This window comes from Roseofilum sp. (genome assembly GCF_982964205.1).
On the sequence record NZ_CEZBFX010000036.1, the window covers coordinates 1 to 42,343 of the forward strand.

The 42,343-nt window shown below is 44.4% G+C and carries 37 protein-coding genes, 1 tRNA gene and 1 pseudogene; 22 read left to right on the top strand and 17 right to left on the bottom strand.

Features of this window, described 5'->3' with window-relative positions; all coding sequences use genetic code 11:
• Positions 1-40: 40 nt before the first annotated feature.
• The 5 genes from AC3A14_RS11155 to AC3A14_RS11175 form a co-directional block, all read right to left on the bottom strand.
• Entirely contained in the window at positions 41-316 is a 276-nt protein-coding gene (locus tag AC3A14_RS11155) for a hypothetical protein (protein ID WP_487779000.1), read from the bottom strand.
• Positions 313-600, bottom strand: a complete 288-nt coding sequence (locus tag AC3A14_RS11160) for a hypothetical protein (protein ID WP_318736030.1) — start codon at positions 598-600, stop codon at positions 313-315. The genes AC3A14_RS11155 and AC3A14_RS11160 overlap by 4 nt, the downstream gene beginning before the upstream one ends.
• A gap of 247 nt (positions 601-847) precedes the next feature.
• Complete coding sequence (locus AC3A14_RS11165; protein ID WP_318736020.1) at positions 848-1,399, bottom strand: hypothetical protein; 552 nt, start codon at positions 1,397-1,399, stop codon at positions 848-850.
• Between the two features lie 3 nt (positions 1,400-1,402).
• Positions 1,403-1,543, bottom strand: a complete 141-nt coding sequence (locus AC3A14_RS11170) for a hypothetical protein (protein WP_318736018.1) — start codon at positions 1,541-1,543, stop codon at positions 1,403-1,405.
• On the bottom strand, positions 1,543-2,052 hold the full coding sequence (locus AC3A14_RS11175) for a hypothetical protein (RefSeq protein ID WP_487779001.1): 510 nt from the start codon (positions 2,050-2,052) through the stop codon (positions 1,543-1,545). The genes AC3A14_RS11170 and AC3A14_RS11175 overlap by 1 nt, the downstream gene beginning before the upstream one ends.
• 667 nt (positions 2,053-2,719) lie before the next feature.
• Between AC3A14_RS11175 and AC3A14_RS11180 the strand changes: the two genes are divergently transcribed.
• The 8 genes from AC3A14_RS11180 to AC3A14_RS11215 all read left to right on the top strand — a co-directional run bounded on the left by AC3A14_RS11180 (position 2,720) and on the right by AC3A14_RS11215 (position 8,719).
• Complete coding sequence (locus AC3A14_RS11180) at positions 2,720-3,313, top strand: hypothetical protein (protein WP_318732694.1); 594 nt, start codon at positions 2,720-2,722, stop codon at positions 3,311-3,313.
• Positions 3,314-3,816: 503 nt separating this feature from the next.
• Positions 3,817-4,593, top strand: coding sequence for a hypothetical protein (locus tag AC3A14_RS11185; RefSeq protein WP_318732693.1), 777 nt, complete (start codon positions 3,817-3,819; stop codon positions 4,591-4,593).
• 124 nt (positions 4,594-4,717) lie between these two features.
• Positions 4,718-4,984 carry a hypothetical protein gene (locus tag AC3A14_RS11190; RefSeq protein WP_318732692.1) on the top strand — a complete coding sequence of 89 codons (267 nt, stop codon included), beginning with the start codon at positions 4,718-4,720 and terminating at the stop codon, positions 4,982-4,984.
• 247 nt (positions 4,985-5,231) lie between these two features.
• On the top strand, positions 5,232-5,453 hold the full coding sequence (locus tag AC3A14_RS11195; protein ID WP_318732691.1) for a hypothetical protein: 222 nt from the start codon (positions 5,232-5,234) through the stop codon (positions 5,451-5,453).
• Positions 5,454-5,464: 11 nt separating this feature from the next.
• On the top strand, positions 5,465-6,166 hold the full coding sequence (locus AC3A14_RS11200) for a hypothetical protein (RefSeq protein ID WP_318732690.1): 702 nt from the start codon (positions 5,465-5,467) through the stop codon (positions 6,164-6,166).
• 195 nt (positions 6,167-6,361) lie between these two features.
• Positions 6,362-6,592: a hypothetical protein gene (locus AC3A14_RS11205; RefSeq protein ID WP_318732689.1), complete on the top strand. Its 231-nt coding sequence runs from the start codon at positions 6,362-6,364 to the stop codon at positions 6,590-6,592.
• A gap of 129 nt (positions 6,593-6,721) precedes the next feature.
• Entirely contained in the window at positions 6,722-8,185 is a 1,464-nt protein-coding gene (locus AC3A14_RS11210) for a hypothetical protein (RefSeq protein ID WP_318732688.1), read from the top strand.
• Positions 8,186-8,248: 63 nt separating this feature from the next.
• Positions 8,249-8,719 (top strand): hypothetical protein, encoded by a 471-nt coding sequence (locus tag AC3A14_RS11215; protein ID WP_318732687.1) that lies wholly within the window; start codon positions 8,249-8,251, stop codon positions 8,717-8,719.
• Between the two features lie 131 nt (positions 8,720-8,850).
• On the opposite strand, the gene AC3A14_RS11220 is transcribed toward AC3A14_RS11215, so the two are convergent.
• From AC3A14_RS11220 to AC3A14_RS11245, 6 genes are all read right to left on the bottom strand, one after another.
• Positions 8,851-8,924 (bottom strand) — tRNA-Pro (locus AC3A14_RS11220).
• Between the two features lie 36 nt (positions 8,925-8,960).
• Positions 8,961-9,317 (bottom strand): DUF1818 family protein, encoded by a 357-nt coding sequence (locus AC3A14_RS11225; RefSeq protein WP_318732686.1) that lies wholly within the window; start codon positions 9,315-9,317, stop codon positions 8,961-8,963.
• A complete protein-coding gene (locus AC3A14_RS11230) occupies positions 9,310-9,789 on the bottom strand; it encodes a hypothetical protein (protein ID WP_318732685.1) in 480 nt (159 codons plus the stop codon). The genes AC3A14_RS11225 and AC3A14_RS11230 overlap by 8 nt, the downstream gene beginning before the upstream one ends.
• The gene (locus AC3A14_RS11235) at positions 9,786-10,013 is read right to left on the bottom strand and encodes a DNA-directed RNA polymerase subunit omega (RefSeq protein WP_271944325.1); all 228 of its coding nucleotides are present in this window, start codon (positions 10,011-10,013) and stop codon (positions 9,786-9,788) included. Before AC3A14_RS11235 ends, AC3A14_RS11230 begins: the two co-directional genes overlap by 4 nt.
• Positions 10,014-10,064: 51 nt before the next feature.
• The gene (locus AC3A14_RS11240) at positions 10,065-11,564 is read right to left on the bottom strand and encodes a sensor domain-containing diguanylate cyclase (RefSeq protein ID WP_318736182.1); all 1,500 of its coding nucleotides are present in this window, start codon (positions 11,562-11,564) and stop codon (positions 10,065-10,067) included.
• Between the two features lie 299 nt (positions 11,565-11,863).
• Entirely contained in the window at positions 11,864-13,399 is a 1,536-nt protein-coding gene (locus AC3A14_RS11245) for a TolC family protein (protein ID WP_318732683.1), read from the bottom strand.
• 771 nt (positions 13,400-14,170) lie between these two features.
• Here AC3A14_RS11245 and AC3A14_RS11250 point away from each other — a divergent pair.
• The 3 genes from AC3A14_RS11250 to AC3A14_RS11260 all read left to right on the top strand — a co-directional run bounded on the left by AC3A14_RS11250 (position 14,171) and on the right by AC3A14_RS11260 (position 18,764).
• Entirely contained in the window at positions 14,171-16,042 is a 1,872-nt protein-coding gene (locus tag AC3A14_RS11250; RefSeq protein ID WP_318732682.1) for a two-component system response regulator, read from the top strand.
• 3 nt (positions 16,043-16,045) lie between these two features.
• A complete protein-coding gene (locus AC3A14_RS11255) occupies positions 16,046-17,350 on the top strand; it encodes a hybrid sensor histidine kinase/response regulator (protein WP_318732681.1) in 1,305 nt (434 codons plus the stop codon).
• A gap of 223 nt (positions 17,351-17,573) precedes the next feature.
• Positions 17,574-18,764 (top strand): lipid-A-disaccharide synthase-related protein, encoded by a 1,191-nt coding sequence (locus tag AC3A14_RS11260; RefSeq protein ID WP_318732680.1) that lies wholly within the window; start codon positions 17,574-17,576, stop codon positions 18,762-18,764.
• A 47-nt stretch (positions 18,765-18,811) separates the two neighbouring features.
• Here the strand turns inward: AC3A14_RS11260 and AC3A14_RS11265 are convergent, their stop codons facing one another.
• Positions 18,812-19,018 (bottom strand): hypothetical protein, encoded by a 207-nt coding sequence (locus AC3A14_RS11265; protein ID WP_318701167.1) that lies wholly within the window; start codon positions 19,016-19,018, stop codon positions 18,812-18,814.
• Positions 19,019-19,075: 57 nt separating this feature from the next.
• Positions 19,076-21,073, bottom strand: a complete 1,998-nt coding sequence (locus AC3A14_RS11270) for a WD40 repeat domain-containing protein (RefSeq protein WP_318732679.1) — start codon at positions 21,071-21,073, stop codon at positions 19,076-19,078.
• A 107-nt stretch (positions 21,074-21,180) separates the two neighbouring features.
• On the opposite strand from AC3A14_RS11270, the gene AC3A14_RS11275 reads away from it, so the two are divergent.
• The 4 genes from AC3A14_RS11275 (at position 21,181) to AC3A14_RS11290 (ending at position 26,309) form a co-directional block, all read left to right on the top strand.
• Positions 21,181-21,855, top strand: a complete 675-nt coding sequence (locus tag AC3A14_RS11275) for a hypothetical protein (protein ID WP_318732678.1) — start codon at positions 21,181-21,183, stop codon at positions 21,853-21,855.
• Positions 21,856-21,882: 27 nt separating this feature from the next.
• Complete coding sequence (locus AC3A14_RS11280) at positions 21,883-22,632, top strand: hypothetical protein (RefSeq protein WP_318732677.1); 750 nt, start codon at positions 21,883-21,885, stop codon at positions 22,630-22,632.
• A gap of 142 nt (positions 22,633-22,774) precedes the next feature.
• Positions 22,775-25,006, top strand: coding sequence for a hypothetical protein (locus tag AC3A14_RS11285; protein ID WP_318732676.1), 2,232 nt, complete (start codon positions 22,775-22,777; stop codon positions 25,004-25,006).
• A 127-nt stretch (positions 25,007-25,133) separates the two neighbouring features.
• Entirely contained in the window at positions 25,134-26,309 is a 1,176-nt protein-coding gene (locus tag AC3A14_RS11290; protein WP_318732675.1) for a M20 family metallopeptidase, read from the top strand.
• 245 nt (positions 26,310-26,554) lie between these two features.
• On the opposite strand, the gene AC3A14_RS11295 is transcribed toward AC3A14_RS11290, so the two are convergent.
• Positions 26,555-26,740 (bottom strand): hypothetical protein, encoded by a 186-nt coding sequence (locus AC3A14_RS11295; RefSeq protein ID WP_318732674.1) that lies wholly within the window; start codon positions 26,738-26,740, stop codon positions 26,555-26,557.
• Positions 26,741-27,005: 265 nt separating this feature from the next.
• Between AC3A14_RS11295 and AC3A14_RS11300 the strand changes: the two genes are divergently transcribed.
• The 4 genes from AC3A14_RS11300 (at position 27,006) to AC3A14_RS11315 (ending at position 35,313) form a co-directional block, all read left to right on the top strand.
• Positions 27,006-29,789 (top strand): adenylate/guanylate cyclase domain-containing protein, encoded by a 2,784-nt coding sequence (locus AC3A14_RS11300; protein ID WP_487779002.1) that lies wholly within the window; start codon positions 27,006-27,008, stop codon positions 29,787-29,789.
• Positions 29,790-29,904: 115 nt separating this feature from the next.
• The gene (locus AC3A14_RS11305) at positions 29,905-32,724 is read left to right on the top strand and encodes a PAS domain S-box protein (protein WP_318732672.1); all 2,820 of its coding nucleotides are present in this window, start codon (positions 29,905-29,907) and stop codon (positions 32,722-32,724) included.
• Positions 32,717-34,594 (top strand): two-component system response regulator, encoded by a 1,878-nt coding sequence (locus AC3A14_RS11310; RefSeq protein ID WP_318732671.1) that lies wholly within the window; start codon positions 32,717-32,719, stop codon positions 34,592-34,594. Before AC3A14_RS11305 ends, AC3A14_RS11310 begins: the two co-directional genes overlap by 8 nt.
• Positions 34,595-34,680: 86 nt before the next feature.
• Positions 34,681-35,313: a transaldolase family protein gene (locus AC3A14_RS11315; RefSeq protein WP_318732670.1), complete on the top strand. Its 633-nt coding sequence runs from the start codon at positions 34,681-34,683 to the stop codon at positions 35,311-35,313.
• 36 nt (positions 35,314-35,349) lie between these two features.
• On the opposite strand, the gene AC3A14_RS11320 is transcribed toward AC3A14_RS11315, so the two are convergent.
• Positions 35,350-36,528 carry a SpoIID/LytB domain-containing protein gene (locus AC3A14_RS11320; protein WP_318732669.1) on the bottom strand — a complete coding sequence of 393 codons (1,179 nt, stop codon included), beginning with the start codon at positions 36,526-36,528 and terminating at the stop codon, positions 35,350-35,352.
• 190 nt (positions 36,529-36,718) lie between these two features.
• Here AC3A14_RS11320 and AC3A14_RS11325 point away from each other — a divergent pair, with 190 nt between their 5' ends.
• A complete protein-coding gene (locus AC3A14_RS11325; protein WP_318732668.1) occupies positions 36,719-37,576 on the top strand; it encodes an Rpn family recombination-promoting nuclease/putative transposase in 858 nt (285 codons plus the stop codon).
• Between the two features lie 75 nt (positions 37,577-37,651).
• Positions 37,652-38,521 (top strand): Rpn family recombination-promoting nuclease/putative transposase, encoded by an 870-nt coding sequence (locus AC3A14_RS11330; RefSeq protein ID WP_487779003.1) that lies wholly within the window; start codon positions 37,652-37,654, stop codon positions 38,519-38,521.
• A gap of 97 nt (positions 38,522-38,618) precedes the next feature.
• On the opposite strand, the gene AC3A14_RS11335 is transcribed toward AC3A14_RS11330, so the two are convergent.
• On the bottom strand, positions 38,619-40,235 hold the full coding sequence (locus AC3A14_RS11335) for a B12-binding domain-containing radical SAM protein (protein WP_318736241.1): 1,617 nt from the start codon (positions 40,233-40,235) through the stop codon (positions 38,619-38,621).
• 310 nt (positions 40,236-40,545) lie between these two features.
• Here AC3A14_RS11335 and AC3A14_RS11340 point away from each other — a divergent pair, with 310 nt between their 5' ends.
• Entirely contained in the window at positions 40,546-41,628 is a 1,083-nt protein-coding gene (locus tag AC3A14_RS11340) for a tetratricopeptide repeat protein (protein WP_318736243.1), read from the top strand.
• Positions 41,629-41,685: 57 nt separating this feature from the next.
• Here the strand turns inward: AC3A14_RS11340 and AC3A14_RS11345 are convergent.
• A pseudogene (locus AC3A14_RS11345) lies at positions 41,686-42,273 on the bottom strand (DUF362 domain-containing protein); the annotation flags it as partial.
• Positions 42,274-42,343 lie beyond the last annotated feature (70 nt).

The window sequence follows — 42,343 nt, forward strand, 5'->3', positions numbered from 1 at the left end:
ACCTCATAGCTGTTTAGTGAGTTGCTTTCGTTCAGCATAGTTAAGCCTCATCGTTCTCACAGATGTGTTTTGCCAACCGATTGCAGATACACTCCCAGGATTCACTACTTGTTTCCACCGCTTTGCCGGTTTGGATAGTGAGGCTATCCAGGAAGGCTTGGGATGGGGTAGATTCTGCTGCCCGGATTTCTAGCTTGTCCAGAAACCAGTTAACCAGGTCGTCCTGGGTCTCCATGTGCCGAACATTGTGGTAACCAAGTTTGTCCAATCGTTCCCACGTGAGGGCTGAAAGTTTTGGCTTTAATTCTTCGTTCATAATCCGTACTCCTTCATAATTCGCTGTACCATTCGCCGGCCAATTCCTAAGTTGTTATTGATAGCGTGGTAAGATTTCCCGCTTTTTCTCGCTTCAATACAGAGTTGTTTTTCTTCTGGGGTTAGGGTTTTATAAAACCTCTTTTTCTTTCGCTGGGGAAAGATTCCCTTCTGCCATTTCAGGGCTAATTGATAGTATCGGCGGGCAGATTCGGGGGAGTATTTGGCAATTCTTAAGTATTGGCTGCGGTAGTGGGGAAGGAGGGATTCCAGGGACTCCTTCATTGATTAGTCCTCCTGTTCTTTATAGTTGGTATCCCCCTCAGAAGAAGTCTCTTGTGCCTCATAGAGGTCTTCGCCAATCGCTTCCAGGATGCGTCCTCGTATATTGACTCCACAAATCCTGTTTAAACAAGCCTTACTTATGGTGTTAACTTCATAAGCCTGCGCCTCCCCAAGACATTCAAGGGATGTTCCCTTCCTGAATTGGGGGGAATGGGGGTAAGGTTGGTTTTAATCAATGGTGATCCTTTTACAAGAGGTGGGGGACGGTGGTGTAATGAACGCCAATCTCTTCGGCTATTTGTTTGAATGTGAAGCCGGATTTCCTCAGATGTTGGGCTTGGCTCTTCTGCTCATCGGAGATATGGGAGTTGGATTTAAGCCCTAGTTTTTTGAAGTAAATCCAGACGGTTTTGGTGGAAATGCCTAAATATTCTGCAATCTCAATATTCTTCAATCCTAGGGCGTGAAGGGTATAAATTTTGCCTCGGTTGATGTCGTTGATTATCTCTCTGTTTAAGCCGTATTTCTTGCAAATTCGTCTCAGGGTCGTTTGGGGAATCCCGGTTAAATTGCTGATTCTCCTGTAACTGTGTCCTTCACGGCGAAGTTCGATCGCCTCCCCGATCTGCTCAGAAGAGGGGCTGTTTTTGCGGCAAGGGTAATCATCCGGGGCGAATCGATCACCTCTCCTGTAGTTGATGATCGATCTGATGTACCTTTTTGCTGCCTGGCGATCGTAGGAGAACAGAAGGTTGTACTGCTTGATTTGTTCAGGGGCCAGTTGAATGTGCTGGGTCATACTTCACCTCCTTGGGTAACGTTTGCGTTTGCGAATTTCGGGGCGAACAAAGGCTGTCCAATATCTCTCAATGGGGTGGCGGTGGGACTCTCTGAGCCGTCGCCTCAGCAACTCGATCGCCCGCTCGGTTTTGTGCTGGGGCACTAATCCACCTCCTGATCTTTGGTGGGCGGGAAGAGGGGGCCGTGGCTTTTCTCGAAATGATCCAAGAAGCTCTCTAAAAGCATCTGGGACTCTTCATCTAGATCTGGGGTCTCTGGACATTTCCAGGTAGGGAGATTTTTCTCTATGTGGTCTTCATGGATGTATTCGCTCTCCTCAAACCCTGCCCTAATCCCACTCTCGCCAGCATCAATTTCGTACCACCAGCCAGGGGTTGGGTCTGTCTGGTGATGGTATGTAAGGCCAATAATGAGGCCTTGATATTTGCGGTGCTTGAAGGACTTGTAAATTGCATCCCAGAACTGGACATACTGGCCAATGGAGTATTTGGGCTGGGGGAAATTGCGGATGTTGCAGAAAACAGAGGTTTTAAACCCTTGAATCGCCTCAACTTGAGACTCGGCTAGAATCTGCCGCCCGACGATCGCCTGAGTCCCCCTCAAACTCTCATTAGGGAACCGGGTTAAGGCGCTCTCGATCGCTCTATACATAGCTCCGAGCCTCTTTATTTCCAGAAAATTAAATGCCATAATTTGGGTGATTTGTTTTATGTGCGGCTCCCCTCGTCTCCCATTCATAGTGGTTCCTACGATTTGGGGGGCTTTTTTGTTTCTCCTCTCTCCCGTTCATTGCGGTTCCTTCGAGAGGAAGGGATGGGGTCGCTCCCATCCCACAAAGCAAGTGATCGGAACGAACAACTTAACTAAGGAGGTTTTGATGGAAACTTTGCCCATCAATGGATTTGCTTTGCTATAGGCATTTCCTCTGTTTGCTATATAATCGCTCCCCCCCATTGGGGGGTCTCACCCCTTGCGCTGCTCCAACAGTGTGCTGGGGTTTGTGCAACTACCAGAGATGACAAGACCCATTATGGGTCGTTATAATCAATATGTCAATTTATTTTGATGAATGGGAGCTAATACACCCCTTGGAAATTTTGCGAAAAGCCCGGACTGAGCTAAATCGGAAGGATTTCTTAAAAGCAGCAGGACTTAGTAAAGAAACATACAGAAGATGGACAACTGAGCAGACAGTCCCCAAGTTTACCGTTGAACAAATAGATAGGATTTGTAAGGTGTGTCGCATAGATCCAAATTTCTTGATCTCATTCTTGAAAGGTGAAGTTGATGTGGAGGAGGCTCCCGATTAACAAGGTTCTTGACATACGGGTTTGCAGGGGGTGGCAAATGGTGGGATGATGCGATCGCCCATGTTTCAACTAATACCATGAAAAAGCCAACTCTAGACCCAGCAGCGCGAGAATCCAAAACCGTCCTCATTTGGCTATTCGTGTTGCGATACGTTCTTCTGATTACTGCGGAAATTGTATTGGAGGCGTTCTGGGGAGCCAGCGAGATGTTTGAGCCAGAGCCGGGCGCAGAGCCGATGGGATTAGTAGCGATGGTGATAGTGGCGATCCTTTGGGTGGCGATTGCCGTAGCATTCAACATGATTACACTTTTTCCTCTGTTCCAGGGACGCAAGTGGGCTTACTGGATTTATACTTGGCTGGTATTGTTTGCGGTTGCGCTGCGGGGGGTCGCAGCCGTTCTTTACTTTGCCGTTCTCCCTTTCACTCCCGAACCGCTCAGAGGTGAGATGGATCATTATTTACCCAGCCTCTCGGATACCGTCGCGGCGTTAATCTACTTGATTACCCCCATTTACCTGCTACAGAGCAAGGCGATTAAGCGCTATTTCGAGTACAAGAGAGAATTGCGCGCATTCAAGAAGCAGCTTAAAAAAGGCTAATCAAATTCACAAAACCTTCAACATACGGGTTTGCAGGGGGTGGCGAATGGTGGAACAAGGGCAATAGTTCGTAGTCTTTATGTGTAAAACGATAATTCTATCCCAACCTCCTAACCTCAATACCCCCTCTTTTACCTCTTTTCCTCTCAAACTTTCTGTAAAGAAACGTAACTATTACTGTCAACAAGCTCTAATTTTTTCGCAGCAAGGGCGATTTGATCCGAATTGATCCGAACTGATCCGCAATTGATCCGGGATTTTGGATCATTTTGTAAGCCTTGTGGGGTTTGAGTTTTAGGGGTGTTTTCTTTTAAAGATCCAATTGATCCGCAATTTTTTAAATTTTCCTCTTTGGGAAAATCATCCCATTTTGCCGGATCAATTGGATCTTTAAAATTTTGCCCTCGCGCTGCGCTTAGTGTACCCCTTGCAATATCTTAGTTTGAGCCGTTTTTTCAGGAGGCGTTTTAACTGATCCGGAGGGCTGGATCAGTTCGGATCAATTGGATCAGTTCAGTAAGCTCAGTAAGCAAGGTAAAATTTGTATTGGGGTACTTCCCACTCGGCAGAAACGAGACCCCATAACATTGGAGGTTGCAGGGGGTGACAAATGGTGGGATGATGCGATCGCATCTCCTACCGATTCAGTATTACGCAACCCAATATTAGACCCAGGAGCGGAACCAATGGGATTGGGGATGATTTACCATAGACTTGAGGTTTTCACCATGAAAACGACGAAAAAAGTTTGGCTCATGCCAACTCTGCAAAAAGCAAAAGTTATCCTCGTCTCTCTGATCGTCATTTACTACCTTTTGGAAATTGCCAGCGTTGTGATTTTGGTGAAATCTGGAGAGATTGAAGGCGAAATTCTCAACATCAAAGCCTTTAATTTCGTCTTCCACCCCTTGGTTTTCTGGTTCTTACTCAAGGGTCATCCGGCTGCGAGGTGGACGATTGTTGTTACCGAGTTTGCGGCCGCAGCAAACTTCCTTTCCTCCTCCGGCATCGCATTCCTAGCCGTATCCTTCAACGAGGAATTGGTCTTGGTCGAGAGCTGGATGATGGCTAGGTTAGTCACCCTCCCCATTGAGTTACTGTTTCCTGTGGCTTTGCTGTGGGAGAGTAATATTAAGCGGTTCTTTGAATTTAAGAAGTCCAAGTGGATTAAAAGCGAAAGCTCAGTGGTTACTCCAAAATTTAATATTTTCAAGCCACAGAAGTATATGCGATCGGCCCCCCGCCAAGTTCAAAGAATTTCAAGAAGACATCGGAGGTAAAAACCGTTCTTGCGCTCTAATCACATCCCAGTCTTCCCTGTTATCCCCAACGAGCGTTATTTGTCCTGCTCCAGAGCAATGAGATTAAGCGCTATTTTGGAGAAAAGCATTACGAGCGTAGAAGATGAACCGAATGATTGAACGCAACCCGATATTGCCCAAGAAGATTCGGAAGACATTGATGGGATTAGCTTGTGCCATTAGCTCCGGAGACTCAGAAGCAATCGATAGTGCCCTGCAAGAGACAGAGCATCAATTTACCTTGATGTGGGGACTTCTCGTTTGGCATCAGCAGAAGTTCGATCTGATCCGCCGTAGAGTCAAACGGCTGAAGCAAAAGACCAAGACCCAGGAAATTGGTGCGGACTTGATGGAAATATTGAAGCGTTAGAATTAAAGAGCAAGCAGTTGGATAAGAGGCGATCGCGTAGCTCGTACCTCGAGAGCTGCGATCGCGGTGTCGCCCTTTGCTTGACCCAGAACCTTTCAGTTCTTTAAAGTTCTAAGTCAATCTGTGCAACTGATATATCAGTTGCACACACGAGTTTGTTGTTAAAAAACTGCGAACCCCTGACCCACAGGGGGTTTCAGTTGCTAAGGTTAAAACAGACAACAGACAACAGAGAGGAGATTTCCTTATGGGATTAGCTCAAGATGTATACAACGCCGTGCAAGCTGCCGCTGTAGGCGTTTCCGCCGGAACGGTAGAGTTGTCGAATGGCGCGGCCATTTCAGCACAACACTCTGCCCAAGGGAACGCACTCAACTTCCAGGGAAGTATTCCCGTCTCGGAATCATTTGATGCCGTTGCCGGGGTAACCACTTACACCCCTGACGACACCAGTATGACCGCAGTCTAGGGATATAAAGTATGGTACAGAGAGACTTAATTTTTGGTACGTGGTTTCGGACGATTGACCGAGGAAGGGAAGATGCTTCTGCGAAGCCAGAAGGGGGCAACTTTGTCTTCCGAATAGAAAAAAAACTGGCGGAATATTTCAACGTAACAACTTACGAGGTGGGTACGGTGATTCAGTCCAATCCCACCAAGCTGACTGCAGCCGTCCTGAGTGAAGTCCGTGACTCGAAAGCACTCAAAACTTATCAATTAGACCCCAAGGTAGTTCCAACCGGGCCTGAACGCCCAGTCGGAAAGCACAAGCGGCTATCCAAAGGAGCGAAACCAAAAGGACGAAAGGCGACCCGCCAGGTAACCCTAATCCTTCCAGAGATCTATGAGACAAAGCGCTGGAACAAGACTACTCAAGAAGAAGAAGCATTCAAGGATTACCGGAGAAAAAGTTGCGTTTTTCCCTTGTTCTTTGATAATTCCATGGTTTTGCAATTTCTCGGTTGTATCATCAAGAAAAATTTTCCCTTAGAAATTGTTCTGGGAGGAGGAGCATCTCACCCTTTCCGGATAGCAGAAGAAGGGAAGATCCAGGGATTTGACAGTGGTGCGTGGCCCATCACCAATACAGAGGCCGCTAAGGGAGTCGAAGGAGCCAGCCTTGCAGCGGCTGTCCCGATTCCAGAGAGACGAGCGCCGTCTGCGATCGAGCAGGATATCTAATATCCTTTTCGCTAAAATGGGGGCTACAAGCCCTCATTTTACATACTCCTTTTGCTACAAACTATCGCATACCTTGATCCGCCCCTATGGGGAGGAGAATTCTCCACTCCGGTCAATCCATCATTGCTAAGTAATGGGGTCGTGGTTATTCAATTCATGTTCTCAATTCCCAATGAATGGAGGAATTGTAAATCCTTGTTGCACGTTAAGCGAGGGATTCTGACTACTTCTGGCGAATGGATTTATGGGTCGGCGATCGGCATCCGTCCCCACCCGGATCAAGAAGCTATTTCCTGGCCAGAAATTCCCGATAGTGTATTAGCTTCCGCCCAAGCTGGCAAAATTAAATGTTACAAAGGCTGGCCTTCTCCAAACAGAAAAATAGAGGAGCCTACTTATCAAGTCGTTCTAAAAATTTTCACCTAAATTATGAACTTTAGTGGAGGAATTCCAACAAGCGGGCCAGCAAGCGCAGGGGGAAGGCTTGGTGGCTCTTATACCAAGTCTCTTCTGGGAAGGTTGATTAAACAAGCAAAAAATCACGCTAAAGAACAGATGACCAGGGTTTGGGGACTCGCTCGGTCTATCGCACGAGATTACCTCCAGAGAGGAATCGGAGGATTAATCCGAGGACTAATTGGTAGGGTATTCAAACATTTTGGGGTTTCTAGCGTTGTACAGACTCTGCTCTCAGGCGTGAATTTCATCTGGAATTTCGACTGGAATATCAGCGATAAAGAAATCGCAGAAGATCGAAGGCAGGCAATCATCCAAGGAGCGGCTGTTATGGGGGGAGCTATGGGGCAAACCTTTGGCTGGATTCTCTGTGGTCAAATCGGGCAATCTGCCGTGATGAAAATAGATCCAGCAATGGCCAGCGCAATTAGAGAAGAAGTGAACGAAGAAGCTTATGATGAAATCTTGAATATCTGGAAATCGACAGCCGCCCAAATTTTTGATTTAGCCAATGAACAGGCGTTCTATTTTGCCTATTCCAATTTAAGAAGGACTATTAAAAATAGTAAATTGGCGCAAAAATTGGTGGGGGCAGAAAGGCTGAAAGCCTGGGGGGAAGAGGATACCAAACCATTTAGCTTTGCTTCATGGCAACAGGGGCAGATTGAAAAAATTCCCAACCCAGCCGTAAAAGAATTTGTGGAAGAGTTCGGAGAAGAGCTGTGGGATAGTTGTCAGGAGGCTTTCCTGGTGGTCGCCAGCTCTATTGATTCCCAGATGGCCCTGCAAAATTCGATGATTAGAAATCAGATTTGGGGGCAACCGGTGGTGGCCGATATTCAACCCAATCGGGAGGAAGATCAGGTGATTCGGGTGTATGCAACCGAAGCAACTGTCCGCCAAGAAGTCAGCTCAATTCTGGCGCAGCATCAGATAGTTTCTGGTTACGACGTGGGAGAAATGGTAGAAGGGGGCGTGATGAGTTACGTCTCTAAAAATCCACATACAATCAGTGCGATTATCCACTGGGGTAACCGAACGGGACCGCCCTATCGCCATAGAAGTACTTCCTTTGTTCGCCGCCAAATGACAATTCCGCAGCTAAAACCCAGAGGTTGGACATGGAAAATGGTGCAAGACCTTGCTGGGGGAAAGGAAGGGGTTTTAACTGGAAGCTATAAATGGTGGGTGCGGTACGACGATAATACGAAAACTTTTTTTTGCAGTAATTCCTATAACTCTGCCCAGAAGATAGTGGAGGGTCTTTCAACGCTCAGTGAGGCAAAAATCGTCAGGAATAGTGAGGTTCGATCCAAGCCTACACTAAATCACAATCAAGCCAATCGAAATTTTCCAGATGAGATCCGAATCTATCCCTGGAAGCTAACAATTCTCCGAAGTGGCTACACGAAAAGAGGAAGAGTTAGAGCAGCCGATGACAGAAAATCGAGTCGGATTAGCCGCAGTTTCCCCCTATATTTTAAGCTGCCCAACCAACAACTAGACGAGCAAATAGAGAAATTTTTGACCGAGGCTTATAACGATATACCAATCAGTCTTTAAACAGCTAGAGTAAGCCAAGTAACCAAGGAGGATAGGATGAGCGCACGAATTACATTAGGAGTTTTGCGCTATGCGAAGATTGAGTCAACTCCGGAAAACTATACTCTAGAACTTTTAAAAAGGCGATTACAAGAATCGCAGTTGCTACTGGCAAAGATAAAAAGAAGACTTCATGGAGAAGAAAAGGAGCAGGTAATGGATCGGGGAATGTTTGATATGATTGTTCGGCTGAATGAGCAGATGATATCTAATGTTGCGATGGCGGTAGTCGAATTGGAGAGATACAAAACTCTGGACAATCAAACCGATAAAAAATTCAAAGATTTAATCGACATAGATAATATCAACAAAGAAGAGATCAAAACGCTATGCTTTGCCCTTTCAGAGCGAGTCAAAAGTCTTGAGACAAGACAAGGCGATTTATTAAACACTCGGACAAAGGCGATCGCGAAATTAGATGTTCTCCAGTGGATTGGTGGAGGGTTGTGGGGGATATTAATGATCTGGCTTGCCTGGCTCTCCTCACAGATCTAATGTAATCTGGCGCATCAGTGGCGCGAATATTAGAGTTTTGCTCCGATACTTTTTCGCCCAAAACCAAGGATCTTAATCTCCTTCTTGGCGCACGAGTGGCGCAAGAATTACGGTAAGTTGATTAAAACCAATCGGAGCGGCGGGATTTGAACCCACGACCCCCACTACCCCAAAGTGGTGCGCTACCAAGCTGCGCTACGCCCCGGTCACAGATCTTTATCGTAACACAGGATTTTGAAAATTAAAACCCCTCTAGCGTATTTAAAGCTTGAATGACTTCTGGAGTCACCGCAGCCGGCCAGGTTCCTTCGGCTCGACGACCCGTATTGAGGATAAAATGGAGGCTAAAGCTGTGGGAATATCCTTCTACTTCCACCCACAAAAAGTTCCCTTCGGCCTCACAGGTGATTTTTTCTTCTTCCATGAGTTCGGGGGCGATTTGCTCTAGGCTATGGATCAATTGTTGTAGGAGGCGCTGGAATTCTTGCAGTTCTGTAGCCCTTAGTTCGATCGCCCAATCTGCACCACCAAGCAAAGCGGGATACTCGATCTCTTCCGGTTTCCAGCCGACTCGCCATTGAGAGCCTTGTTTAATCACGGTTGTTTTGGGGATTATAAATGCCAACTAGGACATCAATTAAAGCGTTTCGTTGCGATCTCGTCAAATTTTGGATTGCTTGGCGATCTCCCTCTAATGGATTATCTCTGAGTAAATCTGCACTGGGATAAAGTACTTCGTACATCACCTCATTAGTGCCCAAATAATCAGCTAGGGTTAATTTCCAATCTAGGCGATATTGGGGCGTGCGACCTTTGACATAGAGATGATAACGAATCAATCTCTCAACTAAGGTATTATCAGGCTTGGCTTCTCCATTAAGTTGGCTAACGTAATTATTTTCTAGAGGAAAGTCTGGGAGTTGTTCATACACTAAACGCCACAGATCCCTGGGTCGAATGCGAGACTGGGCAAGAGCCACGGGTGGAGAAATTGACTCTAAGGGCATGAAGGATAAACCCATCAGCCCTAGTGAACCTAAACCAATGAGAAAAAAACGCCTTTGTTTCATTCACCAATGATTTCGGGTTGGGTTAACTCGTCAGACATTTCAATCACCGCTCGAATGACGGGTTTCATTTTTGGATCGTCAAGGCTATCAAATTCTTCGTAGCGGCGACGTTGGGCGCGATGGGCTACTTGTACGGTAATGCGATAGCGGTTGGATGCGGCATTAATGAGTTCCTCAGCACGACAAATTAATTCTTGGCTGTCTACGGAAGAGCGCTTGAGCATAGGGGGATTTTGAGAAGTTAAGTCAATCTTTTTCTAGTTTACCTGTTCTGGTTAAAAGTCGAGCAGGACGGAGGAATTGGCGACCACAATTTGGTTATGACCGTTGCGTTTGGCTTGGTCAAGAACATAACGAGTGAGTTCGAGTAGAAATTGGGGTTGGGTATCAACATGGGGAACTAAAGCGGCAACTCCGATACTAAGGGTAACGGTGGAAGCAACGGGAGAGGTTTTGTGTTCTAGGTCTAGGTTGATGACGTTGTTTTGAATCATATGGGCGACATGAAAACTTCCTGATAGGTCTGTATGGGGGAGAAGGATAGCAAATTCTTCCGGTCCATACCGAGCGACCAAGTCAGCGGGGCGTTTGAGAGCTTGGCGCACAGCATCGGCCAGAAGTTGCAAACAAAAGTCACCACTGAGGTAACCGTAGGCTTTATTGTAGAGTCTGAAGTAGTCAATATCACAAAAAATTAGTCCGAGTGGCGATCGCTCCCTGGCGAGTCTTCGCCATTCTTTTTGTAGTACTTGGTCGAAACGGCGACGGTTGAAGAGTTGGGTGAGGCTATCGGAAGCAGCCAGTTGTTTGAGTTCTTGATTGGCTTCTTTGAGTTGTTCGTAGAGCTGGGACTGTTGAATGGCGATGCTCAGTTGGCTGCTCAAAGACATGAGCAGTTTGGTTTCCCAGGGTTGCCAGTTTCGAGGCTGATGGCATTGATGGACGATCAGGAGTCCCCAGAGATAGGTATCGCACAGGTTATAGTGATGGGAGGTGATGGGTAAACTGGACTGATCGGATTGAAAGGGGGTATTTTGGATCGGAATAGTTAAGGGGATTCCCAGTTGAATGGGAAAGACTAATTGCGATCGCACCTGAAGTTGACTGAGGTATTTGCGGTCTTTATCTCGGAGTTCAGCCGTTTCTAGATTGTCAATTTGGCTGAATTTTCCTTGTTGATAGAAGGTGACTTGATCTTTAGTATAACACTGTTCAATGGGCTGATCCAGGATAGAATGACAGCTAGAATGGAGTGCTTCAACAATGACTGTACCGCTCCAATCTGGATTAAAATAGTAGATGAAGGCTCGGTCTATGGCCAATAGGGTTTGCACTCGATCGACCGTCGATTGCAGAATTTCTTCTAAGCCGACAGATTGGCGAATAATCTCCATCATCCCTCGCAAGAGGCGATCGCCTTCGGCTTGTTTCTGCTGTTCCTCCTGCTCCTTGTAGAATTGAGTCCTATCTTCAATCAACACTAAGTATTGAGACTTTGGGCGTTCTTCTTCCCAATTAGCCCTCAGTGTCACCTTTAGGTCAACTCCTTCTAAATGACCTTCTCTCTCTACCGATTCATTCTCGATCAATTCTTCTAAATGAACAGAGCTTAAAAACGGGAAAATATCTCTCACATCGACACCGAGCGCTAGGGTCATTTGAGGAAGAATATCACCAATATTGTCATCAGCACCCGTTATTAAGAAACGATCGTTAACGATCAAATAACTGGCTTTAAATTTCAGGCTTATAATCTGATTGAATAGACGATTCATCGCTGGTTCTCCCTCTCCCATCTCTCCATTCTGAAATCCCTCTTTTCCTAAATTAGGCTTACACTTCAGAACTTTTCGACGGCATCTGATAATTAATTTTTATTAACTTGCACTTCAGTGGACATGACGGGTGGAACTAGACAGTTCCATAATTGAGAATAGGGTAAAGTCTAGATTCTTGTCTGTGTGTTTATCCTATCACTTCTCCCTGGGATTGACAATCGCACAGACTTAGATTGAAACTTTATGACTCCTATTCAGGGAGAGGGGAAAGATTTGCCCTGAAATCCTATGAGAGATTACTCAATTTCCAGGTTTAAATTCCACTGCTCTAGAGTTATTCCCAGACTACGATCTAACTGAGTTAAGGCATTGAGGTACTCGATTAAAACCCCTAATTCATTTTGTTGGGCTTGGGCTAATTGATTTTGAAAGTTAATAATATCAGTTAGCGAGGTATTGTCAAGACCTAGACTGAGCTTCTCTTCTTCCGCTGCTAATTGCTCTGCCACCAATTGAGTCCTGGATCGAGATTGCTGCACCTCTTTCCAGGTCAGTTGAATCTCACGGATCAGATTATTCAAGTCAATATTCAAGCTTGAATAGATTTGACTGAGGGTATTTTCAGCTTTGGTTACATTCACTTGGCTTTGTTGAAAGCGCTGTTCGGGCTGCAAATCTCCCCAGGTTTTACTCAAGGTTAACCCTAGAGTTAGATCGGATCGAGTCTCAACCAAATTACTGGGTTGAAAATTATAATCTGCTTCTAAATCCAAATCCCAACGACGATCATCGGCGGCTTCAATCAAAGTATAGTTGGCAATTTTCTGAGTCAATTTAGCCTGTAAGTAAGTTGGATTATTTTCTATTGCTATGGACACCAACTGTTCAGCTTCTAATATAGGTTGATCTTGGAGTGTGGGGGCTTGAGCAGCGATCGCTAAATCTTGATCGAGTTCTAATAAATTCAACAAGTCTAATCGAGCTTCATCTAGGGCATTTTTAGCATTTAAAACACTCAATTCTTGATTCGCTACATCTGCCGCTCCTTGAATCCGTTCTACTGGAGGGAGTTTTCCTGCTTCAATTAAAGCTTCTGTCACTTCCAGACGACGACGAGAGTTCGCTAGAGTTAATTGGGCAATTTCCAGTTGTTTTTGACGTTGAAAGAGTGTACGGTAACGCAAAATAGAATCAGTAACTCGATCGATTAATGTAGATTTAACTTGTAAAATCTGCACTCGATTGGTTAAGCGTGCCTGCTCAACCGAAGCTTGATTAACTTCGACTCCTGAACGCCGTAACAAAGGCTGTCTCAATTGTAGTTCAACCTGATGATTTAATGCCCTTTGATCTAACGGAGTAGTGGAACCCAATTGTCGCTCTAAACGGCGAACAGTTCTCCAGTCAAGGGTGATTTCAGTACCGATGGGAAACTGAGTGTTCAGGGAGGCACCGATATCTAACCCTTCACTTTGAGTAATAATGGGGCCAGTCGATCCTCGACGAGCATTGAGTAAAATACGAGGGGTAAGATTGGGTTTAAATTTATCTTCAGCAACGGCCAGATCTTGACGTTGAGCAATGCGATCGAGATAGGCATTTTTGACTTCTGTGTTATTTTCAACTACCAGTTGTACAACATCGGCGATCTCCAAGGACAAAGGGACGGGTTCTCTTATCTGTTCAAACTGAACAGTTTGAGCCTCTAAGGGAGTCGCTTGTTCCGGCAAAAAAACGCTCAAACCTAGGCTATAAAAGGCTAATAGCCCTCCAGAGATGAGGGATAGACTGACGGATTGACGAATGCTCAATAGGGATGGGTAATAGGTCATGGCTGGTTTTTGGATAAAAGTTTAACGTTAATTTAATATAAATTTCATTTGGTCCCACAAACGGTGTTAAGAGTCTAGCCAACTGGAGAACGTTCAAGTCAACGACAAACAATAGTGCTACAATCAAGGCGAGTTACTTCTTTCTAGGTTTTCAGTTATGGGGAAAATATAGACTTGTCAGGGAAATTGGGTTTAGAGCAACTCCCTTCGAGAGCGGCTTTTATGTTAAAATTATAGACATAGAAAGGGTAATCAACTACCTCAAAAAACAGTAGCTGAAAGGTAACGCACCTTGGAAACCGAAGTTATGCAGTTTTTCTCAGGAAGGCTTGAGAAGAAAAAACTTCAACTATCAAGTACGAGAGGAACTAAGGATTTTAGGTGTTAACTTTACCGAAGGGCATTGGGGAACAGGCTTCTGAAATAGAGGAAACGTCTGAGGAGAGAGAGTCTCTGGTTTAAATACCGCAAGGCATTTAATTTAAGCGAACTCGTTGAATCAGAAATCCAGTCGCAGTAATGTTTGGAGAATCTACTCGGCTTTAGTCAAGTGGAGTATATCAATTAAAGAGTCTTTTCCTTCAACCTCAAAAGCGCTATGCTAATTTACATCTGTTCGTCAGTTGCTGGATCAGTGTATGGGTCAATCTAGGGGATCTGAATCATCTAGACTTGAGAGGCGATCTCAATCCCTTCAGTTTACAAAGAAGATGTACAGATTGATGGAGCAACCAGTCAGGTATACAAGCGATTGGATCACAATACACAGATATGGTCAACCTAATTAAGACAACCCAATCTGGACTGATTCTCATTGTTGATGATAATACCAACAATCTTAGGGTGCTATTCAACTTACTGAAAAAATCAGGGTTTAGGGTATTAGTGGCGAGAGATGGCAAAAATGCCTTAGACAAGGTGAATCAAACCTATCCAGATTTAATCTTACTGGATGTGATGATGCCAGAATTAAGTGGTTTTGAGGTCTGTCGTCAGCTTCAAGCGAATCCCAACACCCAGGAGATACCAGTTATTTTTATGACTGCTCTATCCGAAAATGAAGATAAAGTGAAGGGATTAAAACTTGGTGCTGTGGACTACATTACCAAACCTTTCTATCAAGAAGAAGTCTTAAGTCGAATTCAATTGCATCTTAAGTTGCGCTCTTTAACTCAAAACTTACGAGAAAAAAATAAGCAACTTCATAAAGAAGTCCAAGCCAGACTGTTAGCTGAAACTCAATTAAAACATCTGAATGAAGATTTAGAAACCCGTGTATTAGAGCGCACTGAGCAGCTCTCATCAGCCTTAGAGAAATTACAAGCGAGGGAAGAGCAACTCAGTTATGAAGCTTCTCACGATCATCTAACGGGATTATATAACCGGTTATGGGTCACTCAATATTTATCGACATTGTTAGATGATGTTTCCAGTCATTCTCAGATTAACTATGGAATTTTTTTCCTAGATTTAGGTCATTTTAAGCGAGTCAACGATCATTTGGGACATCGCATTGGAGATCAAGTGTTGAAAGAGGTGGCAGAGCGATTGCTCGGATGTTGGCAAGGACAAGGACAGGTGGCGCGTTTAGGGGGTGACAAGTTTTTATTGATACTATGTATATGCAGAAATACTGATATAGAGGCGATCGCTAACCGGATCTTAGAACATTTGCAATTGCCCATTACCATCGGTCACTATTCCATTTCCCTCCATGCTCGCATAGGAATTATTCCATCCATCCTTGGCTATCGACAAATGACCGACATTCTGCGTGATGCAGATATTGTCATGTCAGAAGCCAAACGAGCTGGGAAAACCGGTTATTGCATCCTCAATCCCCATCTCCAATCTCGCGCCTTAGAACGCATTCAACTCGAAGCTGAATTACCGCTGGCCATCCAAAACCATCAATTTGAGTTATATTATCAACCGATTATTGCTCTCGACACTCATCAACTCGTCGGTTTTGAAGCCTTAATTCGCTGGCAACATCCTCAACGGGGACTCATTTCCCCCGGATACTTTATTGACTTAGCTGAAGAAACAGGATGTATTGAAGAATTAGGATTTATTGCGCTTACTTTAGCCTGTCAACAACTCCAACAGTGGCACCAACAATTTCCACAGACCCAACATTTGGTCATTAATGTCAATCTCTCTCCTTTGCAATTGCAAAACTTCCATCTTCTCACCACCATTATTACCATCTGTCGTCAACATGAGATTTTACCCCATCAACTCAAACTAGAAGTCACCGAAAGCGCCTTTTTAGAAAATGAAGGAATGCCCACAAGAATTTTACAAGAAATTCATCATCAAGGCATTAAAATTTGTATTGATGATTTCGGCATAGGATACTCCTCCTTAAGTCGTCTCCATTCTTTTCCTGTAAACACGCTAAAAATTGATCGATGCTTTATTTCTCGTCTGGATAGTGCAGAAGGTTTGGCAATTATTCAAACCATCATTTCTTTAGCTCACCATCTTGGTATGGATCTGGTTGCCGAAGGCATCGAAACCGAAGAACAACTCAAAATCGTAAAAGACATAGGGTGCGAATGTGGCCAAGGATTTTTGTTTGCAAAACCTCTAAACCCTGAATCAGCCACTCACTTTATCGAAAATTATAGGATTAATTGACCTATGAACACTTCTTCTAGCGATCAAAAAACCCTGCTGGTTGTTGATGACAATCCCACTAATATCAAAGTTTTATTCAACTTTCTTAAAGAAGAAGGATTTAAGGTATTAGTCGCCAAAGATGGCTTAAATGCCTTAGAAAAACTTGCTTCTATCCAGCCTGATTTAATTTTACTTGATATTATGATGCCTGGAATCGATGGCTTTGAAACTTGCCATCGCATCAAAAAAGACCCCAATATTAATACCATTCCAATTATTTTTATGACCGCTCTAGCGGATGCGAATAATAAGGTCAAAGGACTCAGTTCTGGAGCCGTTGATTACATTACAAAGCCGTTTCAACAAGAGGAGGTTTTAGCAAGAATTAATCTCCATTTGCAGTTACAATCTCTGACTCAAGAACTGGCCAGTGTAAATGCGTCATTAGAACAAAAAGTGGAAGAGCGAACCGCAGAACTCAAAACAGCTCAATCTCAATTAGTCTTGACAGAAAAAATGTCATCTTTGGGTCAACTGGTAGCTGGGATTGTCCATGAAATCAATAATCCAGTCGGGTTTATTGCGGGCAATATTGCGGAAGCAAAAAGTTATGCCCAAGACTTAATTCAAATCATTCAACTGTATCAAGAAAAATATCCTGAACCCGGGGATGAAATTCTTGATGAATTAGACGCAATTGAATTTGACTATTTACAGGAAGATTTTCCCAAATTGCTCAAATCGATGGAAGAAGGAACCAATCGCATTACTTCTATTAGTCAGTCCATGCGTACCTTTTCCCGTGCCGATAGCGATCGGAAAGTTTCTTTTAACTGTCATGATGGAATTGATAGTACCCTTATGATTCTTAGGCATCGCCTGAAAGCGAAAGATTACCGACCAGAAATTAAAATTACTAAAAACTACGGAGAGTTACCCCCTATTGCCTGCTATCCCGGCCAATTGAATCAAGTGTTTATGAATCTGTTAGCGAATGCGATTGATGCCCTAGAAGATTCTAATCAAGGGAAAACTTATGAGGAAATTCAAAATCAGCCGAATGAAATTCTGATTACTACAAGTTGTGATACCAATAACCATCAAGTCAAAATTGACATCCAAGATAATGGGGCCGGCATGAAACCCGAAATTCAACAGAAAGTCTTTGATTATTTATTTACGACTAAAGGGATTAATAAAGGTACAGGATTAGGATTGGCAATTTCCCGGCAAATTATTGAAGATAAACATCAAGGAACCCTGAATTTTACGTCTCAACTCGGAGAAGGAACTACTTTTACGCTAGCGCTGCCCGTGAAGAATTGATATAGATTCGCATTTCTTAGGGAAATGATTATTAAACGTAATGCTCTTCAGACAGATTTTTGTCCCAGTTGGGAACTTGCTGTCTAAGTCACTCGTCGTCACTGTATGGTTTCTCCTTGGTGACCAGGTGGCGGGAAGGCTTTAAGCAATACCCGCCCTTTTTATGATTTCAAAACAGGCTTCAGAATTTGATACGCTACCAATACTGTCTGAAGCTAATCCTATGCATCACTCATCCCTATTGTTCCTTAGCAATGGCCATGGAGAAGACCTCAATGGCAGTTTAATAGTCAAGGCTTTGCAAGAGTCTCATCTCCAAATAGAGGTTGGGGCTATGCCTTTGGTGGGTGCAGGGGGAGCCTATCGCGGTTTAGGAGTGCCTATTATTGGCCCGACGCGCACCCTTCCCTCTGGCGGAATATGGTATATGAATCCGCTTTATCTGATTAAAGACCTATTTTCAGGTTTGATGGGGTTAACCTGGCGGCAAATTCGCGCGGTTCAGCGCTATAGTCGGCAGTGTGACCTGTTAGTGGCGGTTGGGGATATTGTACCCATTGGTTTAGCCCAGTTAACGGGTCGTCCTTATCTAGCGTTTATTGTCTCAACTTCCAGTTACTATGAGGGTAAGGTTAAGTTACCCTGGTTGACGGCGCAGTGTTTGCGATCGCCGCAATGCCAAAAAATTTATACCCGCGATGCCTTTACTGCCACAGATTTACAGCAACAAGGATTCCCCAAAACCACATTTATTGGTTGTCCGTTTATGGACACTCTCACGCCAACCGGAAAACCCTTAAATCTGCACCCCACTCAACCCATGATTGCCCTCTTACCCGGTAGTCGTCTTCCCGAAGCCTTAGAAAACTTTACCCTACAATTGCGTCTGTGTGAAATGCTCTCATCCCAGCAACCTCTACAATTTCAAGCGGCCTTAGTTCCCAATATTCAACGGACGCAATTACAAGCGTTAGCAACTCAAGAAGGCTGGCACTATATCCCCGGAATACTGACCAAAAAACAGACCACAATTCACTATCATTTCGATGCTTTCCCCGATATTCTCCATCAATGTAATCTGGTGATTGGGATGGCAGGAACTGCTGTAGAACAAGCGGTCGGATTAGGTAAACCCATTGTCCAAATTGCCGGTAAAGGCCCCCAATTTACCTATCGATTTGCTGAAGCCCAAATGCGGCTTTTAGGGCCATCAATTACTACAGTAGGGACGGGGCCAGCGACTCCTGCTATTTTAGCAGAAGCAGCCACAAAAATTCTGCACATTCTTAGGGATGAGCCTTATTTAAAAACTTGTATTGACAATGGTCAAAATCGAATCGGCCCTACAGGAGCCTCCCAGAGATTTTCAGAGGAAATCATGAAGATCATTAGGGTTAAGAATGGTCATTCATAATTGAGCTTTGATTCTCTCTTTGAGCAGGATCGGGGTTTAGGGAAACGCTAAAAGACTCGATCTTCGATCCCTTTCCACCACTCGCCAAGTTTCATTAAATCTTGGTGAATTTCGGTCAATTGTTGCATGTATTCTTCGGGCGCAAGTTCATGGCGACGCTCTTGCAACTTTTTTAACCGCAACTGGAGCAGTAACCAGGGTTTTGAGATGCCATCGGTGGCTTCAATATAGTGGGCTAAAGATTGACTGTTCACGATCGCACACTCCTAAGGTGACTATAAAACTTAAAACTTACTCTCTATTATGATCCCCTAGCGCCAAACTTGCTGGGATTTACCCGCGATTAAGTCCCATAGGCGAATGGTTCGATCGCTGCTGCCCGTTGCTACAGTGCGATTATCCGGGTGAATAGAGAGTGCTGAAACTCCTCCAGTATGACCGCTTAAGGTATGCAGTAACTCACCGTTCGCCAGGTTCCAAACGTTGACTTCTCCGGTACTTGACCCGGTAACCAGATATCGGGCATCTTGAGTAATAGCGAGCGATCGCACCTGAGAGCCATTTTTCTGTAGACGACGACTGGTGGGAATCTCCCGCTTTTCCTGCTCAACCAGTCGCAAATCCCACACCCGTACCTGGCCATCCTCTCCTCCTGATGCTAATAATTTACCATCTCTGGTCAGTGCTAACCCGTATACCGCACCTCGATGAGCTGGAAAACTGGAGACTAATTCTAAGCGACTCAAATCCCACAGGTGAATCATGCCATCGGCACTACCAGAGGCTAACCAACGGCGATCGCCACTTAACGTTACCGTATAAATCGTTTTTCTGGGGCCGCCTAGGGTTTTCAACAATGCTCCCGTTTGCAGATCCCATAACTTGACGGTGCGATCGTCTCCTCCACTAACCAAGAGTTGACTATCGGCACTAATGGCCATCCCATACACTCCTCCCCGATGGGCTGTGAGGGTCTCAATTAACCGTCCCGTAACTAAATTCCACAGCTTGATTTTGCCATCAAAACTACCACTGGCAATCACCGGTTGAATAGGACTGATCGCTAAAGACCAAACCGAAGTTTCATGACTGGAAACGGTATGTAGAGGAGATGAATTATCCCGTTCAGTAACGGGCCAAATCTTCACACTTTGATCTAAACTACCACTAATTAATAAATCTCCAGTCCCCGTAAATCCGAGGGCAGAGATCGTATCGCCATGGGGGGTAAAATTGTCGGGAAATAGGCGAGTATCAAGATTCCAGAGATTAACTAAGCTATCGTCTCCCCCACTAATTAAGGAGCGACGATCTGGGGTAAAGGCGATCGCGCTTACTCCCGTTTTATGACCCGAAAAGGTCTGCATTTGAGATCCGGTATCCATATTCCACAACTTCACCGTGCCATCATCGCTACCACTGGCTAAAATATTCCCTGTGGGACTAAACTTGAGGGACAAAACCCCCATACGATGACCGGTTAATAGGGTTTCCACTACTCCCCTAGGCACATTCCAAACGGCGATCGCCTCTTCAAAGCCACTACTAGCCAAAATCCGTCCATCTTCACTCAGAGCTAATGCTAAAACCCCACCTGTTGGAGACTCCAAAACCTGTTTTTCCTCACCCGTGTACAGATTCCAAAACCGAATGGTTGCATCTGCACTGCCACTAATTAACGTATGGCCATCAGGAGTAAATGTTAACGCTTGTACCCAATCCTCATGACCCTCTAAAATTCCGATCGCCTTTCCCGTTTCCAGATTCCATAAATGAATGGTTCGATCTAAGCCACCACTGGCTAAAATTCGTCCATCGGGACTCACCGCTAGGGCTAAAATACCATTGCGATGTCCCCTAAACGTGGTAATCTCTTGCCTCGTTTGGGTATTCCACACTTTAATGGTGCGATCTAAACCCGCACTAACCATTAACTTACCCCGTGGACTCATGGCCAACGCTAACACCGCTTCCGTATGACCTCTGAGCAGTCCACTAGACCGGTTTTCCCACAAATCCCACAGATAAATTTGATTCTCTTCCCCAGCACTGGCAATCAGGCGACCATTGGCACTGACTGCAACGGCTTTCACCGCTCTAGTATGTTCTGATAATTGTCGAGTCAGTGGAATTCCTGGGGGAACACTACGCAGAGGCTGTACGGGTTGGGCAATAAGGCGACCCATCGCTTCGATGTCTGCTAGCTCAAACGCGATCGCCCCATCTGTACCTAATATTCTTCCTGAACCTTGCTCTAGCCCACAGATACTAACTATCCCTAAGATCTTAAATAAGATTAAATATTTCATAACTTGAATATGAATCCCCAAAATTCAGCTTAAAATGGGAAACGGGAACTTAAGGATTACTTTTGAAGTCATTCTATTATAATATATCACTTCAGGAGTCAATAGTCATGAATTATTTTGCCATCGTCATGCAGATGCTACGGGAGCGAAACTCATTCATGGAGGAAATTTACCAAGGCATTAAAATCAAATCTAAAATTACTGGCTTATTCATTTCTAGCTCCATATTTTTTGCTTTTTATGGATTGATAATGGGAGCTTATGGTCATTGGTATCAGTCCTTAGTTTCAGCCATCAAACTGCCTGCTCTATATCTACTCACCTTAATTATTTGTTTCCCTACTCTCTATCTGTTTAATGTCTTATTTGGATCTAAATGCAATCCCGAACAGTACCTCTGTTTACTCATGAGTGCCATGGGATTGATTAGTATTTTGCTCTGTGGCTTTGCTCCCATCACTGTTTTCTTCCTGTTAAGTATCCCCGATTATCACTTTTATCTGCTTCTCAACGTCCTTATTTTAGGGATCACTGGATTTTTCGGTATCCAGTTCTTTTACGAAGGCATGAAACAATTGATGAAAGCTGATGACATTGGCTATGAAATTCGCCACAAAATTCTTTTAGGCTGGTTATTCTTATATGGTATTATTGGCAGCCAACTGGGTTGGACACTGCGACCGTTCATGGGAACTCCAGGGAAAGCCTTTGAACTCTTCCGTCCCTTAGAAAGTAATTTCTATAGTGCAGTTTTTAGATCTTTTCTTTCCTTATTTAACTGATTTTATTTATTTTGCGTCAGAATATTTATGAATTCAGACTTAGAAGACCTACGGATATCCGATGAAACCCTGCAAAACATTAGTGGAATTTCTATCCATGATAGTTTCCTTGGAGAATACTATCGAGTTTGGGCGAAAGTCAGTCATCAGGAATCCAATGATGAAAAACGAAATGCCGCTCTCCTAAGATTTTCAGGACTCGAGTTAGGCTTGTTTTTTCTAACTTTAGTGATTGCTTCCGGTACTACTTTACTGACCATCAAAAACTCCTGGAATAGCACTAATCCCAATTACTGGATACCCATCGTCTCCAGCTTGGGGTTATCTGCTTTTTTGTTTCTGATTATCAATCTCTACGTTTATTTGAATTCCAAACCTTTAATCTACTTACTTACTCTTTTAAATGAATTAGACAACTACGAACGCATAGTCACCATATTTTACCGTATAGATCAATTGATTACAGATGGCTACATGGAGCAAGATAGCGGGAATCGTCATCAAATGGTTGAAGCGCTAAGAATTACTAAAGATAGCTTTATCCATGCCCTAAAAGCAGAACGATTAGTGCGCGAGTATCACCCAGTCAAATTACCCGATGATTTGTTCGATCAATTGGATCGTAATTTGTCTGATTTAATTGATTTTGATATCCAAGGTCAAGAAAGTCATTATGGGCGATTAATTAATGAAACCTTAGAAATTGGCATTAGTGTCCATCGGGAACTCAGAAAACTACAACAGGTCAGTGAAAGCTCTTATAGCGCTTCGCGTTAGGGAATAGGTTGTGGTACATGGGCGCATGAAAAGAATAAAAGGCTGTCAATCTTTGACTAGGCAGTGATAAACTGGTCAAAAAGCGTTATATAGAGAAATGGTATGACCGGATTGTCTAGATTTTTCGATTTCCATTACTTCTATGAAACTTAACTTACTTTTAGTGACCAGCGTGTTATTTTTCATAGGGGGATCGCAGGGCGTACAGTTACGACTAATCGATCCAACTGTTCTCTCCGGAAATTTACACATTCGTCTCAAACATGGAGTCTGGAAACTCTGGGAAGAAAAACCGGTTTATCAAGATATTACTTTAGATTTAACGTGCGATCAAGGCGAGTGTCAACCAGAGGTGTGGGGATATTCTCCTCAGTTTAATAAAGAAGTAGACCATCAGGGTGTAGTCCAAGATCTGTCTGTTGATTCGGTGTGGCGATTACACTTAAAACTTCAGGTTAAGTCTCATCCTTGGACATCTGAAGTAAATACGGCAGAGTATGAAATCCAATTACTACCTCACGAAGGGAAACTGGTGGGAAGCTATACAGGCAAGTTTAAGGAGAAATTGCTGTTGGGATCAGTACAGGGAACATTAACCTCTCAATGGCCAAATCCTATCCCTAATTACCAACCCATTACTCCCCAAGAACACCCCCGGTTAGTTTTTTTCAGAGACCAATTGCCTCAATTACGTCAAAAAGCGAAAACTCCCTATGGTGAAGCTATCCTTACCCAACTCAATCGGGTGCTTCAAGGAACGATTTACTATGAGGGTTATGGCCCCAATAGTGGATACCATGGGGCAGGTCATTGTTTCTTATCCATATTGAATGAAAATCAAGAAAGTGCTATTCAAGGATGGGAATTGGTTCAGAAGACGATGGAGAACCCTCCACCTCGGCTACTCGAACGCTCCAATGCAGTCACAGGTATTGCTTTAGCCTATGATTTATGTTACTCAAGTTGGACACAAGAACAGCGTCAGCAAGTAACCCATTGGTTAGCGATGCAGATTGTTCATTTGGTGAATGGAGATTCACCGAGTAAGGGATGGAATAGCAATGCTGCGAGTAATTGGAATGCTAGAGCGCGTTCGGCAGCGCTGTTGGCCGCTTTAGCAATTTGGCAAGAACCCCAGGAATTTTTTCCCCATAATCAGTTTTATCAGGATTCTGAAGATTTATGGTATTGGTTAAAGGTTGCCGAGCGAAATATCGAGCGCTATATACAATTTGCTCTGGGAGATCGCACTTTTGGTACAGAAGGAGATTTGTATACTCGTGAATCGTTGTATCAGCTCTTGCCAGCCTTGCAAGCCTATGAGAGAGTTTTGGGTAAAGATTGGGTCAGTGAAGGAAAAATGGAATGGATTTTACCTCATTATCTAATGCGGATGGTTAATCAGGACAATGAGGTTAAAGTTCCCACATATGGCCGACACCGATTAGGGCCAGATGGGTCGTTGTTTGCTTTGGGTTTTCCTGTGACTTCCGATCGCTTCCTTCCGGCGCTAGTTTGGTTTTTTGATCGTCATTGGGGATTGGAGGGCGATCGCACTTTTGGCATTCATGAGCATACTCCCCATGATGCGATTTATGCCTTAGTGGGATATCCAGATGATGTGGCAGAGCAGAACCCTGTAGAGATTTTTGACCGAGTGTTGGTGGATGAGCAAAAGCAGTTTTATGTGTTTCGGAATCAATGGCAAGATAAAAATGATTTTATTACCAGTATTTATTTAAAAGGTGAATCGAGAAACACGGGGTCTTGGTCATTTCCAGATGCCGGGAGTTTTCGGATTTGGGGATTAGGAGAACAATGGGCGATCGCCGGCCCTAGTGAAGGACGAAGAGAAGATGAAAATGTGGTAGTTGTGCCCAATGTTAAGGGAAATCATGGCTCGAAACTCCTCTTTTTTGAGTCCGATCGCAGTGGATCGGGGATCGTGAGTTTGGGCTATAAAAACTGGCTTAGGTCTTTTGCGGTTGATTATACGGGGCGATCGGGTGTCCCCGGATTATTTGCAGTGGTAGACCGGTTTGAACAGAGTTTAGTGCCGACGCTCTGGGTCATGCATACCGCAGGAAAGGTAACCCTAGAAAGCCAGGGATTTACGATTACATCCGATTCGGGAGCCACTCTAAACGGTCGGTTTATTCTGCCAGAAGCGGTGAAGTTAACCTATGAAACCACGGAAACGGGGGGTAAAATTCAAGCGTCAGGGTATAACCAGTTTTTTGTCGTGATGACGGTGCAGAAGGAGGATGCACCACCAATCAAAGTTGAGGGACGTGGCTTAAATGCAGTCGTGCGAGTTGGTGAGCAAAGGGTTCAATTTCAGGGCGATCGCCTCCAACTGCACTCCAATCCCTAAGAAGGTATTTATAAAGTAAACCTTAAGTCAGGAAATCCTGTTATGTAGAAACGTCATCAGGACACTCTAATCTCTAACCTCTTGTTATAGTTTAAGCAAATTGTCTAACGCCCGTTTGTCTTTGACCATGCTCTCTGAAATCCAAGACCTCACTGCTCGCATCGCCCCCCGACTGATTGAAATTCGTCGCCATATCCATGCTCATCCTGAACTAAGCGGCCAAGAACGGCAAACGGCTGCCTACGTTGCTGGGGTACTCTCTTCGGCTGGATTGCATGTTAAAGAAGATGTGGGCAACACGGGGGTGATTGGTGAATTGCCAGGGGCAGAAACGGGGGCTAGATGTTTAGCCATTCGTACTGACATGGATGCGCTGCCGATTAATGAATGTACGAATTTAGAGTTTGCCTCTCGCCAAACTGGGGTTATGCACGCCTGTGGCCATGATGTGCATACTACGTTAGGGTTAGGCACAGCCATGGTCTTATCTGAGTTGGGCTTATCCTTACCCGGTACGGTACGGTTTATTTTTCAACCAGCGGAGGAAGTGGCCCAAGGAGCGGGCTGGATGGTTGAAGAAGGGGCGATGGAAGATGTAGAAGCCATTTTAGGGGTTCATGTCTATCCAACGATTCCTGCTGGCTCGGTTGGCGTGCGCTATGGGGCATTGACGGCGGCGGCTGATGAGCTAGAATTGGTGATTATGGGGGAATCGGGCCATGGAGCTAGGCCCCATGAGGCTAAAGATGCGATTTGGATTGCGGCTCAGATTATTACTAGCTTGCAACAGGCTATTAGTCGCACTCAAAATCCTTTGCGTCCGGTGGTATTGTCGTTTGGCCAAATTAGTGGGGGTCGGGCCCATAATGTGATTGCCGATCGGGTGCAGTTAACGGGAACCGTGCGATCGCTCCATCCAGAAACCAGCGCCCAGTTACCCCAGTGGATTGAAGGGATTGTTAAGAGTGTTTGCGAGTGTTATGGTGCGACCTATGAGTTTCGCTATCGTCGCCTGGTTCCTTCTGTACAAAATGATGGAAACGTGACCCAATTAATTGAAACGGCGGCAAAGGAAGCGTTGGGGGGCGATCGCGTCATTAATCTGCTTGAACCGTCTCTCGGTGCTGAAGATTTCTCCCTCTATTTAGATCATGCTCCTGGTAGTATGTTCCGTTTGGGAGTTGGCCATGCTCATAAGACCAATTATCCCCTTCATCATCCTAAATTTGAAGTCGATGAAAGTGCTATTGCTGTTGGTGTGGTTACCTTAGCTTATGCCGCAGCCCTTTATTGGCAAAAGTAGGGGATAAGGGATAGGGAATAGGGAATAGGGAATAGGGAATGGGGAATGGGGAATAGGGAATGGGGAATGGGGAATAGGGAATAGGGAATGGGGAATGGGGAATGGGGAAAATTTGTAAAGCGCTTTGCTACAACTTTGATATCGAACAAGCAATCAACAGCGCGCAGTTCTATAAATTTAAGAATTAAGACTTAGCCAACTTGTCCCTATTGCCTATTGCCATTGCCTAGCGCGAAGCGCTATCTCTATTGAGCCAACTTTTCAAGAATAGCTTGTTGTAGATACAGGAAATCCTCAAGGGAATAATTCCCTTCGAGTTTATCTGTGTCCTCTAGTTCAAGAATTGCCATCAAATCTCGGCAACGCTCCAGGAATGAAAATTCTTCGGCGGAGGAATTAAATTCGGGAGAAGTTGAGGAAGACGTAAGCATGATTGGAGATACTGCTATTTTTTAGAAGCTCTCTATATAGGCTAGGGCAATTTAAGGATTTACATTGTAAACCTTCCATGAAGATTGTTCGATACACTGGGAATAGAGTTCTGTAGAATTACTGAATTAGCGAGAAGCTGATTACGGGATTTTACGGAAGCTCGAAATTGAACTGTCTTAGACCCTTTTTGAGCCAGTGATAGAAGTCAGTGGAGTCTCCCAAAAGGATGAGTATCATGATCAATAGTCCTTGGGCCGATCAATAATGTCCACCAAACAACCGATTTCTCTTTCCTTAAAAGGTAATTCAACCTTGTCATTGCGCTTCCTGTTGGTGGTTCCCTTTGTATTGGAATTATGTTTAGTGGTGGGATTGATTGGCTATCTGTCGTTTCACAATGGTCAACAATCGGTCAATCAGTTGGCGACTCGTTTGAGTTGGGAAGTCACCTATCGCATTCAAGAACATCTGAAACGGTTTGCCGATACGCCCCATTTATTTCTGAAGATGAATGAAGCGGCGATCGCCACTGAACACTTTGACCCCAACAACTTCGATCTGGCTCTACCCTACTTTTGGCAACAAGTGCAAATCCATCCCTGGGTGCGATCGCTCTATTATAGCAACCCCCAAGGCGACTTTATCATGGTCAACCGCGACCCCACCCCCCGCGTTTATCGCCTTGATCGCAATAGTGCCCCATTCCGCAACATCTATCCCTTAGACGAGCAAGGAAATCCCACCGATGACCTTATCCGCAGCACCCAATACGATCCCCGTACCCGTCCTTGGTACCGAGCCGCAGTCCAAGCGAAAACCGCCACTTGGTCACCCATTTACCTCTTTGCTGCTTCCGAGGATTTAGGAATTACGCCCGTTTTACCCCTCTATGACAACCTAGGAACTCTCCAAGGAGTCCTAGGTGTAGACTATACTCTCACCCAGATTAGCGACTTTTTAGCCAGTTTAGACATTAGCGCCACTGGAGAAGCCTTTATTATGGAACGCTCCGGTAAACTGGTGGCTAGTTCTGCCCCGGAATTGCCCTTTATTGACACTCCAGAAGGTCGTCAACGAATTAAAGCTTCTCAAAGTCAAAATCCTTTAATTCAGAACGCTGCCAGCCATATCACCGCCTTAGCTTCCCTCCAAGATCATCAAGACCTGATGATGACTTGGCAACGAAAACGTTATTTTCTCGATGTGACTACCGTCGGCCATAATCTAGACTCCTCAGAAGAGTATTTAAAGGGGCTTGATTGGGTCGTTGTGGTGATTATTCCCGAAGCCGATTTTATGGCTCAGATTCATGCCAATACCCGGACAACGATCGCCCTCTGTGCAATAGCCTTAATCGGTGCTTTAGGATTGGGTTTACTCATCTGTCGCTGGCTTTCTCGTCCCATTTCCCAACTCAGCGACGGGGTAAAGGCAATTGCCAAAGGAGAAATTGCTCCCAAAATCTATGGGGGACGGATTGAGGAATTAAATCTACTTGCCCAAGGATTTAATCAGATGGTCTATCAACTCAATATCTCCTTCCAAGCTTGGGAAGAAATGAATCAAAACTTAGAAACTCAGGTTCATGAACGCACCCAAGCCTTAAAAGAAGCCCAAGAGCATTTTCAAACCGCCTTTCGCTTAAGTCCCCATCCGCTTTTTATTAGTGCGATCGCCGATGGTCGCTTATTAGAAGTTAATGATAGCTTTTGTGAAATCTTGGGATATTCTCCAGAAACCCTCATTCACCATCAAGAAACCGAACTTCAATTCTGGGTTAATCCTCAAGAACACCAGCGCTTAGTCGAAGCTGTAGAAAACGAAGGAACCTTACGCCATCAGCAAGTCGAACTACAAAGCGCCTCTGGAGAGATCAAAACCCTCTTATTATCTGCTGAAAAAATTCAATGGAATCGGCATCCTTGTCTTCTCTATGCTGCCTATGATATTAGCGATCGCCAAAAAGCATGGTTAGCCCTACAGCATAGTGAAGCCGCTCTGCGCGAACAACAACACTATTTACGCCTGATTTTAGATAATATTCCCCAACAAGTCTTTTGGAAAGATACCGATTGCGTCTTTTTAGGTTGTAATTCTAATTGGTCAGAAGCCGCCGGATTAGAGCGTCCAGAAATCGTCATCGGCAAAACAGACTATGACCTATTACCGCGTCATTTGGCCGATGAATTTCGCGCTAAAGACCAGGAAATTATGGCAACCGATACCCCTCACCTGCACATGATTGCCAAAAAAGTCAAACCGGGAAAAGATGGTGAACCCATTTGGCTCGACATTAGCAAGATTCCCATCCATGATGCCAATCAGAAAGTAATTGGCTTATTAGGCGTAATTGATGATATTACTCTACGCAAAAATGCAGAAGATGCGCTCCGACTTGAACAAGCCAAATCAGAGAAACTACTCTTAAATATTTTACCCCAACCGATCGCCGAAAAACTCAAACAAAACGACCTGAGCGAACGCCAAGTCGGGGTCGTCATTGCCGAACAGTTTCAGTCCGTCACCATCTTATTTGCCGATCTCGTCGGATTCACGCCCCTATCGAGCAATCTACAGGCCCATGAATTGGTTGAATTACTCAATCGCATCTTTTCCCAATTTGACCATCTTTGTGAAAAATATAATTTAGAGAAAATTAAAACCATTGGTGATGCCTATATGGTGGCGGGAGGACTCCCCCTACCTCGTCGAGATCATGCCGAGGCGATCGCCAATATGGCCCTAGAGATGCAAAATATTATCCGTCAGTTTCACACCCCCTTTAATCAACCCTTCCAAATTCGTATTGGTATTAATACTGGCCCCGTTGTTGCTGGAGTAATTGGCACCCGCAAATTCATTTACGATCTCTGGGGAGATGCAGTTAATGTCGCTTCTCGAATGGAGTCCCAAGGGGAACCGGGCCAGATTCAGGTTACCCATCAAACTTATGAATTGTTAAGAAATAACTATCATTTTCACGAACGGGGTAAAATAGACATTAAAGGTAAAGGAGAAATGTTTACTTATTGGCTCTTAGGTCAATAAACTCAGATCTCAATCCCTTTCCCCTCAATCTCAATCGATCCCTTGTGGATTTCCCAAAAACATTTTTTAAGAAAACTTAAAAAAAACTCTATTTTTAAATGGTTGATCGACCTTTATGGCTGTTTTAAATCATCAAAATAGCTGTAATCTGAGTGCCAAGATCCCCTTAAAGTTATTGCTGATTATCCCGTTTGTTCTCCAGATCGTGATGGCAGTCGGTGTAACCGGATGGTTTTCTGTCCGCTATGGAAAAAAAGCAGTCAATGAAGTGGCGACGCAATTGCGCTATGAAGTCAGTCAACGGATCGCTCAAAAACTATCAGAATACCTGAGGATTCCCCATCAAGTTAATCAGGTCACTCTAGATACTTTGGAATTAGGATATTTGCAAATAGAAGATTTTCCCAAATTGCAAAACCATTTTATTAAACAAGTACAACGCTTTGATCTCATTGACTCCGTATTCTTTGGCAGTGAGACAAACGAGTTTATCGGTATTGCCCATGGACGCGACGATCGACTTCAACTGATGAGAGCGGGTAAAGCAACGGGAGGCAGCATTCACTTTCATTGGCTCAATGAGCAAAATCGTCCGATTGAACTCATTAAAAAAACACCGAATTTTCCGATCCGCGATCGCCCCTGGTACAAAGTTGCTGTCGAAAGCGAACAAGAAATTTGGGGACCCATCTTTACCTACCATGCCTATCCTCGTATGGCCATCCCTGCCAGTGTTGCCATTCGTGACGAAGCTGGGAACTTGATTGGAGTCTTAGGCAATAACTTTTTTCTTACCCAAATTAGTGAATTTCTGGCTACCCTCAAAATTGGGAAATCGGGGCAAACCTTTATTTTAGAGCGCTCCGGAAACCTAGTTGCCAGTTCCAGCTTACCCCAACCCTTTGTCATTGAAAATGGAGTCGCCCAACGCATTCATGCCAGCGAAAGTCAAGATCCAATCATTCAAGCAACCACTGCTCACTTATTAGAATCTCTAGGATCGGTGGTCTGTTTGCGTGATATTAGTGAACGGCGACAGGCTCAGTTAAGTTTATGGGAGCGAGAAGAACGATTACAGGCCATTTTCGATCAGGCAGCCGTAGGGATTGCCTTGACTCTTCCTTCGGGAAAATTCGTACAGGTCAATCAACGATTTTGTCAATTGTTGGGATATAGCCAGGCTGAGTTACTTAACATGACTTTTCGTCAATTGACCCATCCAGAGGATCTTAAGGTTGAGGAAGCCTATGTTGAAGACCTCTTAAGTGGCATTAGTCAGACCTATAGCCTAGAAAAGCGCTATCTCCGCAAAGATGGAAAGGTGCAATGGGTGTATCTTGCTGTGTCAATTGTACGGGATTGGATAGGAGAACCCACTCAGTTAATTGGGGTAGTTTCGGATATTCATGAGCGCAAGCAGATGGAAGTGGCACTGCAACAGGCCACCCAAGAAAGGGAAAAGGAAATTCAACGACAGTTGCAGCAGCAAGCAGAGACTGAGCGGGCTGTAGATATGGTGGTCGATAAAACCCGGGCATTTTTAGATGTAGAGACAATTTTTACCACGGTAACCTATGAGGCCAGACAGTTATTGAAGTGCGATCGCACTCTCGTCTATCGTTTGCTGTCTAGATCTGTTGTCTTGACCGAGCAGAAAGATTTTTTAAAGATCATTAACAATTCAGCTTATCATCTATTATCATTGATTAATGACATTTTGGATCTATCAAAAATAGAATCGGGTAAGTTGTCTCTAAATATTTCTGGATTCGATCTCCATAAAATGCTGGCTAAGACTCAAGAAATGTTTATCCTTAAAGCCTATAAAAAAAGCTTGCATTTCCAGATAAAATGGGAAGAAAATGTCCCTCAATGGGTGAAAGGAGATGAAAGTAAATTACGTCAAATTTTAATTAATCTCTTAAGTAATGCCATTAAGTTTACGTCCCAGGGTGAAGTGATGTTGAACGTCAGTAAACCCTCAAACCCCGATCGATTACAGTTTGAAGTTCAAGATACTGGCCCGGGGATTCCCATGCTAGAACAAGACAGGATTTTTGAACCCTTTGTACAGACGAGTGTAGGTCGTCAGTCAGGAGAAGGAACAGGCTTGGGATTATCCATTACTCAGAGATTTGTGCAATTGATGGGGGGAGAAATTCACTTTACTTGTCCGGCTGCTGGCGGTACTTGCTTTTGGTTTGATATACCCTTTGAGCAGGCCGATCCGACGCAAGTCTCCCTCTCCCATAAGCCGTTACGCGTCATTAGCCTAGCTCCTGGTCAACCGACTTATCGTATTTTGGTCGCTGAGGATGTGTGGGAAATTCGGCAATTATTGGTGAAGTTACTCCGTGCTGTTGGCTTTGAGGTGCGCGAGGCGAGTAACGGTCAAGAGACCATCGAAGTGTGGGGATCTTGGCAACCTCATTTAATTTGGATGGATATGCAAATGCCAGTGATGAATGGATATGCAGCCACTCAAACAATTCGTAAGTCCTTGCAGGGCCAGGCCACTATAATTATTGGCTTAACTGACCATCCCCTAAGTGAGCCAATTTGCGATCGCTGTTGCGAATGTGATGATTGTATGATCAAGCCATTCCAAGAGAGCGCAATTTTTGAGACAATAGCTAAGTATCTCGGAGTTCGTTATCTTTATGGGCCAATGGACAGTTTAACCACAGTTCTTTATGGTACCCCAACTGTACTGGATGATTGGTTGGAGGCCAGCGATCTTGAGGGAATTGCTGAAGATTGGGTCATCGAACTGTATCATTGTGCTGCGGGAGCTGATGCAGATGGGATTTATAAACTCTTAGAGCAATTGTCAGAAGACTATGGAAGTACGAAGAAGGCGATCGCTAGTTTAGTTGATCAATTTTGTTTTGATCGAATTATGAAGATAGCTCAGTGTGATTTGAATCATGAATAACCCGGGTCAAATGTCCTCTAAGGGAAATTTATTAATTGTTGATGATACCTTGAATAATTTACGGCTGTTATCCAATAGCTTGATAGAAGAAGGCTATAAAGTACGAGGGGTGACCAATGGTCCAATGGCAATCACTGCGGCTAAGACCATTCCTCCAGATTTAATTTTGTTAGATATTAAAATGCCGGATATGGATGGCTATGAAGTCTGTAAGCACCTCAAGTTGAATACTCAGACTAAAGATATTCCCGTTATTTTCTTGAGTGCTTTAGATGATGTCCTTGATAAGGTTAAAGCTTTTCAAGTGGGGGGTATAGATTATATTACTAAACCCTTTCATTTGGAAGAAGTAATTGCCCGCATAGAAAATCAGTTGGCACTCACCCAAGCTAAGGCAGAAATAACCAAACTTAATAACGAGTTAGAACACCGTGTGCAGGTGCGAACACAGCAACTGCAAAACATGAATCAACAACTCATGAGTACGAATAAAAGGCTAGAATCTGAGATTTTAGAGCGCCAAAAAATCCAGAAAAAGTTGTTGCATATGGCTTCCCATGATGCTCTAACTGGTTTGCCTAATCGAGTCTGGTTTATGGATTGCTTGATTCAGGCATTAGAACGCTTTAAATCTAATGATAAATGTGAATTTGCCGTGCTGTTCATGGATTGCGATCGCTTTAAAATGGTCAATGATTCTTTAGGGCATTTGGTGGGCGATCATGTGCTGATTTCTGTAGCCCGTCGCTTACAATCTTGCTTGCGATCGAGTGAAGTTTTAGCCCGGTTTGGAGGCGATGAATTTGCAATCCTAATCGATCGAATGGACGATGTTAGTATTGCCATTAATCTAGCTCAAAAAATCAAAAATTCTTTAACCTGGCCCTTCCATTGGGATCGACAAGAAATTTTCTTAAATGCTAGTATTGGTATTGTTTTTAGCACGCCTGACTATCAAGAACCAGAGCAACTACTCCGGGATGCAGATATTGCTATGTATCGGGCGAAAGGGAGTCATAAAAGCTATCAAATCTTTGATGCTTTTATGCGTCAAAACACGCAAAAAAGATTTCAGATTGAAACGGATTTACGATTGGCTGTTGAAAACAAAGAATTTGTGCTTTATTATCAGCCCATCATTTCCCTAGAAACTGGCTATATTTCTGGCTTTGAAGCTTTGATCCGTTGGCAACATCCCCAACAGGGATTTATTTCACCAGGTGCATTTATTCCCATTGCTGAAGAAACGGGATTAATTGTCCCTATTGGTTTATGGGTACTGCAAGAAGCTTGTACTCAATTTCAGTATTGGTGTAAACAAGGCTGGATTAATCATCAGGTGAAAATGAGTGTTAATTTGTCAGTTAAGCAATTTAATCAATCGACTTTAATCGATCAAATCGATCGCATATTATTGAAGACGAATTGTGACAGTAAAAATATAAAATTAGAGATTACTGAAAGTGCCATTATGGATAATCCAGAATTGGCAACGAATGCTCTGGAGAGGCTGAAGCAACGGGAGATTCAACTCAGTATCGATGATTTTGGCACCGGCTATTCTTCTTTGAGTTATTTGCATCGTTTTCCGATTGATACATTGAAAATCGATCGCTCATTTATTAGTCGCATTAGAGAGGAGGGTGAAAATGCTGAAATCATAGAAGCGATTATTACCTTAGCACACCATTTAAATATTTCGGTAACGGCTGAAGGGGTGGAAACGGATTTTCAATTAGCCCAGTTGTCTAAAATGGGATGCGAAGAAGTACAAGGATATTTTATTTCTAAACCTTTAGATGGGGTCACTATGGGATCTTTATTGGCGACTGTTCCCTGTTGGAAAATTTCGGAAGATTTCGAGGCTTGAAAAGGGAGAAATGATGATTGGATTATTAGGCGATCGCCTTTACGTGCTATATGGATTAATATAGAGCCAAGAAGAAAAGAGTACCCATGGCAATTTATCTCGATTCTGCGTTAATTTCTGAAGCACAGACTGCTATTGAATGGGGATGGGTGAAAGGAATTACGACTAATCCAACCCTGTTGTCTAAAAGCGATCAATCTCCAGAAGAAACATTGAGGCAACTAGCAGCGATCGCTCCCTACGAATTATTCTATCAACTCACTGCCTCCACCTATGAGGGCATGATTGCGGAAGCAGAACGCGCTTATGAGATCATTGGGGAGAAAACCGTTTTAAAAATACCAGCAACGGCGATTGGATTTCAAGCTACTGCCCACTTATCGCGCCTGATGGACTGTTCGGTTACAGCGATCTACAGTGCAGCGCAGGCGGCGATCGCCCAAGAAGCCGGAGCTAAATATGCGATCGCCTACGTCAACCGCGCCACCCGACTCCTTGGAGATGGCCTCGCCCTCGTCGAATCCATGGCTAAAATCTTACAAGGCACGAACACTCAAATCCTTGCCGCCAGCCTCAAATCTCCCGACGAAGCTGCATCTGTTCTACAAGCAGGCGCAGACGTAATCACCGTACCCCTCAACCTTCTGCAACAAATGACAACCCATCTCCTCTCTGAGCAAACTGTCGTTGAATTCAACCAAAATGGGCGAGGCATTTAGTGCTACCCGCTAGGAAATGGGGAAATGGGGTTTTTCCTATTCCGCCACCCGCATCCTCGCCAAATAAGCATCTGTATAATAATGGCGGAGAATATCCTGATAGGTTGACCCTTGAGAAGCCATAGCATAGGCTCCATACTGGCTCATTCCCAAACCATGGCCAAATCCCCGGCCTTGCACTTGGAAACTGGTTGCCCCTGTCGCCTTATCTCCTGCGGTTAGAGGTTCAATGCTAAACAGGGTACTTCTCAAACTTAAGGCTTTTCTCAACTGCCTCCCTGTAATCATCTTTTCTCCCTGATCGCCGGTAATTTTCAGCGTCCGAACCCGACCTTGGGGTGTTTTTTCTTGAGGCACAATAGACAAAACATTACCCACTCCTTCGGTTAAATCGCTGATATCGGCCAGGGTAAAAACTTCTGTCCATTGATAAACTGGAGCTTGCTGATCGTAATCAGGTACAGCTCGCAGATAGGGACGCGGCTCTGACCAAATATCTTCTACATTCTCCGTATGACCGCCAGAAGAGGAATGAAAAACGGCTTCAATAATCGAACCGTCATAGGCCAAAATTTGTCCTTCGGTTGCATCTACCGCTTGCTGAGTGCTGACGTATTCATCTTGCACCCCACCATAGACTTGCCAAAAGGTATCATTTCCCACATCATAAATTTTATCGGCTGTCTTTTCCCGATGATAGAGGGCATAACTGCGGGCAGAGACCGCTTGAGCCTTTAGCGCTTCGAGGGGCCAAGAAGGAATCATTTCGCCGCCGACTACACTGTAGAGATAATGTTCAATATCGACATAATTAATTGCGGTAATCCCTTCATCGGTGGGCATAATTAACAGTCTACCTCGATACCAGCGATCGCCAATCCACACCAACCCATCATTTTCCGGCTCTATCCACAACTGTCCCGCTCGCCATTGGGACAGAGAAACCCCATAATAATCTGACTGAGCTGTAAACCCATCCATTGGGTTTAACTCCCCAATCACCTGACCATTAGCATCCTTAACAATAGCGGCTGTAGAACTACCAATTTTCACTTCATCCGTATCTTCCTGAATCGCTACCCGTAACTCCACCTCTGCGGCACTTGCCAACGAAGCCATCACCATCCACAACAGAGTCGTCAGCCACCAATGGGGTTTCAGGGGTTTCCATAGGGACTTAAAGGGAATAAAGAAAATACTGAACACAGAAGCCATAGAAAATTAATCCTTAGTGGGAGTCGTTAAAGAATTTGGACGTTATCGAAAATCTTAATAAACCTTAACAGATTGTCAGCTCTTGTGACTCAATTTCCGGGAAATTTCCACAGAAATTTTGGCTACTGACCCAACCCTGAATTAGGATACACGAATTAACTCGTAATACTGATACTTTAAGTTCACTCCCTTGGCCTACGACAACGCTTGCAAATACCTCGCCGAAAAATTTCCAGAGTCGTTCATCCAATGGTTGCTTCCCCAAGCGCAACCCACCCCCGTTGAAGTCCTCAAAACCGAACTGATACAAGAACCCATCCGCGCAGACTCTCTGACGTTCTTAAAAGCGGGTAACCAAATTCTGCACATCGAGTTTGAAACCCGTCCTTACTCCGAACCTCCTATACCGTTCCGAATGCTCGACTACTATGTGAGACTCAAACGGCAATATGGTGGCTCCGTGCATCAAGTAGTAATTTTCTTACGAGAAATGGTTTCCGAGCAAGTTTTGGTCTCCAAGTATGAGGACGGAGAAACCCAACATCCTTATCAGGTAATTCGACTGTGGGAACAAGACCCCAATTTGCTGCTATCGTCTCCGGGTTTACTGCCCTTGGCCACCTTATCGAAAACCAGCGAACCGCGCCAGTTACTACAGCAAGTGGCCGATCGCGTTGCTACAATCGAGGAGACGAAGCAACAAGCAGATGTTCTCGCTTGTAGCCAAGTTCTGGCGGGTTTGAGATTTGACAAAAAGTTAATTAGACAACTATTGAGGAAAGAGACGATGCGCGAGTCGGTGATTTATCAGGAAATTCATGAAGAAGGTCTTCTAGAAGGAATTCAGCAAGGAATTCAGCGAGGTGTACAACGGGAGATATCTTTAGTCACACGCCAATTGACGCGACGAGTGGGAGAACTTTCTCCAGAATTGCAAGCACAGATTCAGGCTTTATCGGTGGAAACTTTGGAAGATTTGGGGGAAGCGCTGCTCGATTTTACAGGAGTTGAAGATTTAGTGTCTTGGTTGGGTGATAATACTCGGTAATCATTGCTGCGCGATCGCCCCATCTAATCAGATCTCCTCTAACATAAACAATACCCTTCCCATTCCCTCACTCCCTTGGCCTACGACAACGCTTGCAAATACCTCGCCGAAAAGTTCCCAGAGTCGTTCATCCAATGGTTGCTTCCCCAAGCGCAACCCACCCTCGTTGAAGTCCTCAAAACCGAACTGATACAAGAACCCATCCGCGCAGATTCTCTGACGTTCTTAAAAGCGGGTCATCAAATTCTGCACATCGAGTTTGAAACCCGTCCTTACTCCGAACCTCCCCTACCCTTCCGAATGCTCGACTACTATGTGAGACTCAAACGGCAATATGGTTGCTCCGTTCATCAAGTGGCGATCTTCTTACGAGAAACTACGTCCGAACAAGTTTTGCTCTCCAAGTATGAGGACGGAGCAACTCAACATCCTTACCAAGTCATTCGACTCTGGGAACAAGACCCCAATTTTCTCCTCTCTTCTCCCGGTTTACTGCCCTTAGCTACCTTATCGAAAACCAACGAACCGCGCCAGTTACTACAGCAAGTAGCCGATCGCGTTGCTACAATCGAGGAGACTAAACAACAAGCAGATGTCCTCGCTTGTAGTCAAGTGCTGGCAGGTTTGAGATTTGACAAAAAGTTAATTAGACAATTATTGAGGAAAGAGACGATGCGCGAGTCCGTGATTTATCAGGAAATTCATGAAGAAGGTCTTCTAGAAGGAATTCAGCAAGGAATTCAGCAAGGGATTCAGAGAGGTCTACAACGTGAGATATCCTTAGTTACTCGTCTCTTGACGCGACGAGTGGGTGTGCTTTCTCCAGAATTGCAAGCACAGATTCAGGCTTTATCTGTGGAAACTCTGGAAGATTTGGGGGAAGCGCTGCTCGATTTTACAGGAGTTGAGGATTTAGTGTCTTGGTTGGCAGAGCGCCAATCTTAAATTGAGGAAATCGAACCGATAACTTGTTTTACTTACCCCCAGATACTCAACATTTAGGCAAAATAATTTATCAACATTGGGGTATTGAACATCAAGTTTACTCCTCTTGCTGTATCTTCTGACTGGTTGCTAAATGTTGTTTTAGAGTTTCTACAGATAAAGTTCCTTGGATATGTTGCCAGGGTAAAACTTTTTCGGTTGACCAATTTTGATGCACATAATCCTCTAACGGGGGCAGTTGTCCTTGAAAATACTTAAATGCTTGCCGATAACTCCCTAGAGAATCCCCTGAATTTTGCGTGAATTCTAGGATGTGAGATAGACGGCGATCGCCCCTGGAAATTAGAGCTTGGATCGCCGACCAGTTGTAACTCTCTGGGCGAAACTCCACGCCAATTTTTCCTAAACCTTTTTGTAAGAGCTTTAATCGCTTCTTGGCTTGCGGGTTTACCCCATACCATTGAAAGGGAGTATGGGCTTTAGGAACAAAGGTACTACATCCCAAGGTTAAGCGCAATCCGGGCGCGGCTTTTTTCAATTCTTGCATTAAGTCTAAAGTAGGTTCTAAATCCTCAATTTCTTCTCCAGGAATACCCACCATGCCATAAAATTTAATCCCTTTCAGTCCTCCTGCTTTGGCATTAATCGCAGCTTGGATAATTTCCTCTTGTTGCAGTTTCTTATTGACGATCGCCCGCAGTCTTTCCGATCCGCTTTCGATGGCAATGGTAATGGAGCGGCTATCCCGTTGACTAAGAATACGAGCGAGTTTTTCGGTAACCGTATTGGTGCGGACAGAAGCTAGACTCAGACGCACCTGGTCATACTGCGGTTGGCTCAGATAATCGAGCAGGGCATTAAATTCAGGATGTTGGGTGACTGAAGCACCTAATAATCCGAGTCGGTTGGTCAATTTTAACCCTTGTTCAATGGCGGGGATTAATCCTTCTTGAAGATTAGCGGTGCGAAAGGGTAGGGTGAGATAACTAGCGAGACAAAATCGACAGAGTTCTGGACACGATCGCACAACTTCCACCATATAGATGTTTTCCCATGCGGCTTGTGGGGTAACAACTCTAGAGGAAAGGAGGGTTTTACCGCGATAGGTTTGTTTCGTTGGCCGTTCGGGAATGGTATCCTCAAGGGGCGTAATTGTGGCGAGTTCTCCTGTTGGACTCTCGTAGGTCACCTCATATAAACTGGGCACATAAATTCCTTCTGCCCGAGCCAGATATCTCAATTTCTCGCCCCTGGATGCCGCCCGCACCTCTTGATAGCGGTCAATAAACTCGCCTAATAACTGTTCCCCATCTCCCAATAAAATCACATCAAAAAAGTCAGCAAAGGGTTCAGGATTGGCTGTTAATACGGGTCCACCCCCAAAAATTAGGGGATGATGCTGTTGACGCTGCTCACTGCGCCTGGGTATACCGAGTTGGTCAAGCAACAGCAAAATATTGCCATAGTCTAATTCCCAGGATAAGGAGAAACCAACCAGTTCAACCTGTCTGGGGAGTTTTTCCTGTCCATCTGTAAATAAACGGCTCACTGCCACCTGCGATCGCTCACGCAACTGCGACCAAATCACTTGATAGCCTAAACTGGTGATACCGATACTGTAGGTGTTAGGAAAGGCAAAAATTACCGGAATAGCAGTGCTTTCAGGGGATACTGGAGCGAATAAAAGCTGTTCTTCATGTAGGGGGATAGACAAGGAAAAATGCGGTTAGTTTAATTCTAATCGCAAATAGGGCAATCTACCGTATGACAATACAAAAAAATCGGACTTTTGTCAAATTGATAGAAATTGCCTCAAAAATAGGGTTAAGCTCTCATGAGGAAGTGCAAAACTTTTAATTGATCTAACTCTCACTTTTTTAAAGAATAGGTAAAAAATAAGTGAAAATACTGAGTTTTTGTCTACCCTCATCAGTTATCCTGAAAGTATACCCTTCTTTATATTAATCGGGTGCATTCTAAGGGGGTAAACCGAGTGAGCCAGTTAGAAGGGAGTAGCCAAAACAATGAAATCCAGATCGACTCATTTACAGGGAAAAGCGCAAACTGTGGTTAGTATTCATCGAGAGGGGGTACATCGAGATACATTAATTCCCCGTGACGAAGGAGCGCTTAATGTAGAGAGTTTATCGTCGATCGCGTTGGGAGATCGAGCCGATCTCCTCTTTGAACAAGCCAGTACCTGTCAGCAGCAAGGAAACATTGAAGCGGCTCAAACCTACTGGCAAGAGTGTTTAGCCCTCTACGAAAGCTTGGAAAACCATCAACAGATTAGTCAAGTTTTGGGCCATTTAAGTCATGCCTATTATGCCCAAGGGGACTATAATCGCGCTATCGAATATCAAAAACAACGATTAAAATTAGCCCAACAATTGGGCAATGTGCGCCTAGAAGCCCAAACTTGGGGAAATCTGGGCAATGCTTACCGTCATCAAGGAAGCTACACAGAAGCCATTACCGCTGAAAGTCGCAGCATTGAACTGGCACAAGAGATGGGAGACAACTGCTTATTAGCCGTGGGCTTAAACAATTTGGGCTTAGTCTACAAAGCTCTCAACGACTTACCCAAAGCGATCGCATATCAAGCTCGGAGTTTAACCCTGATTCGGGAACAAGACAACCCCCTGATGCAAAGCCAAATCCTACGAAACCTGGCTAATGCCCACCATTCCCTAGGCAACTCTGAGCAAACCATTCACTATTATGAACAATTATTAGACTTAGCTCGTAAAACCCAAAATCAACGTTTAAGTGCCAAAGTATTGAGAAATTTAGGCAATACCTTCCACACTCTGGGAGATTATAGCCAAGCCATTACGTATTACGAAGAACGACTACAGCTTGCTGAAAAAGTGAAAGACCAACGCATGAAAGAACAAACCCTAGGCAGTTTAGGGGTAGCTCACGATGCTTTAGGAAACTATCACGAAGCGACTCGCTATTATGAACAGCGCCTAAAAATTGCCCTACACCTCAAAGATAAACGCTTAACGGGGCAAACATTAGGGAATTTAATTGTAGCCTGTAGTGCCCTCGGTGACTTACTTAAAGTTGAGCAATACCGAGAGCAACGGCAAGCTTTAGCTTAGTAGGGAATAGAAAATAGGGAATAGCGGCTCAATTGTTCATTCTCTATTACCCCTTACCTACTCCCTTTGATAGGCGCTCATCGGTTCTTTTATTAACCGAATATATAGATGTTTAAACGTAGATCTAATAACCCTGGGCATCCCAAAATCAATGGGTTGGATCTTATCGGGTAACTTCCAATTGGCGATCGCCAATTCCTGCGGATTACACAACGGAAACTCTACCTGCTTCTGAGCATAACAGCCGGCTGCCAAAGCGGCCACATGGGTGGGAACCTCCATCGGATCGACTCCCAATATTTCCAAAACGTTTAAGTCCAGAGCAAACACATCCTCAGATGCTCCTAAAATACCCAGGAACCGGGGAATACCCCTCATTGGCCCATTTCCTTCATGGGCAATAATACCATCAAGAATCGTTAAATTTGGCGCAATAGTCCGAGCTGTTTCCACCAACATCGCTCCAAACTCCTGGGGACTTTTCCCGGCTTGCATATGCCACCAAGCCTTCATTTTTCCAGGCACACAGCCAAATAGATTTTTCACTCCCAACGTCATCGTCAATTGTTGGTGAGCCTTAATCTTCGGTAAATTAATTACCACATCCGCATCCATTGCTTCTTTAGACAGCAACAAATGCCCAAAGCGATCGCCCTCTGTTTGATACCCCTCTTTTGTCACTCTGCCGAATCAAGATAGGAATTAAGATAAGGGA

Excerpts from the sequence above, each read along its gene's own strand:
- AC3A14_RS11160 (WP_318736030.1), bottom strand. The coding sequence starts at position 600 with ATGAAGGAGTCCCTGGAATCCCTCCTTCCCCACTACCGCAGCCAATAC.
- AC3A14_RS11300 (WP_487779002.1), top strand. The coding sequence starts at position 27,006 with ATGTCCACCAAACAACCGATTTCTCTTTCCTTAAAAGGTAATTCAACC.
- AC3A14_RS11230 (WP_318732685.1), bottom strand. The coding sequence starts at position 9,789 with ATGAAACAAAGGCGTTTTTTTCTCATTGGTTTAGGTTCACTAGGGCTG.
- AC3A14_RS11195 (WP_318732691.1), top strand. The coding sequence starts at position 5,232 with ATGGGATTAGCTCAAGATGTATACAACGCCGTGCAAGCTGCCGCTGTA.
- AC3A14_RS11245 (WP_318732683.1), bottom strand. The coding sequence starts at position 13,399 with ATGACCTATTACCCATCCCTATTGAGCATTCGTCAATCCGTCAGTCTA.
- AC3A14_RS11240 (WP_318736182.1), bottom strand. The coding sequence starts at position 11,564 with ATGAATCGTCTATTCAATCAGATTATAAGCCTGAAATTTAAAGCCAGT.
- AC3A14_RS11235 (WP_271944325.1), bottom strand. The coding sequence starts at position 10,013 with ATGCTCAAGCGCTCTTCCGTAGACAGCCAAGAATTAATTTGTCGTGCT.
- AC3A14_RS11290 (WP_318732675.1), top strand. The coding sequence starts at position 25,134 with ATGCTCTCTGAAATCCAAGACCTCACTGCTCGCATCGCCCCCCGACTG.
- AC3A14_RS11155 (WP_487779000.1), bottom strand. The coding sequence starts at position 316 with ATGAACGAAGAATTAAAGCCAAAACTTTCAGCCCTCACGTGGGAACGA.
- AC3A14_RS11340 (WP_318736243.1), top strand. The coding sequence starts at position 40,546 with ATGAAATCCAGATCGACTCATTTACAGGGAAAAGCGCAAACTGTGGTT.
- AC3A14_RS11305 (WP_318732672.1), top strand. The coding sequence starts at position 29,905 with ATGGCTGTTTTAAATCATCAAAATAGCTGTAATCTGAGTGCCAAGATC.
- AC3A14_RS11295 (WP_318732674.1), bottom strand. The coding sequence starts at position 26,740 with ATGCTTACGTCTTCCTCAACTTCTCCCGAATTTAATTCCTCCGCCGAA.
- AC3A14_RS11165 (WP_318736020.1), bottom strand. The coding sequence starts at position 1,399 with ATGACCCAGCACATTCAACTGGCCCCTGAACAAATCAAGCAGTACAAC.
- AC3A14_RS11275 (WP_318732678.1), top strand. The coding sequence starts at position 21,181 with ATGAATTATTTTGCCATCGTCATGCAGATGCTACGGGAGCGAAACTCA.
- AC3A14_RS11250 (WP_318732682.1), top strand. The coding sequence starts at position 14,171 with ATGGTCAACCTAATTAAGACAACCCAATCTGGACTGATTCTCATTGTT.
- AC3A14_RS11315 (WP_318732670.1), top strand. The coding sequence starts at position 34,681 with ATGGCAATTTATCTCGATTCTGCGTTAATTTCTGAAGCACAGACTGCT.
- AC3A14_RS11210 (WP_318732688.1), top strand. The coding sequence starts at position 6,722 with ATGACCAGGGTTTGGGGACTCGCTCGGTCTATCGCACGAGATTACCTC.
- AC3A14_RS11175 (WP_487779001.1), bottom strand. The coding sequence starts at position 2,052 with ATGTATAGAGCGATCGAGAGCGCCTTAACCCGGTTCCCTAATGAGAGT.
- AC3A14_RS11190 (WP_318732692.1), top strand. The coding sequence starts at position 4,718 with ATGAACCGAATGATTGAACGCAACCCGATATTGCCCAAGAAGATTCGG.
- AC3A14_RS11270 (WP_318732679.1), bottom strand. The coding sequence starts at position 21,073 with ATGAAATATTTAATCTTATTTAAGATCTTAGGGATAGTTAGTATCTGT.
- AC3A14_RS11260 (WP_318732680.1), top strand. The coding sequence starts at position 17,574 with ATGCATCACTCATCCCTATTGTTCCTTAGCAATGGCCATGGAGAAGAC.
- AC3A14_RS11320 (WP_318732669.1), bottom strand. The coding sequence starts at position 36,528 with ATGGCTTCTGTGTTCAGTATTTTCTTTATTCCCTTTAAGTCCCTATGG.
- AC3A14_RS11200 (WP_318732690.1), top strand. The coding sequence starts at position 5,465 with ATGGTACAGAGAGACTTAATTTTTGGTACGTGGTTTCGGACGATTGAC.
- AC3A14_RS11255 (WP_318732681.1), top strand. The coding sequence starts at position 16,046 with ATGAACACTTCTTCTAGCGATCAAAAAACCCTGCTGGTTGTTGATGAC.
- AC3A14_RS11310 (WP_318732671.1), top strand. The coding sequence starts at position 32,717 with ATGAATAACCCGGGTCAAATGTCCTCTAAGGGAAATTTATTAATTGTT.
- AC3A14_RS11280 (WP_318732677.1), top strand. The coding sequence starts at position 21,883 with ATGAATTCAGACTTAGAAGACCTACGGATATCCGATGAAACCCTGCAA.
- AC3A14_RS11285 (WP_318732676.1), top strand. The coding sequence starts at position 22,775 with ATGAAACTTAACTTACTTTTAGTGACCAGCGTGTTATTTTTCATAGGG.